Annotated in this window: 52 protein-coding genes and 2 pseudogenes (1 of these 54 running past the window's edge); 34 read left to right on the top strand and 20 right to left on the bottom strand. The window is 65.7% G+C overall.

Going from position 1 to position 57,671, the window contains the following annotated elements; genetic code table 11:
* Positions 1 to 735, top strand: partial view of an acyl-CoA dehydrogenase IpdE1 gene (gene ipdE1 / locus ACRCUN_RS31625; RefSeq protein ID WP_462145558.1) — the 3' portion only. 414 nt of this gene lie to the left of the window's left edge; only the last 735 of its 1,149 coding nucleotides appear in the window; its start codon lies off the left edge, out of view; it ends in the stop codon at positions 733 to 735.
* Positions 732 to 1,520, top strand: coding sequence for a (5R,7aS)-5-hydroxy-7a-methyl-1-oxo-2,3,5,6,7,7a-hexahydro-1H-indene-carboxyl-CoA reductase (gene ipdF / locus ACRCUN_RS31620; protein WP_462145557.1), 789 nt, complete (start codon positions 732 to 734; stop codon positions 1,518 to 1,520). The genes ipdE1 and ipdF overlap by 4 nt, the downstream gene beginning before the upstream one ends.
* Here the strand turns inward: ipdF and ACRCUN_RS31615 are convergent.
* From ACRCUN_RS31615 to ACRCUN_RS31595, 5 genes and pseudogenes are all read right to left on the bottom strand, one after another.
* Positions 1,492 to 2,631 carry a VWA domain-containing protein gene (locus tag ACRCUN_RS31615; protein WP_462145556.1) on the bottom strand — a complete coding sequence of 380 codons (1,140 nt, stop codon included), beginning with the start codon at positions 2,629 to 2,631 and terminating at the stop codon, positions 1,492 to 1,494. The two genes, ipdF and ACRCUN_RS31615, sit on opposite strands and share 29 nt — an antisense overlap.
* Entirely contained in the window at positions 2,621 to 4,807 is a 2,187-nt protein-coding gene (locus ACRCUN_RS31610) for a DUF5682 family protein (RefSeq protein WP_462145555.1), read from the bottom strand. The genes ACRCUN_RS31615 and ACRCUN_RS31610 overlap by 11 nt, the downstream gene beginning before the upstream one ends.
* A complete protein-coding gene (locus tag ACRCUN_RS31605) occupies positions 4,804 to 5,898 on the bottom strand; it encodes an ATP-binding protein (RefSeq protein WP_462145566.1) in 1,095 nt (364 codons plus the stop codon). Before ACRCUN_RS31605 ends, ACRCUN_RS31610 begins: the two co-directional genes overlap by 4 nt.
* Positions 5,899 to 6,279: 381 nt before the next feature.
* Positions 6,280 to 7,332: pseudogene (locus ACRCUN_RS31600) on the bottom strand (DUF5691 domain-containing protein); the annotation flags it as partial.
* Between the two features lie 14 nt (positions 7,333 to 7,346).
* Positions 7,347 to 8,621 carry an SWIM zinc finger family protein gene (locus ACRCUN_RS31595; RefSeq protein WP_462145554.1) on the bottom strand — a complete coding sequence of 425 codons (1,275 nt, stop codon included), beginning with the start codon at positions 8,619 to 8,621 and terminating at the stop codon, positions 7,347 to 7,349.
* 153 nt (positions 8,622 to 8,774) lie between these two features.
* On the opposite strand from ACRCUN_RS31595, the gene ACRCUN_RS31590 reads away from it, so the two are divergent.
* From ACRCUN_RS31590 to ACRCUN_RS31530, 13 genes are all read left to right on the top strand, one after another.
* On the top strand, positions 8,775 to 9,440 hold the full coding sequence (locus ACRCUN_RS31590) for a response regulator transcription factor (RefSeq protein ID WP_462145553.1): 666 nt from the start codon (positions 8,775 to 8,777) through the stop codon (positions 9,438 to 9,440).
* A gap of 32 nt (positions 9,441 to 9,472) precedes the next feature.
* The gene (locus ACRCUN_RS31585; protein WP_462145565.1) at positions 9,473 to 10,489 is read left to right on the top strand and encodes a HAMP domain-containing sensor histidine kinase; all 1,017 of its coding nucleotides are present in this window, start codon (positions 9,473 to 9,475) and stop codon (positions 10,487 to 10,489) included.
* Positions 10,486 to 12,042: a DUF4153 domain-containing protein gene (locus ACRCUN_RS31580; protein WP_462145552.1), complete on the top strand. Its 1,557-nt coding sequence runs from the start codon at positions 10,486 to 10,488 to the stop codon at positions 12,040 to 12,042. The genes ACRCUN_RS31585 and ACRCUN_RS31580 overlap by 4 nt, the downstream gene beginning before the upstream one ends.
* Before the next feature lie 46 nt (positions 12,043 to 12,088).
* The gene (kstR2, locus tag ACRCUN_RS31575; protein WP_462145551.1) at positions 12,089 to 12,703 is read left to right on the top strand and encodes a TetR family transcriptional regulator KstR2; all 615 of its coding nucleotides are present in this window, start codon (positions 12,089 to 12,091) and stop codon (positions 12,701 to 12,703) included.
* Between the two features lie 2 nt (positions 12,704 to 12,705).
* The gene (gene fadA6, locus ACRCUN_RS31570) at positions 12,706 to 13,854 is read left to right on the top strand and encodes a steroid 3-ketoacyl-CoA thiolase FadA6 (RefSeq protein ID WP_462145550.1); all 1,149 of its coding nucleotides are present in this window, start codon (positions 12,706 to 12,708) and stop codon (positions 13,852 to 13,854) included.
* Between the two features lie 80 nt (positions 13,855 to 13,934).
* Positions 13,935 to 15,632 (top strand): dihydroxyacetone kinase family protein, encoded by a 1,698-nt coding sequence (locus tag ACRCUN_RS31565; protein ID WP_462145549.1) that lies wholly within the window; start codon positions 13,935 to 13,937, stop codon positions 15,630 to 15,632.
* On the top strand, positions 15,629 to 16,603 hold the full coding sequence (locus ACRCUN_RS31560; protein ID WP_462145548.1) for a sugar-binding transcriptional regulator: 975 nt from the start codon (positions 15,629 to 15,631) through the stop codon (positions 16,601 to 16,603). Before ACRCUN_RS31565 ends, ACRCUN_RS31560 begins: the two co-directional genes overlap by 4 nt.
* A 261-nt stretch (positions 16,604 to 16,864) precedes the next feature.
* Positions 16,865 to 18,250, top strand: a complete 1,386-nt coding sequence (locus tag ACRCUN_RS31555; protein WP_462145547.1) for an MFS transporter — start codon at positions 16,865 to 16,867, stop codon at positions 18,248 to 18,250.
* Entirely contained in the window at positions 18,247 to 19,983 is a 1,737-nt protein-coding gene (locus ACRCUN_RS31550; RefSeq protein WP_462145546.1) for a dihydroxyacetone kinase family protein, read from the top strand. Before ACRCUN_RS31555 ends, ACRCUN_RS31550 begins: the two co-directional genes overlap by 4 nt.
* A gap of 35 nt (positions 19,984 to 20,018) precedes the next feature.
* A complete protein-coding gene (locus ACRCUN_RS31545; RefSeq protein ID WP_462145545.1) occupies positions 20,019 to 20,489 on the top strand; it encodes a ribose-5-phosphate isomerase in 471 nt (156 codons plus the stop codon).
* A 1-nt stretch (position 20,490) separates the two neighbouring features.
* Positions 20,491 to 21,261, top strand: a complete 771-nt coding sequence (locus ACRCUN_RS31540; RefSeq protein ID WP_462145544.1) for a triose-phosphate isomerase family protein — start codon at positions 20,491 to 20,493, stop codon at positions 21,259 to 21,261.
* Positions 21,258 to 22,055 carry a sugar phosphate isomerase/epimerase family protein gene (locus ACRCUN_RS31535; protein WP_462145543.1) on the top strand — a complete coding sequence of 266 codons (798 nt, stop codon included), beginning with the start codon at positions 21,258 to 21,260 and terminating at the stop codon, positions 22,053 to 22,055. Before ACRCUN_RS31540 ends, ACRCUN_RS31535 begins: the two co-directional genes overlap by 4 nt.
* Entirely contained in the window at positions 22,052 to 22,921 is an 870-nt protein-coding gene (locus tag ACRCUN_RS31530; RefSeq protein ID WP_462145542.1) for a phosphogluconate dehydrogenase C-terminal domain-containing protein, read from the top strand. Before ACRCUN_RS31535 ends, ACRCUN_RS31530 begins: the two co-directional genes overlap by 4 nt.
* Before the next feature lie 21 nt (positions 22,922 to 22,942).
* Here ACRCUN_RS31530 and ACRCUN_RS31525 read toward each other — a convergent pair whose 3' ends face one another.
* From ACRCUN_RS31525 to ACRCUN_RS31515, 3 genes are read right to left on the bottom strand one after another with little or no spacing between them, the layout of a single operon-like run.
* Complete coding sequence (locus tag ACRCUN_RS31525) at positions 22,943 to 23,971, bottom strand: LacI family DNA-binding transcriptional regulator (protein ID WP_462145541.1); 1,029 nt, start codon at positions 23,969 to 23,971, stop codon at positions 22,943 to 22,945.
* Between the two features lie 19 nt (positions 23,972 to 23,990).
* Positions 23,991 to 25,229 carry an alpha-hydroxy acid oxidase gene (locus tag ACRCUN_RS31520; protein ID WP_462145540.1) on the bottom strand — a complete coding sequence of 413 codons (1,239 nt, stop codon included), beginning with the start codon at positions 25,227 to 25,229 and terminating at the stop codon, positions 23,991 to 23,993.
* Between the two features lie 20 nt (positions 25,230 to 25,249).
* Complete coding sequence (locus ACRCUN_RS31515) at positions 25,250 to 26,572, bottom strand: MFS transporter (RefSeq protein WP_462145539.1); 1,323 nt, start codon at positions 26,570 to 26,572, stop codon at positions 25,250 to 25,252.
* Between the two features lie 155 nt (positions 26,573 to 26,727).
* Here ACRCUN_RS31515 and ACRCUN_RS31510 point away from each other — a divergent pair, with 155 nt between their 5' ends.
* Positions 26,728 to 27,693, top strand: a complete 966-nt coding sequence (locus tag ACRCUN_RS31510; RefSeq protein WP_462145538.1) for a cation diffusion facilitator family transporter — start codon at positions 26,728 to 26,730, stop codon at positions 27,691 to 27,693.
* On the opposite strand, the gene ACRCUN_RS31505 is transcribed toward ACRCUN_RS31510, so the two are convergent.
* Genes ACRCUN_RS31505 through echA20 form a run of 5 tightly spaced genes read right to left on the bottom strand, consistent with a single transcriptional unit; the run spans position 27,677 to position 32,285 of the window.
* Positions 27,677 to 28,789, bottom strand: a complete 1,113-nt coding sequence (locus tag ACRCUN_RS31505) for an NDMA-dependent alcohol dehydrogenase (protein ID WP_462145537.1) — start codon at positions 28,787 to 28,789, stop codon at positions 27,677 to 27,679. The two genes, ACRCUN_RS31510 and ACRCUN_RS31505, sit on opposite strands and share 17 nt — an antisense overlap.
* A 46-nt stretch (positions 28,790 to 28,835) precedes the next feature.
* Positions 28,836 to 29,906 carry a (3aS,4S,5R,7aS)-5-hydroxy-7a-methyl-1-oxo-octahydro-1H-indene-4-carboxyl-CoA dehydrogenase gene (gene ipdC, locus ACRCUN_RS31500; protein ID WP_462145536.1) on the bottom strand — a complete coding sequence of 357 codons (1,071 nt, stop codon included), beginning with the start codon at positions 29,904 to 29,906 and terminating at the stop codon, positions 28,836 to 28,838.
* Entirely contained in the window at positions 29,903 to 30,652 is a 750-nt protein-coding gene (ipdB, locus tag ACRCUN_RS31495) for a cholesterol ring-cleaving hydrolase subunit IpdB (RefSeq protein ID WP_462145535.1), read from the bottom strand. The genes ipdC and ipdB overlap by 4 nt, the downstream gene beginning before the upstream one ends.
* The gene (gene ipdA / locus ACRCUN_RS31490) at positions 30,649 to 31,533 is read right to left on the bottom strand and encodes a cholesterol ring-cleaving hydrolase subunit IpdA (protein WP_462145534.1); all 885 of its coding nucleotides are present in this window, start codon (positions 31,531 to 31,533) and stop codon (positions 30,649 to 30,651) included. The genes ipdB and ipdA overlap by 4 nt, the downstream gene beginning before the upstream one ends.
* Positions 31,530 to 32,285 carry a (7aS)-7a-methyl-1,5-dioxo-2,3,5,6,7,7a-hexahydro-1H-indene-carboxyl-CoA hydrolase gene (gene echA20, locus ACRCUN_RS31485; RefSeq protein ID WP_462145533.1) on the bottom strand — a complete coding sequence of 252 codons (756 nt, stop codon included), beginning with the start codon at positions 32,283 to 32,285 and terminating at the stop codon, positions 31,530 to 31,532. Before echA20 ends, ipdA begins: the two co-directional genes overlap by 4 nt.
* Positions 32,286 to 32,343: 58 nt before the next feature.
* On the opposite strand from echA20, the gene ACRCUN_RS31480 reads away from it, so the two are divergent.
* Positions 32,344 to 33,123, top strand: a complete 780-nt coding sequence (locus tag ACRCUN_RS31480; RefSeq protein ID WP_462145532.1) for an SDR family oxidoreductase — start codon at positions 32,344 to 32,346, stop codon at positions 33,121 to 33,123.
* A gap of 14 nt (positions 33,124 to 33,137) precedes the next feature.
* A complete protein-coding gene (locus ACRCUN_RS31475; protein ID WP_462145531.1) occupies positions 33,138 to 34,043 on the top strand; it encodes an SDR family oxidoreductase in 906 nt (301 codons plus the stop codon).
* Between the two features lie 11 nt (positions 34,044 to 34,054).
* On the opposite strand, the gene ACRCUN_RS31470 is transcribed toward ACRCUN_RS31475, so the two are convergent.
* The 4 genes from ACRCUN_RS31470 to ACRCUN_RS31455 all read right to left on the bottom strand — a co-directional run bounded on the left by ACRCUN_RS31470 (position 34,055) and on the right by ACRCUN_RS31455 (position 37,673).
* The gene (locus ACRCUN_RS31470; protein ID WP_462145530.1) at positions 34,055 to 35,458 is read right to left on the bottom strand and encodes a histidine phosphatase family protein; all 1,404 of its coding nucleotides are present in this window, start codon (positions 35,456 to 35,458) and stop codon (positions 34,055 to 34,057) included.
* Between the two features lie 189 nt (positions 35,459 to 35,647).
* Positions 35,648 to 36,103 (bottom strand): nitroreductase family deazaflavin-dependent oxidoreductase, encoded by a 456-nt coding sequence (locus ACRCUN_RS31465; RefSeq protein ID WP_462145529.1) that lies wholly within the window; start codon positions 36,101 to 36,103, stop codon positions 35,648 to 35,650.
* A gap of 8 nt (positions 36,104 to 36,111) precedes the next feature.
* Positions 36,112 to 36,510 (bottom strand): nuclear transport factor 2 family protein, encoded by a 399-nt coding sequence (locus ACRCUN_RS31460; protein ID WP_462145528.1) that lies wholly within the window; start codon positions 36,508 to 36,510, stop codon positions 36,112 to 36,114.
* A complete protein-coding gene (locus ACRCUN_RS31455) occupies positions 36,507 to 37,673 on the bottom strand; it encodes a steroid 3-ketoacyl-CoA thiolase (RefSeq protein WP_462145527.1) in 1,167 nt (388 codons plus the stop codon). Before ACRCUN_RS31455 ends, ACRCUN_RS31460 begins: the two co-directional genes overlap by 4 nt.
* A gap of 164 nt (positions 37,674 to 37,837) precedes the next feature.
* On the opposite strand from ACRCUN_RS31455, the gene ACRCUN_RS31450 reads away from it, so the two are divergent.
* From ACRCUN_RS31450 to ACRCUN_RS31410, 9 genes and pseudogenes are all read left to right on the top strand, one after another.
* Positions 37,838 to 39,106: a cytochrome P450 gene (locus ACRCUN_RS31450; protein ID WP_462145526.1), complete on the top strand. Its 1,269-nt coding sequence runs from the start codon at positions 37,838 to 37,840 to the stop codon at positions 39,104 to 39,106.
* Positions 39,107 to 39,141: 35 nt separating this feature from the next.
* Positions 39,142 to 40,140, top strand: a complete 999-nt coding sequence (locus ACRCUN_RS31445; protein ID WP_462145525.1) for an acyl-CoA dehydrogenase family protein — start codon at positions 39,142 to 39,144, stop codon at positions 40,138 to 40,140.
* Positions 40,140 to 41,303, top strand: a complete 1,164-nt coding sequence (gene fadE29, locus ACRCUN_RS31440) for an acyl-CoA dehydrogenase FadE29 (protein ID WP_462145524.1) — start codon at positions 40,140 to 40,142, stop codon at positions 41,301 to 41,303. The genes ACRCUN_RS31445 and fadE29 overlap by 1 nt, the downstream gene beginning before the upstream one ends.
* 28 nt (positions 41,304 to 41,331) lie before the next feature.
* On the top strand, positions 41,332 to 42,285 hold the full coding sequence (locus ACRCUN_RS31435) for a bifunctional MaoC family dehydratase N-terminal/OB-fold nucleic acid binding domain-containing protein (RefSeq protein WP_462145523.1): 954 nt from the start codon (positions 41,332 to 41,334) through the stop codon (positions 42,283 to 42,285).
* Entirely contained in the window at positions 42,282 to 42,683 is a 402-nt protein-coding gene (locus tag ACRCUN_RS31430; RefSeq protein ID WP_462145522.1) for a MaoC family dehydratase, read from the top strand. Before ACRCUN_RS31435 ends, ACRCUN_RS31430 begins: the two co-directional genes overlap by 4 nt.
* Positions 42,683 to 43,840, top strand: a complete 1,158-nt coding sequence (locus ACRCUN_RS31425; protein ID WP_462145521.1) for a 17-hydroxy-3-oxo-4-pregnene-20-carboxyl-CoA lyase — start codon at positions 42,683 to 42,685, stop codon at positions 43,838 to 43,840. The genes ACRCUN_RS31430 and ACRCUN_RS31425 overlap by 1 nt, the downstream gene beginning before the upstream one ends.
* A gap of 75 nt (positions 43,841 to 43,915) precedes the next feature.
* Positions 43,916 to 44,998 carry a hypothetical protein gene (locus ACRCUN_RS31420; protein ID WP_462145520.1) on the top strand — a complete coding sequence of 361 codons (1,083 nt, stop codon included), beginning with the start codon at positions 43,916 to 43,918 and terminating at the stop codon, positions 44,996 to 44,998.
* A 45-nt stretch (positions 44,999 to 45,043) separates the two neighbouring features.
* Positions 45,044 to 45,832 (top strand): hypothetical protein, encoded by a 789-nt coding sequence (locus tag ACRCUN_RS31415; protein WP_462145519.1) that lies wholly within the window; start codon positions 45,044 to 45,046, stop codon positions 45,830 to 45,832.
* Between the two features lie 124 nt (positions 45,833 to 45,956).
* Positions 45,957 to 46,791 (top strand): annotated as a pseudogene (locus ACRCUN_RS31410) (hypothetical protein).
* A gap of 100 nt (positions 46,792 to 46,891) precedes the next feature.
* Here the strand turns inward: ACRCUN_RS31410 and ACRCUN_RS31405 are convergent.
* Both ACRCUN_RS31405 and kstD read right to left on the bottom strand, forming a co-directional pair.
* Positions 46,892 to 47,752 carry an enoyl-CoA hydratase ChsH3 gene (locus tag ACRCUN_RS31405; protein WP_462145518.1) on the bottom strand — a complete coding sequence of 287 codons (861 nt, stop codon included), beginning with the start codon at positions 47,750 to 47,752 and terminating at the stop codon, positions 46,892 to 46,894.
* A 1-nt stretch (position 47,753) separates the two neighbouring features.
* Positions 47,754 to 49,460 carry a 3-oxosteroid 1-dehydrogenase gene (kstD, locus tag ACRCUN_RS31400; RefSeq protein WP_462145517.1) on the bottom strand — a complete coding sequence of 569 codons (1,707 nt, stop codon included), beginning with the start codon at positions 49,458 to 49,460 and terminating at the stop codon, positions 47,754 to 47,756.
* Positions 49,461 to 49,533: 73 nt separating this feature from the next.
* On the opposite strand from kstD, the gene ACRCUN_RS31395 reads away from it, so the two are divergent.
* The 5 genes from ACRCUN_RS31395 to ACRCUN_RS31375 all read left to right on the top strand — a co-directional run bounded on the left by ACRCUN_RS31395 (position 49,534) and on the right by ACRCUN_RS31375 (position 54,957).
* Positions 49,534 to 50,319: a 2-keto-4-pentenoate hydratase gene (locus ACRCUN_RS31395; protein ID WP_462145516.1), complete on the top strand. Its 786-nt coding sequence runs from the start codon at positions 49,534 to 49,536 to the stop codon at positions 50,317 to 50,319.
* A 9-nt stretch (positions 50,320 to 50,328) separates the two neighbouring features.
* Complete coding sequence (locus tag ACRCUN_RS31390) at positions 50,329 to 51,258, top strand: acetaldehyde dehydrogenase (acetylating) (RefSeq protein WP_462145515.1); 930 nt, start codon at positions 50,329 to 50,331, stop codon at positions 51,256 to 51,258.
* Entirely contained in the window at positions 51,255 to 52,310 is a 1,056-nt protein-coding gene (gene dmpG, locus ACRCUN_RS31385) for a 4-hydroxy-2-oxovalerate aldolase (protein ID WP_462145514.1), read from the top strand. Before ACRCUN_RS31390 ends, dmpG begins: the two co-directional genes overlap by 4 nt.
* A gap of 78 nt (positions 52,311 to 52,388) precedes the next feature.
* Entirely contained in the window at positions 52,389 to 52,772 is a 384-nt protein-coding gene (locus ACRCUN_RS31380; RefSeq protein ID WP_462145513.1) for a heme-binding protein, read from the top strand.
* A 109-nt stretch (positions 52,773 to 52,881) separates the two neighbouring features.
* Positions 52,882 to 54,957 (top strand): RecQ family ATP-dependent DNA helicase, encoded by a 2,076-nt coding sequence (locus ACRCUN_RS31375; protein WP_462145512.1) that lies wholly within the window; start codon positions 52,882 to 52,884, stop codon positions 54,955 to 54,957.
* Between the two features lie 460 nt (positions 54,958 to 55,417).
* Here ACRCUN_RS31375 and ACRCUN_RS31370 read toward each other — a convergent pair whose 3' ends face one another.
* Positions 55,418 to 55,924 (bottom strand): DUF2505 domain-containing protein, encoded by a 507-nt coding sequence (locus ACRCUN_RS31370; protein ID WP_462145511.1) that lies wholly within the window; start codon positions 55,922 to 55,924, stop codon positions 55,418 to 55,420.
* Between the two features lie 200 nt (positions 55,925 to 56,124).
* Here ACRCUN_RS31370 and ACRCUN_RS31365 point away from each other — a divergent pair, with 200 nt between their 5' ends.
* Together ACRCUN_RS31365 and ACRCUN_RS31360 are read left to right on the top strand one after the other, a co-directional pair.
* Positions 56,125 to 56,355, top strand: coding sequence for an MbtH family protein (locus ACRCUN_RS31365; protein ID WP_462145510.1), 231 nt, complete (start codon positions 56,125 to 56,127; stop codon positions 56,353 to 56,355).
* 83 nt (positions 56,356 to 56,438) lie between these two features.
* On the top strand, positions 56,439 to 57,671 hold a 1,233-nt coding region (locus ACRCUN_RS31360), incomplete at its 3' end, for a condensation domain-containing protein (RefSeq protein WP_462145509.1).

Here is a 57,671-nt window from a genome sequence, read left to right as displayed (position 1 = left end):
AACGTGTCGACGACGGCGGAACTCGTCGGCGACGAATGGGTGATCAACGGTCAGAAGGTGTGGACGTCACTGGCGCACTGGGCGCAGTGGTGCTTTGTGGTGGCCCGCACCGAGAAGGGCTCCAAGCGGCACGCCGGCCTGTCCTACCTACTTGTCCCGCTCGACCAGCCTGGCGTCGAGATCCGGCCGATCATCCAGCTCACCGGTGACTCAGAATTCAACGAGGTGTTCTTCGACGACGCGCGTACCGACGCGTCTCTGGTGGTCGGTCAGCCCGGAGACGGCTGGCGCGTGGCGATGGGAACATTGACGTTCGAGCGCGGCGTATCGACGCTTGGCCAACAGATCCGTTATGCGCGTGAGCATTCCAACCTGGTCGAGCTGGCCAAGCGTACCGGCGCGGCCGACGATCCGCTTATCCGTCAGCGGCTCACCCAGTCCTGGACCGGCCTGAAGGCCATGCGGTCCTATGCATTGGCGACCATGGATGCCGAACAACCCGGCCAGGACAACGTCTCGAAACTATTGTGGGCCAACTGGCATCGCGAACTCGGCGAGATCGCCATGGACGTGCAGGGCATGGCCGGATTGACACTCCCCGAGGGTGAGTTCGACGAATGGCAGCGGCTCTATCTGTTCTCGCGTTCGGACACCATCTACGGCGGGTCCAACGAAATCCAGCGCAACATCATCGCTGAGCGTGTGCTCGGCCTACCTCGGGAAGCTAAGGGATGAACCTCGCAGACGTTCCGAAAGAGATTGACGGACACGGACTTCTGACCGGCAAGGTGGTCCTCGTGACCGCTGCGGCGGGCACCGGCATCGGCTCGACGACCGCGCGACGCGCCCTTCTCGAAGGCGCCGACGTCGTGGTGTCCGACTACCACGAGCGCCGCCTGGGGGAGACCCGCGAAGAGTTGGCCGGCCTCGGGTTGGGCCGGGTCGAATCGGTGGTGTGCGACGTCACCTCCACCGCAGCCGTCGACGCGTTGATCACCGAGACCGTGGCGAAGGCCGGCCGCCTGGACGTGCTGGTGAACAACGCCGGCCTCGGTGGCCAGACGCCGGTGATCGACATGACCGACGACGAGTGGGACCGCGTCCTAAACGTCACGCTCACCTCGGTCATGCGCGCGACCCGTGCCGCGCTGCGGTACTTCCGCGGCGTCGAGCACGGTGGCGTCATCGTCAACAACGCGAGTGTATTGGGCTGGCGTGCACAACATTCGCAGTCGCACTACGCCGCCGCCAAGGCCGGCGTGATGGCGCTGACGCGGTGCAGTGCGATCGAAGCCGTCGAGTACGGCGTGCGGATCAACGCGGTGTCGCCGAGCATCGCGCGGCACAAGTTCCTGGAGAAGACCTCCTCTTCTGAGCTGCTGGATCAGCTCGCCTCCTACGAGGCATTCGGCCGTGCCGCCGAGCCGTGGGAGGTGGCGGCCACCATCGCATTCCTGGCCAGTGACTACTCCAGTTACCTGACCGGCGAGGTCATCTCGGTGTCGAGTCAGCGGGCCTGAGACCCACCCGGTCCGCCCACCCGCGAATGTCTCCTTTGTTGATGGCCAGCGCCAGCAGCTCGGGAAAGGCATCGGGCGTGCAGGCGAACGCCGGGATCTCCATCGCCGCCAGATCGGCCGCGATCTCGCGGTCGAACGACGGTGCACCCGAGTCGGACAGTGCGAGCAACACGATGACCTGAACCCCGGCGTCGGTGAGTTGTTTGACGCGCGCGAGCATTTCGTCGCGGATGCCGCCCTCATAGAGGTCGGAGATCAGTACGAAGATGCTGTCGGCCGGACGGGTGATCAGGCTCTGGCAGTAGGCGACGGCACGGTTGATGTCGGTGCCGCCGCCCAACTGGGTTGAGAACAGCACGTCCACCGGGTCATCGAGCAGGCCGGTGAGGTCGACGACTTCGGTGTCGAACACCACCAGCGACGTACGCAGGGACCGCATCGACGCGATGACGGCGCCGAACACCGCCGAGTACACGATCGATTCGGCCATCGACCCGGATTGGTCGATGGCCAGCACGACGTCCTTGGTCATCGACCGGCCCGCGCGACGGTACCCGACGAGTCGCTCCGGGATGATCGTGTTCAGTTCGGGCTGAAACGTTTTCAGGTTCCGCGCGATGGTGCGGTTCCAGTCGATATCGGCGGTGAGCGGACGGTTGGTCCGGGCGCTGCGGGACAGTGCACCACGCAGCGCGGCGCGGGTGCCGTCGGCCACACGTCGTTCGATGTCCTCGACGACCCGGCGCACCAACGCCCGGGCCGAGGATTTCGACTCGTCGGGGATGGCCTCGCCCAAGCTGATGAGTGTGGTGGCCAGCGACAGGTCAGGGACGATGCTCTCCATCATCTCCGGCTCCAGCAACAGTGTCCGCAGGTTCAGCCGCTCGATCGCGTCCTGCTGCATGACCTGAACCACGGTGCTGGGAAAGTACTTCCGGATATCGCCCAACCAGCGCGCCACCTTGGGTGCCGACCCGCCGAGCCCACCCCTGCGGTCATAGAGAGCCGCCAGCGCCTTGTCCATCTCGACGTCACCGGCACTCAGTTTGGGCAGCGCATCGGCATCAGAGCCCAGCACCAGGCGCCAGCGACGGCTCCGCTCATCGGTCACGATCGACCCCTCCCACGAAGATGGCTGCCGCAGCCAGCACCGCTGGGCGGGCGCGGTCGGCGTCGACGCCGAACTCGTTGCGTGGCGCCGACCCCGCGGTGCTGACCGCATGTCCGATGTTGCGCTTGATGCCGGCGTCGAACGTGCTGAAGGTGCGACGTACCAGAGGCAGCACATCGGTGAACTCGGCGGCGGGCAAACCGGTCAGCCATTCGTCGATCACGCCGAGAAGTTCGACGTCGTGGACGAGCAGCAGCCCGCTGCCCGACAGGAAGCCCTCGATCCACGCCGACTTCTCCTCAGCCGTCGCGCCGATGCTCAGCGCCCGGCGCATGCGCACCGCCGCCTCAGCGGTGCTGAAAACGCCGCCGTCGACACAAATCCGGACGAACCGACCGATCAGGCTCCCGTGCAGGTCGCCCCGGTCGGCCAGGCGCGCGATGGTGCTCAGCCACTCGGCACGGATCTGCGACTCAAGTAGATCGACGGTCTCGGTGACCGCGTTGACGTGGGCCAACATCTCGGCCGACGCGTCCGGGCCCAACCCGGTGAGCGTGGCGGGAAGACCGACATTCACGCGGCGCAGCAAGGATGTGGTGACCACGCCCAGGGCGCCCGCGTCGGTGCGGCGCACATCGCCGTAGCGCAGGGACCGGGCCAGCGCGGGCAGCGCGGCCATGAGTTCGGTGAGGTCGCGATCCACCGCGGCCTTGTTCTCCAGGGTCGTGAGAAGTTGTGAGACAGCGTCGTCGACACCGCCGAGCAGCGCGGCTTCGATCGTCGCGGTGACCTGTCCCAGATGCGCGGCGTTCTCGGCTGTGTCGGCCAGTTTGGCCCTACACGCTCGATAGACGGTGTTGCCCCACACCGAGGACACGATGATCTGCACGGCGAACTCGGGTTGCCACTGCAAAACCCAGGCTTCCTTGAAGGTGCCCTGCCCGCCGACGTCGTCGGGCTCGCCCCACGGAATGCCGAGCGTTGAAAGGCGATGTAGTAGTTGAGATTTGGCGAGATCGTTCGGTTTCCGCAGATCGAGGGTTACCTGCTTGGCGGTCGCATCGGGTTTGAGCCGCAGCGATTTCTGTTGCTTGGTGATGTCGGCCAACAGCGGCACCATCGGCAGATGTTCGGGGATGCTGCCGAGCTTTTCGCCCACCACGAGTTCACGCAGGATGAGGCCGAACCTGGCATCCGAACCCTCGCACAGTACGGCCTCGGTGGCTTCGTTGACCTCACTGAGGCCGGGGTGGGCACGTCCACGCATCGCCGCCAGCGCGTTGGCGAGCCGGACCCCTTCGATGACGTGGGCCGAGGATACGAAGATGTCACGGCCACGCAGCGCACGGGCCGCCAGGGTGAGCCAGGTTTCCACCGGCCGGTCCCGCTCGGCGAAGACATGCCGGTACCAGCCCGGCGAGCGTACGCCCGCGCCATAGCCCGATGCGGCGGCCAGTCGGGAATGCGTCCACGGCACCCATACGACGGCGGATTTGACCTTGGGTAAGCCGCGCAACATCGCTGAATCCGCGCTCACGGCAGGGAATTTCCCGGTGAGCGCCGGTGCATGCCAGGCACCGCAGACCACGACGATCGATGCGTACTCCTTGACCGCCTTGCGAATCACCTGGCGCATGTGGGCTTCGCGCTGACGTTCCACCTCGTCGTCGTGATCGGGCTCGAGCTCACGCACCGTCCACATGGCTTCCGTGATCGCATCGAATCCGGTTCCATCGGTACGTGATTCGACGACGTCATCCCACCAGCGTTCGGGGTCGTCGTAGCCACCGGCCTCGGCGAGTGCGGCGATCGGATCGACGCGCACCCGAGAAGGTTCTTCGTGGCGTTCGGCGCGTTGGGCGAGCACGGTGGCGGCCGGCAGGTCGCAGAACCGCACGGAAACGTGATGACGCGCCGCCCATTGCAAGGCCTGCCACTCCGGTGAGAACTCGCCGAACGGCCAGAATGCCGATACCGCCGGGTCATCGACCGCGTAGGCCATGATCGCGACCGGCGGCACCATGTCGATGTCGTCGACATCGGTGGTGAGCCGGTCGGCGTCGGACGGCCCTTCGATCACCACGCAGTCGGGCCGGATCCGGTCGAGTTCGGACAGGACCGCACGGGCCGACCCGGGACCGTGGTGGCGAATGCCGAGAACGTGGGTTTCGGTCACGAGTTCAGCACGTCGCGCGATGCTCGATAGAAGTCGGCCCAGCCGTCGCGCTCCCGGACCACGGCCTCGAGGTATTCCAGCCACACGACCGCGTCGTTGACGGGATCTTTGACGACCGCGCCGACGATGCCCGCGGCCGTATCGGCAGGCCGCAGAATCCCGTCACCGAAGTGCGCCGACATCGCGATGCCCTGCGTGACGACGGATATCGCCTCCGCGGTCGACAGGGTTCCCGACGGCTGCTTGAGCTTGTTGCGACCATCGGCGGTCAAACCGGAGCGCAGTTCACGGAAGACCGTCACGACGCGGCGAATCTCGTCGGCCGACGTCGGCACCTCAGGCAGCCGCAGCGAGCCGCTGATGTCGGCCACCCGGCGCGTCACGATCTCCACCTCGTCGTCCAGCGTGGCAGGCAGCGGCAGCACCACGGTGTTGAACCGTCGCCGCAGCGCCGAGGACAGCTCGTTGATACCGCGGTCGCGATCGTTGGCGGTGGCGATGACATTGAAGCCGTGGCTCGCCTGCACTTCGGTGCCGAGTTCGGGTATGGGCAAGGTCTTTTCGGACAGGACCGTGATGAGCGCGTCCTGCACTTCCGACGGTATGCGGGTGAGTTCTTCCAGCCGCGCGATCTTCCCGTCGCGCATCGCCGTCATGATCGGCGACGGGATGAGCGCCTGCTCCGACGGGCCCTCGGCCAGCAGCCGGGCGTAGTTCCAGCCGTACCGCACCGCCTCTTCGACGGTGCCCGCGGTGCCCTGGACAAGCAGGGTCGAATCGCCCGACACCGCGGCCGCAAGATGCTCCGACACCCACGTTTTGGCGGTGCCGGGCACTCCGAGCAACAGCAGCGCGCGGTCGGTGGCCAATGTTGCGACGGCCACTTCGACGAGGCGGCGCTGGCCGATGTACTTCGGCGTGATAGGCACTCCGCCAACGGTTTCTCCACCGAGTAGGTAGCGGACGACTGCGTGCGGCGACATCGACCAGTTCGGCGGCGCCGGTTTGTCGTCGGCGGCGCGCAGCGCGTCGAGCTCAGCGGCGAACAGTTGCTCGGCGTGTGGCCGCAGCAGGGCGGGCGCTTGGGTCATGGCAGTTCCTTTGCAAGGTCGATTCGCAGGGTGAGCAGTTCGAACACCGTGGCGCAGAACCGGTGTAGTGCCTCGTCGGTGGTGCGGTCGACCAGCTCGGCGAAGCGTCCGTGCCAGTCGAGTGGGTAACCGGCGGCCAGATGGGCCGCCGCGTCGCGGCGCTGCCGCTGCGTGCCCCACCCCGCACCGGCGAGGGAGCCGAACAGCGCCTCGGCCACAGGGCGATCGAACGGTCGCGGCAGCCCGGCGACGATCTGAGCGAGCGGAGCCCCCTCGGCAACGTTGGTCACCGCGCGGATCAGCTCTGCCGTGATCGCGGGATGCGCTGTCGCCGGTGCGTAGTGGTTCGCATAGTCGGCAGGCAGGCAGGCAGCGTGCCAAGAGCGGGACCGCCCAGCGTGGATCGTTGCCCCGCAGCGCGCTCACCGTGAGCGCTCTGAGAATGGCCTCGTCGTTCACCGCGCGGACCACCTTCTCCGGCCCCGCCGCGCCGAAGAACTCATCCCAGAACGCGATCGGCGTACGTTCGATGACGGCATCGGGTTGGCCGGTGGTCAGCCCGTCGCGCAGGGTTGCGGCGTCGGGTTCAGGTAACCCGTACACGGTGATCTTGACACCCAGCACGGACTTCTTCACCGAAAAGACCCGCGCGGCACGCTCTTTCATGCGTTCGATATAGCGGCTCCGGTGACGGCTGCCGAGCACGGCGATCGCGGCGGATCGCACGCCGGCGGCGCGGTCGTCGAGTGCCGACTCCAGGAACGGTTCGTCGCTTTCGAATTCGGGCGTCGCGAACACCTGTAGCAACAATGCGCGGGATTCGGCATCTTCGGCGTCCCAGTGCGTCATGACGAGTTCGCGGGCTCGGTCCGGGTCGATCTGTCGCGCCGTGGCGACCCAGTGCAGACGTTTGGCGGTGTCGCCGTGGGTGAACTCCGCCTCATCGGGCCATGCGTCACCGGCCGGGGATGCGATGCGCCGCAGTGTGCGGTGTTTGTGGCCGTAGTGCTCGACGGCGTACCACTGACCCGCCGATCCGATCACCGCCCAGAGCTCCGGTGTCACGCCGGCGCTTTGGTGTAGCCGGAGTAGTTCGGGGATAAGCCGAGGTGTCAGGCGCAAACCGGCGGCGGCGATGTCGGCGATGGCACCGTCGAGAACAGGCCGGACACTCATGGCCCGTTCAATGAGGAAGGCGTGGGTCTCGGTGATGAGCGGGCGCGTCTCCGGTGCGGCGGGGGCGGTGTTCGGCGTGACGTGTTCGGGAAGCTGCCCGGCCCGTCTGGCAACGGCGTACAAGCCGGCGACACGGAGCACCGATCCGATCGGGTCGCCCGGATCGCGCACCGTCTCCGCGCTGCCGTCGACCGGTGCGTCGAATACCGCCTCCGGCAATGGTTTTGTCCCGAGACCCACGGTCGCCGCGGAGATCATCCGCTGATAGTCACTCACAGTGCACTCACCACGAGACCAGCTGTGTGCAACGCCGACAGGGGATCGACTCCGGATATGCCGATCTCGACCAGCAGTGTGTGCAGCTGCCCGCCGGTCGCGGCCTGTAGGCGAGCCCACCGATCGTCGTCGCAGACGGCCGGTAGGGCATGGTCGTCGGCGTCCACCAGGTATCGGCGCTTCGGCTTACCCTGTTGAACCGGCCGGGCGGTCACGATGGCGGGGAACCGCACCAGCCACGGGTCGACCGTCATCGCGCGGGCCCGGCCGGCCAGTGCCTCGACCAGGAGAGTCCCGGCGATGTCGATCTCCTGGATGGGCACGGTGGGCACATCCCCGTCCGCTATCGCGACGCGAAAACTCGACGCGCCGCCCGGGTAGAAGTAGACGCCACCGGTGAACTCGCGCCCCGGTGTCAGCCGGGTGTCGAAACTCGCCCCGCTGGGCGCGGTCGACTGCACATTGACCAGCAGGCCGGTCTGCTTACCGCTCAACCACATTCGCCGGGTGGTGTAGCGCTCCTCGAGCGTCTCGGCGTATCCGAGCACCTGCCAGGTATCACTGACCGGATCGGTGGCCAGGACCTCGGCCCTCGACACGGTGAAACCGATATGGCGGCGCACCGCGGCCGCGGTCTCCGGCGGCAGCGTTGCGATGCCGCGGTAGGCGTCGATGAGCAAGCGCATCAGCCCGAGTTCTTCGATGATCATCCGCGGCCACTCGTCGTGCGTGAGCAGCGCCGGTAGGCTGCGCAACCATCGCGCCAAACCGGGCGCCTTCGCGTCGATCATGCGCTTGGCGATCGGTTCGCTCCACCCGTACGGATCGATACTGATGCCGGCGATACCGTTACGGACCTGATCCTCGATCCACAGATTCAGCTGGTCGAGGCCCTCGGCGACGCTGCGCTCGCGGGCTGCGAGGGTCTTCGCGCTGACCTCGCGCGGGGCCTTTCGCGCGGGAGCTTCAGACGCCGGAGCGTCCGGTGATGCGTCGACGTTGCCACTGGACCAGCGCAGCACGAGACCGACGACGTGCTTGCAGGGGAACTGTCGCGACGGGCACGTGCATTTGTACGTTTCGCCCACCAGGTTGACCTGCACGCGGTACGGCGTGCGCCCGCTGCCCTGGAAATCTCCCCACAGCAATGTCTGGGTGGCGCCGGTGTTGGACCAACCGGCAGCTCCGGCCAGCTTCTGACCGGCGGCATACGCCTTGCCGGCGAACTGGCGTACCTCGTCGGTGGACCACCCAGCAGTTTGCTGATCCACCCCTGATCCTTCCGGTGCGTGCTGACCCAGGCCAGCGTAACGAGATCCGCCGACGTGTGTGCACAGCAAAGACGCCGGCCTGCGATCGATCTCCACGGGATCTTCACAATCGCTGCCCGAAAGGACCACAACCTGGCCTTACAGTTTTGAAGTGTGAAGCGAATCCTGGTGGTTGACGACGAGCCGACCATCTTGGCCGCGGTGGCCACCAGGCTGCGGGCCGAGGAGTTCGCAGTCGAGACCGCCGTCGACGGCCCCTCGGCGGTAGCAACCGCGGCCGCCACGGCTCCCGACCTCGTTGTGCTCGACGTCATGCTGCCCGGTTTCGACGGGCTTGAGGTGTGCCGGCGGATCCAGGCACAGCGTCCGGTCCCGGTGCTCATGCTGACCGCCCGCACGGATGAGACCGACATGCTGATCGGGCTTGGCGTCGGCGCCGACGATTACCTGACCAAACCGTTCAGCATGCGTGAACTCGTGGCGCGGGTTCGCGTACTGCTGCGCCGCGTGGAGCGGGCAGGCGGCCAGCAGCCACTCACGGTCGGCGACTACCGCATCGACCTCTCCGAGCGCAGGGTTCATCAGGGCGAGCACGAGATTCACCTGACCCGAACCGAATTCGACCTGCTCGCGTTCCTGGCGGGACGGCCGCGGGCGGCCGTGGCCCGCGAGACGTTGCTCGAGCATGTGTGGGGTTGGGCGACCGAAGTCGAGACCCGAACCGTCGACAGCCATGTCAAAGCATTGCGCCGAAAACTCGGATCGGAGTTGATCAGGACGGTGCATGGGGTGGGGTACGCCCTGGAGGTTCCCCGATGAGCTTGCGCGAAGAGGAGACGGCGCAGATGAGCGTGGCCGCACTGTGGGACCGGTTGCCGCGGCCGCTGGATCCGTTCGCATCGTTCAAGGTCAAGACCGGGCTTCTGGTGGGCGGTGCGATTCTGCTGGCCTCGTTCACGTTCTGGATCGGCGCGAGCTGGCAGTTCCGGTATGCGCTCCTGGCGGCGCTGGCGACCTCGCTGGCGTTGACGCAGTTCCTCGCCCATGGGATGACCTCACCGCTGCGGGAGATGACGGCTGCCGCGCGCGCCATGGCCCGCGGTGACTACAGCATCCGGGTGCGGTCCACGTCCCGTGACGAAATCGGGCAACTCGCAACGGCATTCAATCAGATGGCGGCCGATCTCGGTGCCGCTGACGAGTATCGACGCGGGCTCATCGGCAACGTCTCCCACGAACTGCGCACGCCGATCACGGCACTCCATGCGGTCCTGGAAAACGTGGTCGACGGCGTGGCCGAACCCGATGCCGAGACCATGCGGATGGCGCTCGCGCAGACCGAGCGCCTGGGTGAGTTGGTGACGAATCTGCTTGATCTCTCGCGTATCGAAGGCGGGGCGATTCCCCTGCAATCCAGTCGGTTCGCGGTCGATGATTTCCTTCGCGACGCCGTCGAACACGCGTCACTGTCGTCCGGCGACGTCAAGGTGGTGGTTCGGGTGTCGCCGCCTAACCTGCAGGCCGTTGCCGATCCCGCGCGACTGCGTCAGGTAGTGGTCAACCTCGTGGACAACGCGATTCGGCACAGTCCAGCCGGTGGCGAGGTGTCGGTGCTGGCGTCGCGGACCGGTTCGGGCGCGCTGCGGCTGGAGGTCGCCGACGACGGGCCGGGTATCCCGACCGCCGAGCGGGAGCGGGTGTTCGAGCGCTTCACCCGAGGTGCCACGTCTGACGGCGGGACCGGCCTGGGGTTGGCGATCGCACGCTGGGCGGTCGAATTGCACGGCGGCGCAATCGAAGTGATGGATGCGGGGGCGGGCTGCCGGATCAGGGTGACCATTCCCGCAACGACCGAGGAGTTGGCATGACGACGACGGTTCCAGGGGTTTCCGGCCCGCACCTGCTCGTTCCGCCGCCCCCGCCGCTCATCGGCCCGGCCCTGCCGCGATACGGGGAGCCGGGCTGGACGGTGTGGTCGCGCCGGGTATGGCCGATCGATCCGCTTGCCGCCGCACCTCGTTCGGTGGTGCTTCTTGCGGTGCTCGCGGGTCTCGTCGGGACCGCACTGTGGCGGCCCTCGGTCCTGAGCGTCGGCTACTACGTCGTGGGTGTGCTGGTCTTCGGCGTCGTCTACGGGACCGCCGAACGTCGCCCGACCCGTTGGGAGTGGTTCGGGATCGCACTGACGCTGGCGCTGCTCGCGGTGCCGGGTGTGCTGGCTGCCGAGTGGGTCGGTGCGCTGTGTCTGATGGCGGCGTGGGTGATCGGCTGGTGCACGTTGGTCGGCGGACGCACGTGGACCGCGGTGTTCGCCGGACCGTTCGTGCCGTGGGTGCTTGCCGGCCGGGTCCGTGGCTGGGCGGGCAGGTCGGTGAAGGAGACGCTGCCGAGCCGGTCGGGTATGCCGAGCTTGGGCCGGATTGCGATTGTCGGTGCCGTCACGGTGCTGCTCGTGTTGGTGTTCGGCGCGCTGTTCGCCGCGGCCGACCCGGCGTTCGCCCACCTGGCCGGGAACCTGGTGCCGTCCCTGGCCGGTGACGAGTTGATTGCCCGGGCCGTGGTGTTCGGCATCGTCGTGGCGTTCGTGTTGGGCGGTGCCTACCTGGTGCGATTCGCGCCGCGGCTCGACGCGCTCGCACCGGCGCCGATGAAACCGATTCCGCGGTGGGAGTGGGCCGTGCCGCTCGGTGTGCTCGACGCGTTGTTCATCGCGTTCGTCGCGGTGCAGGCGACCGTGCTGTTCGGCGGCCACACGCATGTGCTCGAGACCGAAGGGTTGACCTACGCCGAGTATGCGCGGCAAGGCTTCTGGCAGCTGTTGTGGGTATCGGCCTTGACGCTGCTCGTGCTGAGCGGCGTGATCCGGGTGGCCTCGCGCGTCACCGCCGCGGATCGTCGGCTGCTGCGCTTCCTCGTCGGAACCCTTTGCGCGACATCGGTTGTCGTGGTGATCTCGGCGATCCACCGGATGTGGCTCTACCAGCAGGTCTACGGTTTCAGCACCGAGCGGCTGATGGTCATCACCGCCGAGGTCTGGCTCGGGGCGGTGTTCGTGCTCGTCGCGGCGGCGGGTATCCGGATGTCGGGACGCTGGCTGCCGCGCGCGGTGCTCGTCGCAGGCGTGCTGGCTCTGCTCGGGCTGGCGGCACTCAATCCGGAACGGCTCATCGCCGACCGCAACATCGATCGCTTCGAGCAGACCGGACAGCTCGACGCCGAGTACCTGTCCGGACTCTCCTCGGACATCGATCCGGCGCTGCGCCGGCTACCGGCATCGGTCCGGGCGTGCGTGACCTCAGACGGCGCCGGGTCCGACGCGTGGTACCTGTTCAATCTGTCGCGTGTCCGGGCCGACCGTCCGGTGGTCCGCGATATTCCGGAGCATTGCTCGGCGTACTGGTCGTATCCGCGGTACCGGTGACGCGCCGCACGTGACCTAGCAAGCGCTTGGTTGCTATGCTGTGGGAATGGCGCCGGATACGCCCAGCCAACCGGCTAGCAGACGTGACGAGCTTCTCGACCTCGCCGCGACGATGTTCGCCGAACGCGGCCTGAAGGCGACGACAGTCCGCGATATCGCCGACTCCGCAGGCATCCTCTCCGGCAGTCTCTACCACCACTTCAAGTCCAAGGAACAGATGGTCGAGGAAGTCCTCAAGGACTTCCTCGACTGGCTGTTCGCCCGCTACCAGCAGATCGTCGACACCGAACCGACCCCGCTCGGCAAGCTCAAGGGTCTGTTCATGGCGTCGTTCGAGGCCATCGAACACCGGCATGCGCAGGTCGTGATCTACCAGGACGAGGCCAAACGGTTGTCGTCGCAGCCGCAGTTCGGCTTCGTCGAGGCGCGCAACAAAGAGCAGCGCAAGATGTGGGTCGACATCCTGCAGGAGGGTATGGCCGACGGCTCGTTCCGGCCGGACATCGACGTCGACCTCGTGTACCGCTTCATCCGCGACACCACCTGGGTTTCGGTCCGCTGGTACCAACCCGGCGGACCCCTGACGGCCGAACAAGTCGGCCAGCAATACCTCGCCATCGTTCTCGGCGGCATAACCGCTCATAAGGTCAAAGGAGACTGAACATGCCTGAGGCATACATCATCGATGCCGTCCGCAGCCCCGTCGGCAAGAAGAACGGGTCGCTCGCGCAGGTGCACCCGATCGACCTCGGCGTGCATGTGTTCCGCAGCATCTTCGATCGCAACGACGTCGACCCCGGCGCGGTCGACGACGTCATCGTCGGATGCGTCGACGCGATCGGCGGGCAGGCCGGCAACATCGGCCGCAACGCCTGGCTGGCCGCGGGTTACCCCGAAGAGGTACCCGGCGTCACCGTCGACCGGCAGTGCGGCTCCAGCCAGCAGGCCATATCCTTTGGCGCTCAGGCGATTCTGTCGGGTACCGCCGACATCATCCTGGCGGGCGGCATGCAGAACATGAGCTGGGTGCCCATCTCGTCGGCAATGATCGTCGGCAAGGAACTCGGATTCAGCACGCCCACAGCGGAATCGGAGAACTGGCGGCACCGCTACGGCGACCAGGAGATCTCGCAGTTCCGCGGATCCGAGCTGATCGCCGAACGCTGGGACATCTCGCGCGAGGAGATGGAGCAGTTCGCGCTCGCCAGCCATCAGCGGGCGTTCGCCGCGATCCGCGCCGGCCACTTCGACAACGAGATCGTCCCGGTGGGCGACTTCGGCGTGGACGAAGGCCCGCGCGAGACCACGCTGGAGAAGATGGCCTCGCTGCAGCCGCTCGTCGAGGGTGGCCGGCTGACCGCCGCGCTGGCCTCCCAGATCTCGGACGGTTCGAGTGCCGTCCTGCTGGCCTCCGAGCAGGCCGTCAAGGACCACAACCTCAAGCCGCGTGCCCGCATCCACCACATCAGCGCCCGCGGTGCCGATCCGGTCATGATGCTCACCGGGCCGATCCCGGCCACGCAGTATGCGCTGCAGAAGACCGGCCTGACGATCGAGGACATCGACACCGTCGAGATCAACGAGGCGTTCGCCCCGGTGGTGCTGGCCTGGATGAAGGACCTCAAGGCCGACCCGGAGAAGGTCAACCCCAGCGGCGGGGCGATCGCACTCGGCCACCCGCTCGGGGCGACCGGCGCCAAACTGTTCGCGACCATGCTCAACACGCTCGAGCGCACGGGCGGTCGTTACGGTCTGCAGACCATGTGCGAGGGCGGCGGCACCGCCAACGTGACGATCATCGAGCGCCTGTAGTTCGTCACCGCGCGCACCGCGCATCTGGGACCGCGCCCTAGAATCGGGCCAGCGGACAGGAAATCCAGGAATGCGGTGCGATGACGAAGATCTTCAACGACCCGGCAGATTTCGCTGCCGAGACGTTGTCGGGATTCGTCCGCGCGTTCCCGGGATATGTGCAGCGGGTGCCGGGCGGTGTGGTGCGGGCCGACCCGCCGACGCCAGGCAAAGTCGCGGTCGTCATCGGCGGCGGCAGCGGTCACTATCCGGCGTTCGCGGGATGGGTCGGCCCCGGCATGGCCGACGGTGCGGTGGTCGGAGATGTGTTCGCCTCACCGTCTGCACACCGAGTGGTTTCGGTGGCCAGCGCCGCGGACAGTGGTGCAGGGGTCGTTCTGGCGTACGGCAACTACGCCGGAGATGTATTGAACTTCAAGGCCGCCCATGACGAACTGATCGCCGCGGGCGTATCGACCTGCTCGGTGGTGGTGACAGACGATCTGGCGTCTGCCCCGCTCGCCGAGCGCAAACTGCGGCGTGGAACCGCCGGCGATCTCGTCGTGATAAAGATCGCTTCGGCTGCCGCGGAAGCTGGCTACGATCTCGACGCGGTCGCCTTGGTCGCGGCCCGAGCCAATCAACGCACTTCGTCGTTGAGCGTGGCATTCACCGGGTGCACACTGCCCGGTGCCGATGCGCCGCTGTTTGCGCTTCCGGCCGGACAGATGGGTGTCGGTCTCGGCCTGCACGGTGAGCGCGGCATATCCGAAGAGCCGCTGTTGCGCGCCGGCGAGCTGGCCGACCTTCTGGTGACCCGAGTGCTGGCCGAGCGTCCGCAGCATGCCCAGCGTGCCACCGTGCTGATCAACGGAATGGGTGCCACCCGCTACGAAGAGCTGTTCGTCCTGTGGAACGAAATCGCACCGCGTCTCGAACAGCAAGCTGTCGACATCGTCGAACCAGAAGTGGGTGAACTGGTGACGAGCCTGGACATGGCAGGGGTATCGCTCACCGTCAGCTGGCTCGACGACGAGTTGGAGACGTTGTGGGCCGCGCCCGCCGATTCGCCCGGGTATCACAAGTCGCCGGCGCGTGCGGCAGCCCGAATCGCCAGGGCGGTGCAGATTCCGTCGGCCCGCTCGATACCGGACGCCAGCGAGGCCTCACGAGAACTGGCGAAACGGATGCAGTCCGCGCTGGAATCGGTGGCCGCCGCGCTGGCCGAACATGAAGCCGAACTCGACGAACTCGACAGTTTCGCGGGAAATGGTGACCACGGCAGAGCGATGTCGCGCGGCGCGGCGGCCGCGGTGGCCGCCGCGACACGCGCCGTCACCGAAGGCGCGGGTGCCGCCACCACCTTGCTGCACGCCGCCGACGCCTGGAGTGATCGCGCAGGCGGTACCTCAGGTGCCTTGTGGGGCACCGCGATTCGTGCCGGTGCCCGAGTTTTGTCCGACGACGAGTTGTCACCGGACGCCGCGCGCGCAGCACCGCGCGCGGCACTCGACGCCGTCACTGCATATGGCAATGCCAGACTTGGCGACAAGACAGTCGTCGACGCGTTTCTGCCCTTCGTCGAGAGCCTCGACGCCGACCTCGGCGTTGAGCTGCCACTGGGGGCGGCGTGGGTCAACGCCTCGTCGACCGCGGCGCGTGCCGCCGAGTCCACGGCGTCCCTCACGCCCCGGCTTGGCCGAGCGAGACCGTTGGCCGCTCGGAGTCTCGGGCATCCCGACCCAGGGGCGGTCTCCTTCGCCATTGTGATGACTGCGGTGTCGGAGCATTTCGCGTGACCGGCGTTCCGCGGCAGGCCATCGCTCTGCGGGCCGCGGAGCTCTACTATCTCGAAAACCAGACGATGGACGCGATAAGCCAGACCCTGGGCTGCTCCCGGGCCACGGTTTCACGCCTGGTCAGCGAGGCGAAGTCGGCCGGGCTCGTCGAGATCGTCGTACATCGTAAGGGCCGGGCGGCCGCGGTACTGGAACGGCTCATCGGCGAGCACTACGGCGTATCGGTCACCGTCGTCGCGCCGCCGTCCGATGTCACAGACAGTGATCGCTTACGCCATGTGGCGGCTCAAGGTGCCGCGCTGTTGCGAACCCAGTTGGCGCCCGACCTGACGCTGGGCGTGATGTGGGGCGTCACCGTGTCGGCACTCGCGCGCAGCGTCTCTCCTGGCGTGGTGCCCGGACTGCAAGTTGTCCAGATCGGCGGTGCGGGCAACACGTTCTCAGCGGGCGCCGAGCACGCTTCGAGCATCCTCGCCCGCTTCGGGGCCGCGCTCGGTGCCCGAGTCCACCACTTTCCGGTGCCGGCTTTCTTCGATTCGCCCGCAACGCGTGAGGCGATGTGGGCCGAACGGTCCGTGCAACGTGTCCTGCGGCTTCAGCAACGCGCGAATGCCGTCGTGTTCTCGGTGAGCGCCCTCGGTGGGCAGGTGCCCGGGCATCTCTATCGGGCCGGTTATCTGCATCGCGACGAGTTGCGAGCCCTGTCCGAACAGGGCGTGGTCGGCGAACTCGGCACAGTGTTCCTGCGGGCGGATGGCACCAGCGCATCGGTCGAGTTGAACGACAGGGCGAGTGGCCTGCCGATCGACGTCTTGCGAACGATCCCACGGCGCATCTGCGTCGCGGTCGGCGAAGGCAAGGCAGCGGTGCTGAGGGGCGCATTGCTGGCCGGGGCGATAACCGATCTCGTCATCGACGACGCGGCGGCCGAGGCCCTGGCTCGAGATCCCGCTGACGCGCCACGTAACTGAACGGATTTTCACTCACCGCCGCTCACGTTCAATCTTTATAGTGATGTAGGTCACAAAGTATCTCGAATGGTAAGGCGCGTTCGTGGGCTTTAGCTGATAGCGGGTTATTTGAAGCGCACCTCGGCCGATGAAAAACCGTTCAGTCGTTCTGGTTGTCGACGCAGAACTGTGTCTAGCATCACGGTATTCGCTGTCCCGGCGGTCTTCCGATCGGCGTCACGGCGTCCAATCTGCCTCGTCGTTCCGCTAGGAGCTTCCACCATGACCACATCCACTGATTCGGCCTCGTCGGTCGAACGGTCGGCGATACGGAAGGTCGCGATTCGCCTCGTTCCGTTCGTCGCCCTGATGTTCTTCATCAACTACCTCGACCGCACCGCCATCTCATTCGCCGGCCCCAACGGCATGAACGCCGACCTCGGCCTCACCGCGGCGCAGTTCGGGTTCGCTTCCGGCGTTTTCTTCGTCGGATACATTCTGTTGGAGATCCCCAGCAACGTCGCCCTGCACAAGTTCGGCGCACGGAGGTGGCTGGCCAGGATCATGGTGTCGTGGGGCATCGTCTCGCTCCTGTTCACCTTCGTCGACAGCATCGGCGGGCTCTACGCGCTGCGGATACTGCTTGGCATCGCCGAGGCGGGTTTCTTCCCTGGTGCGATCCTGTTCCTCAGCCTGTGGGTGCCCGCCCGCTACCGCAGCCGCATCCTGGCGTTGTTCTACCTCGCGCAACCGCTGACGACCGTCATCGGTGCGCCCTTGGCTGCCTGGCTCATCGGACACGACGGTGCGCTGGGTCTGGCCGGGTGGCGGTTCATGTTCCTCGGCGTGTCCGTTCCCGCGATCCTGGTCGGCGTAATCGCCTGGTTCTATCTCGCCGACCATCCGCGAAAGGCGAAGTGGCTCACCCCCGATGAGCAAGAGTGGCTGACGCGCGAGATCGAGGGTGAGGCCAAGACCAAGACCGGTCACAACAGCCGTGGGAGCGTCAAGGCTGCGATGAGCAGCGGCAGGGTCTGGCTGCTCGCCGTCATCTACTTCGGTTTCATCTACGGCCTCTATGCACTGGCCTTCTTCCTGCCCACGATCATCAGCGGATTCCAGGAGCAGTTCGGTACCACATTCGATGTCCTTGAGAAGGGCTTCATCACTGCCATTCCGTACCTACCTGCGGCGATCGTCCTCTATTTGTGGTCGCGTGATGCCACCAAACGCGGTGTGAAGACCTGGCATATCGCGATTCCCGCGTTCGTCGGCGGGGTGAGCGTGCCGCTGGCGTTGTTCATGTCCAGCCCGACCGCGACGATAGCGGTGATCACTGTCACCGCGTGCGCGATCTTCGCTGCACTGCCCAACTTCTGGACAGTGCCTGCGCAATTCCTCACCGGCGCTGCGGCCGCGGTCGGCATCGCGCTGATCAACACGTTGGGCAACATCGGCGGCTTCGCCGCCGGCTATGTGACCGGTTTCCTCAAGGATCTCACCGGGTCCTACGTGTTACCGATGTGCGTGGTAGGCGGCTTGATGGCGTTGTCAGGCGTGCTGATGGTGATTCTCGACCGGCGTGGTCGAGTCGCGGATTCGGCTGACGACACCGGCCAGGCCGACAGCGGCGGGTCAGCCCTCACCGGCAGCGGGGCGGCCCGATGACACGCCTGTTCAACGATCCGGCCTCGTTCGCCGACGAGATGCTCGACGGCTTCGTCGCTGCCAACTCCGATCTTGTGCGGCGGGTTCCCGGGGGCGTGGTGCGGTCCAATCCCGCTGCCGCGGGCAAGGTGGCGGTAGTGGTCGGCGGCGGTAGTGGCCATTACCCGGCGTTCGGCGGCCTGGTCGGACCCGGAATGGCCGATGGTGCCGCGTTGGGCAACATTTTCGCCTCCCCGTCCGCGCGCCAGGTGTGCTCGGTGGCCAAGGCGGCCGACCGCGGCGCAGGCGTCCTGCTGACCTTCGGAAACTACGCAGGCGATGTGCTGCACTTCGGCCAGGCGGCAGAGATGTTGAACGACAATGGTATTCGTACGATCACCCTTCCCGTGACCGACGACATCTCCAGTGCCGCGCCCCATGAGGTCGGCAAACGGCGCGGCGTGGCTGGGGATCTGGCGGTGTTCAAGGTCGCTGCCGCCGCTGCAGACGCCGGGCTTTCACTCGACGAGGTGCACGACGTCGCATCGCGCGCCAACGACCGCACCCGCACGTTGGGCGTGGCCTTTTCCGGATGCACGCTGCCCGGTGCCGGCGAACCGTTGTTCACGGTGCCGGACGGCCGGATGGCCGTCGGTATGGGCGTGCACGGGGAGCCGGGCACGAGCGAGGCCGATATCCCCAGCGCGGACGGCCTGGCCGAGTTGCTCGTTTCGGCACTGCTGCGCGAGCTGCCTGCCGGCGTCGCGGACCTCCGTGGCGCGCGTGTCGGACTCATTCTCAACGGGCTCGGCACCGTGAAATACGAAGAGCTGTATGTGGTTTACCGCCGCATCGCCGATCTCCTCGATGAGGCGGGCATCGTCGTCATCGAGCCCGAGGTCGGAGAGTTCGTCACCAGCTATGACATGGCCGGCGTCTCGCTCACCTTGTTCTGGCTCGACGACCAACTCGAAACCTACTGGCGCGCGCCCGCTTATTCAGCGGCGTACCGCAAAGGCAGCCTGACGGTCGCAATCGGTGCCGACGCGGAGGAGATGACGTCGAACCCGCAATGGGACGAGCAGAACGAAGCAGCGGCATCCGAGTCATCCCGGGCCGCCGGCCGGACCGTCCTGAAGGTGCTGACCGCAATACGCGACAGCATCGATGACAACGTCGGGGTCCTCGGTGATATCGACGCGGTCGCAGGCGACGGCGATCACGGAATCGGCATGCAGCGCGGTGCCCGTGCCGCTGTCGACGCGGCTGCCGAGGCGGTCGCCCGCGGCGCCGGAGCGGGTGCGGTGCTGACCGGCGGCGCGGACGCCTGGGCAGACCGCGCGGGCGGAACATCGGGGGCACTGTGGGGACTTGGGTTACGGGCGCTGGGCGCGACGATCGGCAACGAGGACAAGCCCGATGCGAAGGCGGTGGCCGACGGCATCGCCGCGGCGCTCCGCAGAATCCGGGAAGTCGGCAAGGCCGATATCGGAGACAAAACCCTGGTCGACGTATTGGCACCGGCCGCTGAGGCGCTGTCCTCGGCGGTGGCTGCCGGTCGCGGTCTTGGCGAATCACTCGCGCTGGCAGCCGATGTCGCGGACGGCGCGGCGCAATCGACAGCAGACCTGCTGCCCCGGATCGGCCGGGCCCGGCCGTTGGCTGAGAAGAGCATCGGGACACCCGACGCCGGCGCGGTGTCGATGGCACTGGCGTTTCGCGCTTCCGCCGACGCGCTGGCCGGCGAGTGCTGAACCGACAGATACCTAGACGACAGAGGAGTACACAGATGGGCGACAAGTTGCGGATCGTTGTCGGGGCCGACGACGCCGGCTTCGAGTACAAGGAAGCGCTCAAGCGGGATCTTGCCGACAACCCGCTGGTCGAAGCCGTGATCGACGTGGGCGTCGGCTCCGACGAACACACCGCTTACCCGCACGTGGCGGTAAAAGCAGCCCAACTGGTCGCAGCGGGTGAGGCTGACCGCGCCCTGCTGGTATGCGGAACCGGTCTGGGAGTGGCCATCTCGGCCAATAAGGTGCCGGGTATCCGGGCCGTCACGGCTCATGACAGCTTTTCGGTCGAGCGCTCCGTTTTGAGCAACAACGCTCAGGTGTTGACGTTCGGCCAGCGGGTCATCGGCCTCGAGCTGGCGCGGCGGCTGGCCCGTGAGTGGCTGACCTACCGGTTCGACGAGACCTCGGCATCGGCTGACAAGGTTCGCGCCCTGTCGTCCTACGAACAAGCTGGAGCGTGTTGACGTGCCTGACCTGCTCGTCGGCGTCAGCCTGAAGATGTACTTCGGGCGAGAGCGCACAACGCAGTGGTGTCGAGCCGTCGCCGAGATCGCCGACTCGCATCCCGCAGTCACCAGCGGCAGCGTGAAAATTGTTGTCTTGCCGTCGTATCCCTACCTGACCGAGACGCTGGCCACCTTCGCCCACACGTCCGTTGCTGTCGGCGCGCAGGATCTGTGCTCGGTCGACGAGGGTGCTTTCACCGGCGAGGTGAGCGGCCGACAGCTCGCCGAACTCGGTTGCCGCTACGTCGAGGTGGGCCACGCAGAACGGCGCCGCCTGTTCGGTGAGGACGACACCGTCGTCGCCGCGAAGACCGCAGCCGCGTTTCGCAACCATCTCACCCCGATCCTCTGCATCGGCGAATTGCACCACGGGACCACCGCGGCAGCGGTCGAAGAATGCCAGGCACAACTTCATTCGGCACTGGCCACCTCCGCCGACGACAGCACGACCGGTCCGCTGGTGGTGGCCTACGAACCACAGTGGGCGATCGGCGCAGCAGAGCCGGCCTCGCCCGAATACATCACCGCAGTGTGCACAGCACTCGGCGATCACGTCGAATCGATGCCGCAATTCGCAGGCAGCCACGTCATCTACGGCGGCAGCGCGGGGCCGGGCCTGTTCACCCAGATCCAAGCTGGTGTGGACGGACTGTTTCTCGGTCGCTTCGCCCACGATCCCGCCGCCCTCGGGCTGATACTCGACGAGACGCTGGAGGGAGCCCCGCTGTGACAATCGGATTGAGCACCTACGCGTACTTCTGGCGTAGTTCGGATCGTGTCGCGCAGCCGATGAGCCTGCACCACATCCTCGAGGACACCCGGTCCAGCGGGTGCAGCTTGCTGCAGATCTGTGACTTCGCGCCCCTGGACGATCTGTCCCCAGCCGAACTCGACGAACTGGGCCGTGCGGCGTCCGACCTCGGGGTCCGGCTCGAACTCGGCACCCGCGGTATTGCCGATGACCACCTTCGCCGTTACCTCGACATCGCCACCCGGCTCGGCGCCACGTTGGTGAGGTCGATGCTCAACACAACCGCCCACCAACCGACAGAGGCCGAGGCAGTCGAATCGTTGCGACGGGCCGTGCCCCGCTACGCGGAACGCGGTGTCACGTTGGCGCTGGAAACCTACGAGCAGGTACCGGTCGCGCAATTGATGCGAGTCATCGATGCCGTCGGTTCCGAGGCTCTCGGTATCTGCCTGGATCCGGGCAACTGTGTGGCCGCACTTGAGATGCCCCATCACGTGGTCGCCGCCACGGCGTCGCACGTCAAGAACTGGCACGTCAAGGATTTCGCCTTCACCCGTCATCCCGGTTGGGTGGGTTTCAACCTCAGTGGCTGCCTGCTCGGGGAGGGACTGCTCGATTACGACGGCATTCGCACGGCGATCGATCCGGACGCCAACGGCATCAACCAGATAGTCGAGCACTGGCTGCCGTGGCAGCACGATGCCGAAGCAACGTGCGCGACGGAAGCCCAATGGACTCAACACAGTATCAACTATCTAAGGAGCAAATCGTGACCAACAGCCAAGTCACCGTCACCGTCGTCGGCGCGGGCGGCAAGATGGGGCAACGAATTTCGAACAATCTCGCCAAAAGCGATTACCGCGTTCTCTACGCCGAGAACTCGCCGAAGGGCCAGGACCACATCCGCGGACTCGGGCGTGAGGTCACCGATACGCACGAGGCCACCGCGCAGAGCGACGTCGTCATCCTCGCTGTTCCGGACGTTCTGTTGGGCAAGATCTCGGCCGACATCGTTCCGACGATGAAGCCGGGTGCAGTGCTGCTCACCCTCGACCCGGCGGCGGCTTACGCCAACCTCCTCTACCGGCGGGACGAGATCGCCTACGCCGTGGCGCACCCGTGCCACCCCTCGGTGTTCCTCGAGCGCACCACCAAAGAGGAGCATGCCGACACCTTCGGTGGAATCGCCGCCCCGCAGGACGTGGTTGCCGCGTTCGAGAACGGCGACCCCGACACTCAAGCACTTACCGAAGCCGTGGTGCGGGTCGCCTACGGCCCCGTCATCGATGTGCACTGGGTGACGGTCAAGCAACTCGCGGTATTGGAGCCGACCCTGGTCGAGACGGTCGCCTGCATGATCGGCGCGCTCCTCAAGGAGGCCCTGGAAGAGACGGTGCACACCGTCGGCGTCCCCGAGCCCGCTGCGCGCGCAATGCTGCTCGGACACACCCAGGTTGCGCTGGCCAACACCCTGCGCGGCTCAAACCCGTTCTCCGACGCCTGCCTGATCGCCATGGACTACGGCCGCGAGACGATCGTCAAAGACGACTGGAAGAAAATCTTCGACGACGCCGAACTCGACAAGGTACTGGCTCGGATGCTGCACCTCGACGCGCCGATCGTGCGTACGTCGGCGTAATCGTCTGTCGCCGAGCCGAGCTCACGCGTGTGCAGTCGAACCGCGCACGATGAGCTCGGTCGGCAGCAGCACTCGGCGCGGTTCATGCTGCGCGCCCCCGATTCGCGACACCAGCAGGTCCATGCCCTCGCGGGCCATGTCCTCGATGGGCTGCCGATGCGTGGTGAGGTCGAAGGGCTCCCACGCTGACATCGGCAGCCCGTCATTGCCCATCAACCACATGTCGTCGGGAATGCGCACGCCCCCCGCGCGGAAGGCACTCATTGCTCCGAACGCGATGAGATCCGCTGAGCAGAACACCGCATCGGGCAGCGGGCGGGACTCGAGGATTCGGCGCGCACACGCCCAACCATGCTCGTAGCTGGTGTCGCCGACAAACCAACGGTCGGGTGACACCGTGACGCCTGATTCTTCGAGTCTGCGCCGGAAGCCGACTTCCCGAGCCGGGCTGGCGAAAGTGTCGCGCGCGCCGAACATGGCGGCGATGCGGGTGCGGCCTCTCGTCAGGTAGTAGTCCGCGGCGGCATACCCCGACGCTTCATGGTCGCTGGTAACCTGGTCGACGCGGCTGTCCGGCCACCCCCGGTTGACGAGCATGACCGGAAAACCTCTGTCGGCGAGTATGTTCACGCCGACCGTTGACTGCCGGGCCGCGGCGAACACCACCGCATCGACCGATCCCGCGGCGACGCCCGCCTGGGCCATCGGCGCCTCTGGATCGTCGTCGTTCCATAGCAGCACGTTGAGTCCGCGCCCCCGGGCTTCACGGCTGAGCGCATCCAGCAGTCGCGGGAAATAGGGGTTGGTCAGATCGGCAGCCACGATGCCGATGGCGCCGGACTTCGCGGTCCGCATCGACTTCGCCGACGCGTTGGGGACGTAACCGAGGTCTGCGAGTGCGCGCTGCACCCGCTCGCGTATCTCCGGGGTGACGCGCTCGTTGCCGTTCAGTACACGCGAGACGGTCGCCTGGGACACGCCGGCTGCGCGTGCGACGTCGTGACTCGTGACCACCGCACCCTCTCCGTCCGGCCGGGTCTGCGCAGTCATGGTAAGCCGTCGCGCTACGTCACAAGGTTGGCAGCACCGTGCGGGCCCACTCGTCGGGGAACGACGCGAACGATCCGTCGATATCGCGCGCGTGGTTGGCACCGAGCAACGCCAGCGTCTGTCGCAACTCCTGTTCAAGGATCGTGATGACCCGGTCGACGCCGCGCTCGCCACCAGCGGCCGCACCGAAGACCCACGGCCGCGCCACCATCACGGCGCTGGCGCCCAGCGCAAGCGCTTTGGCGACGTCGACGCCGGTGCGGATGCCACCGTCGATCAGAACCTCGGTCCGACCGGCGGCCAGCTCCGCAATCCGGGGGAGCACACTTGCGGTGCTGGGTAATCCGTCGAGCTGGCGGCCGCCGTGGTTGGAGACCACGATGCCGTCGACGCCCGCTGCTATCGCCCGGGCGGCGTCGTCGGGAGTGGTGATGCCCTTGATGTAAAGGGGGCCATCCCACGCACGTCGTAGCCACTCCAGGTCATTCCAGTTCGCGGCAAGATTGGACAGCTCGGAGTTGATGAACTCGCTGTGCGACAGCGCGCTGTTGCCCTCGGCGATGCCCTGAAAGTTACGGAAACCGATCGGCGGTCCAGTCACCATGTCCAGCAGCCAGCGCGGGCGCCCGGCGCTTTCAACCGCATTGCGCACGGTCACCCGCGGTGGGATGGACATGCCGTTGCGGAGGTCGCGAATTCGGTTGGCGTTGAGTGGAACATCGACAGTGAGCACCAGCGCCGTGCATCCGGCTCGACGGGCGCGGTCGACGAGGCTCTCGATGAGCTCGCGGCTGCGCCATAGATAGAGCTGGAACCACAGTGGTCCGGTCGCGACCTCTGCGATCTCTTCTATCGACCACGATGAGGAGGTGCTGATCGTGTAGGGGATACCGCGGCGTCCGGCCGCGCGCACGGCGCCGAGCTCACCGTCGTTGCCGACCACGCGAACCAATCCGGCGGGGCCGAACACCACCGGCATCGGCAGTGTCGCGCCGGCGATTTGGACGGCGGTGTCCTGTTCCCTGACGTCGACCAAGGTGCGTGCGTTGAGCGTGACACGGGCAAGGTCAGACTCGTTGGCGCGCAAGGTTTGTTCGTTCCCGGCGCCGCCGTCGACGAAGTCGAAGATCATCTTCGGCACCTTGCGTTTCGCGCGAAGGCGCATGTCGGCGATGCTCGGCACCGCGTCGAGTCCGCTGGGACCCGACGGGGCGGCGATGAGCTTGGCGAACTCACGGAGTCCGGTAAAACGATTCATTCTGTGTTCTTCTCCTGGGCTCAGACGAGCGGAAGCTTCTTCGAGTAGTCGATGGCGAGGCTGCATATCAGGTACACGCCACCGCAGAGGGAGAAGACCATGAGCCCAACGAAATACGACCCGGTGGCACTGACGATGAAGCCGATGATCAGCGGGATGATGATGCCGCCGACGTTGGAGAACAGGTTCATCATTCCGCCGAGCACACCGGCGCGCGAGCGGACGGTGAGCGTGCCTGGCAGCGACCAGTACAGCCCGAGGAAACGACCGAAGAACAGCGTCGCCGCGAGTAGGACGATCGCGACGGTCGCGTTTTCGACGAACGCGACCGCGAAGATCGCCGCCGTCGCGCACAGGGCGCTGATGCCGAGCAGCGTGCGCATCACGAGATTCGCGGATGCGCCGCGGGCGCGCCACTTCTGCGCGATCCAGCCGGCGACGTTCTCGCCGACGAAGCCCGAGAAGTAAATGGCGAAGGTGGCGCCGGCGAGACCCTTGATGTCCAGGCCGCGTTCCTCGAACAGGTAGAGCGGTCCGAACGTGAGCAGGCCGTAGAAAAGCATGTTGGCCGCCATGAATCCGATACCCATGAACCAGAACACGCGGAAGCGCAGAAAGCCGACGGCGGAGCGCTTGCTGGTGACGAGAGCGCCGTCCTGCTCGTCCTCGATGGCGTGTTCTCGTTCGATGTAATCGATTTCGGCGGCGTTCGCGCGTGGGTGGTCGCGTGGGTGATCCCGGATGAACCACCAGACGATGAGCCCGGCTCCCGCGGTCGCGAGTGCGACGACGATGAATGCTTCGCGCCAGCCGCCGAGGAGTGTGATCAATCCTGCGACCACAAGTGATCCGATCGCGGCACCGAGCGTCGATGACGAATCCATGAGAACAGCACCGCGGGCCCGGTCCTTCTCCGGCAACCACAGTGCGGCGAGCTTCGCGCCCGTCGGGTACTGCGGCGCTTCGGTCGCGCCGAGACCAAGCCGGGCCAGCAGCATCATCACGAAGTTCGTGGCCAGGCCCGTCAGCAGCTGGAACGCCGACCAGAGCGTGAGCGCGATCGTGAGCAGCCGGCGTGGACCGATCTTGTCGGCCAGCCAACCACCTGGCACTTGGAACGCCGCATACGTCCAGAAAAAGCAGCTCAGCAGAACCCCTTGTACGGCGGGATCGAGCTCGAATTCCTCGGCGATCAGCGGCATGCCCACTGACAACGAGATGCGGTCGATGTAGCTGAGCGAGCCGACGCCGAGCAGCACCAGGAACGTGGTCCAGCGGACGTTCGTGCGTCGGGTGGCGCTTTGTGCGGTGGGGTCAATCTGCTGACCGACCGGGTTCGACAATTCCGTCTCCGATGTTTGGGCGGCCCCATCGCCGCTTGGATCGTGCGCTCGGTTGGCCGGGCCGAAGCGGTGACGAACGTAACAAGAATACGTATTCACGCACAAGGGGCCGCTCGATTCGGGCATGTTCGCGCCCGATGCGCGAGGGTGGTGACATGAGCTCGGCCGACACCACACCCAAGGACGAGAGCTTTCTCACCGTCGCCATCGCGCTCGGCGCCAACGCGCTCATCGCGATAGCCAAGACCGTGGTCGCGGGCATCACCGGTTCGGCATCCATGCTGGCCGAGGCCGCGCACTCGTGGGCGGACACCGGCAATGAGGTGTTCCTGCTGATCGGCACGCGAAAGTCGATGAAGCCGGCCGACGCCGAGCATCGGCTCGGCTATGGCCGCGCAGGCTACATATGGTCGATGTTCGCCGCGTTCGGGTTGTTCACCGTCGGCGCGGTCGTGTCGATCTGGCATGGGATCTCGTCGTTGAGCGGCGAGGCGGAGGCGACGTCATACGGGTGGGCTTACGCGGTGCTCGCGGTGTCCTTTGTGCTCGAAGGCACGTCATTCGCCCAGGCGTTGCAGCAGACCCGCTCCGGGGCGGTGCGACGGCGACTCCATCCGTTGCGCTACATCCGGGTCACGTCGAATCCCATGCTGCGCGCGGTGTTCGCCGAAGATCTGTCGGCACTCATCGGCATCGTCATCGCCGCAACGGGCATCCTGTTGCACGAGCTGACCGGAAACGCGATCTGGGATGCGATCGGCTCGATCCTCGTCGGGCTGCTTCTCGGCGGCGTCGCGCTGTTCCTGATCGGGCGCAACATGGATTTCCTCACCGGCGAGGCGGTGACGCCTCGCGGACGCGACAACGTGTTGCGGCAACTGCTCGAGCACCGCGACATCGAACGGGTCAGCTATCTGCACATGGAGTGGGTCGGCGCGGACCGCATCTACCTCGTCGCGGCCGTCGATTTGACCGGCGACGCAGCCGAATCCGACGTCGCCACGCGGCTCAACGCCATCGCTGACGCCCTTCAGTCACGTCCGGAAATCGTGCGGGCGGTCCTGACCCTCACGCGGCCCGGCGATACGGCCGATCTTCGGCCGATCAGTGCTCGTGAATGATTACGCCCCGGATGATGCGGCCCGCGAGCATGTCCTCGTATGCGGCATTGATGTCGCCGATCTGGTACTCGGTCGATACGGCCTCGTCGAGCAGCAACTTGCCCGCGCGGTAAAGACTCAGCAGCCGCGGGATGTCGTTGCGCGGGCTGGCCTCGCCGTACAGGCTGCCCAGCAGACGCTTCTGGTAGAGGGTCAGCGCCGCCATCGACATCGTCGGCGCGACATTGGTTTCCGGCGCGAGCGCGGTCAGAACCACGGCCCCGCCCTTACCGACGATGCCGAGCGCTTCGCCGATCATGTGGCTTTCGACGAGCCCGACGGTCAGTATCGCCGAATCGGCCATCACGCCCTTGGTCGTGTCGCCGACGAGTGATGTCGCCTCGGCCATCGATGTCGCGAAGTGCGTGGCGCCGAGCTCAAATGCTTTGTATCGCTTACCTTCCGCGATATCCACCGCGACGATCTTCTCCGCTCCGGCCAGGCGCGCACCTTGGATCGCGCCGCTGCCCACGCCGCCGCAGCCGATCACCACGACGGTGTCGCCGGGTTGCACGTTCGCGGTGTTGACCGCCGAACCCCAGCCAGTGGTGATGCCGCACCCGATCAGGCATGCTCGGGACAACGGCAGGTCGTCGTCGATCTTGACCAGAGACGCCTCGGACACCACGCCGTACGGCGCGAACGTGCCAAGCAGCAGCATGACGTTGATGTCCCGGTTACCGATGTGACGTCGGTATGTGCCGTCGAGCTGCGTTCCGGTGTTGATGAATGCGCCCAGATCGCACAGGTTCTGGCGCCCCCGCGCACACCACCGGCAGCGGCCGCACGCCGGCAGGAACGACGCCACCACGTGGTCGCCGGGCCGGAGATCGCGGACCCCTGGCCCGACCTCTTCGACGACGCCCGCGCCCTCGTGGCCGCCGATGATCGGCAGCGGGCTGACGAGGTCGCCGGTGCGCGCGTGATGATCCGAATGGCACAGGCCGGTCGCTTCGAAGGACACGAGGACCTCGCCCTCCTGGGGCGGGTCCAGCTCGATTTCCTCGATGCTCCAGTCGCCGTCGACATCCCACAGCACGGGCGCGTTCATCTTCACCAGGCGAGTCTAGGAACGCCAGGGCGACGCGGTGCGTATTTCGCTGTTACTGCACGAGCGCGGCGGCGGCCTGAAGATGCTTCACGGCGTCGGCGACGATGTTCTCGATCAGTTCAGCGCACGAGGGCAGGTCGTCGATGATGCCTGCGACCTGGCCCGATGCCAGCACGCCCGCGTCGGTATTGCCTTCGACCAGACCGGCTTTCAGCAGCATCGGGGTGTTGGCCGCCATGACCACCTGCGACCAGGTGAGTTCTTTGCCGTGTCGCATGGCCATGCCGTCTTTGATCATCGACCGCCACGTCATGCCCGACATCTTCTTGAACTTCTGCGCGTTGAGCACCGCCGCGCTGAACCCCCGTGCCCGCGAGCCGCTCTCCAGCTTCTCGACCAGGCCCGTGCGCAGCACCCGGTGCGGCATCCCGTCGACTCGGGTCGACACCACGGTGCCGTCCAGGGCGGCCTGCAGATAGCGCTGCTTGACGGCGTCGGGCACGGTGGAATCCGAGGTCAGCAGGAACCGGGTACCCATCGCGACCCCGGCGGCACCGTAGGACAGTGCCGCCGCCAGTCCGCGGCCGTCGAAGAAGCCACCGGCAGCCACGACCGGCATGCCGGTGTCGGCGACCGCGTCGAGCACCGACGGCAGCAGCAGCGTCGTGGCGACCGGGCCGGTGTGGCCACCGCCTTCCCCGCCCTGCACGATCACGGCGTCAGCGCCCCAGCCCGCGACCTTCTTGGCGTGCTTGGCCGCTCCTACCGACGGGATCACCACCACACCAGCGTCTTTGAGTTTGGCGATGAGGTCGGGTTTGGGAGCCAAAGCGAAGGAGGCGACTTTGACTCCTTCGCGGATCAGGAGGTCGACGCGTTCGTTGGCGTCGCCGGCATCGGCACGGATGTTGATGCCGAACGGTTTGTCGGTGGCCGTCTTGACCTTGGTGACCGCGGTCTGGAGTTCCTCCAGCGTCATCGTCGCCGACGCCAGGATTCCCAGGCCGCCCGCGTTCGAGGTGGCGGCCACCAGTCGGGCACCGGCCACCCAGCCCATCCCGGTCTGGACGACGGGATGCTCAATACCGACCAGTTCGGTCAGCGGGGTTTTGAGAGAGGTCATATCTTGACTTCCTTGTCCCGCAATGACTTCGGATCGATCACCTCGCGCAGCAGCTTGAGCTCGTCTTCGGTGGCCAGACGCGTGGTCTCGGCGTCGTCGAGGCCGTGCACCTCGAACGACGTGTTCTCGGCGACCTGCTCGGCTTCGACGCCGGGATGCAGCGACACCGCGCGCATCTGGTGGTCGGGCCCGTTGAAGTCGAACACGCCGAGGTTGGTCACGACGCGGTACACGTTGACGAACCGGTACGCCGGATTGTCGGGATCGACCTTGTCCCAGCCGATTCCCGACACGATGTCGACGGAATCGCAGAACACGCGCTTGGAGTGATTGCCCACCCAGTAGCTCGTCGCATGGTTGATCGTGTTGCCCGGTGCACCGCGAACCCCGAACATCTGGCGAGTCGGGTGCTGAAGCGGTCCGAACGCTGAAAGGTTCTGGTTGCCGTACCGGTCGATCTGGTTGGCTCCCATGACCACATGGCGGCGGCCCCAGGCCAGGGTCTCGAAGACCCGGCCGAACGGCATCCAGCCCTCGATCGCGGCGGCAGCGCCGATCGCCGGGGTGTCGGCGATGAGCCGAGCCTCACCGTCGGTGAGCAGGATGTCGGGGGAGAACGTCAATCGAGCCAGCCGGGCGCCGACCGAAACGATCGTCGTCATCGGGCTGACCATGATCTCGCCGGCGTCGCGGAACAATTCGGCGCACGCGACGGCGCACACCTCAGCGCGGGACACAGACATCATTTCGCCTCCTGGGCCGACTTGAACGCCCGTACCGCGGCCTGATAGTCGGCCTCGCTGCCGGACAGATATGTCTTGACGAACTCGGCCCAGGTCTCGTCGGAGCCCGCGGCCTCGGCATAGTGCCGCTGGAACTTCTCGTCACGCTTGTAGTCGGGTTCGGCGGTGGTGAAATGCGCACCGTTCGGGGCTTCGACCACGGTGTCGACCATCATGCGGTTGATCAGCAGAGCCTGCGGCGGAACGGCTTTGACCAGTTCATCGGTCGCCGCGACGCGTTCCACGGACAAGAAGCGCTTCTCGGCGGCCATCAGGAACAGGTCGTCGAAGTAGGGGTCGATGCCGGTGTAGGCGGCGTTGCCCTGTGCGTCACCGAGATTCATGTGCACGAACGCGGCGTCGAGCGTCAGGGCCGGCATCGCGACCAGTTCCTCGTAGCCGTCGCCGGTGGGGTAGGGCGACGTCACGGTCTTGAGTTCGTCACCCCAGAAGGCCCGTACGTCGCTGCCGAGCCCGGCTCGAATCGGCAAGAACGGCAACCGTTGTGCGGCGGCCTGCAGGCCGCAGCGCAGCATGCCCTCGTCCATCTCGCGGGCCTCGATCGAACCGCTCGTGCGGGCCTTGGCGAACCACGGGTCATAGAACGGCGGTGAATCGAGCGAGACGAAGCCGTAGTAGACGCGCTTGACCTTGCCCGCCGAACACAGCAGGCCGAGGTCGGGACCGCCATAGGTGACGACGGTCAGATCGGTGACGTCGGTGCGCAGCAGCGCCCGCACGAAGGCCATGGGCTTGCGCCGTGAGCCCCAGCCGCCGAGTCCGATCGTCATACCGCTCCGGATCGACGAGACGGCCTCGTCCAGAGTTGTTCTCTTGTCTGTCATTTCGCCCCCTTGTCGGTCCCGGCAAAGGCGTCGCGGTGTTCGTCGGAGACGCCGGAGAGATTCAGCTCGAACGTGAATCCCTGCTCCATGCGGTAGCTGGAATTCACCTTCTGCACGTCGATGAGGTTCAGCGCTTCCTTGGCGGCGCGGATCACCCGCGTGTCCTTGGCGGCGATGTCGCGGGCTACGCGCAGCGCGGCCTCGTCGAGTTCGGCCCGCGGTACCACCTCGTGCACGGAACCGAAGTGGTGCAGGGTTTCGGCGTCGACCGTGGCGGCGGTGAAGAACAGCCTGCGCATCATGTGCTGTGGCACGAGCCGCGACAGGTGGGTGGCCGCACCGAGCGCGCCGCGTTCCACCTCGGGCAGGCCGAACTTGGCGTCGTCGGACGCGACGATGACATCGGCGTTGCCGACCAGGCCGATGCCGCCGCCGACGCAGAAGCCGTTGACGGCCGCGACGACCGGAACCTCACATTCGTAGACGGCTTTGAATGCCGCGAAGCAGCCTCGGTTGGCGTCGATCAGGGCGGTGAAGCCCTCGGTGCTCTGCATCTCCTTGATGTCAACGCCCGCGTTGAAGCCGCGTCCCTCGGCCCGCAGGATCACCACGTGGGTCTGCAGGTCCCGGCCCGCCGCGGTGATCGCATCGGCCAGCTCGAACCAGCCGCACGACGGAATGGCGTTGACGGGTGGGTAGTTCACGGTGACCGAGACGATGCCCGGTTCGACTGTGGAGGATGTGATCGTCATCGAGGTCCCTTGATCGCGGTCGCTACCTAAGCAAGCACTTGCTTGGTACGCTAGCACAGTGACCGATACGCCAGAACCCGGTGCGATCAATTTGGGGTTGACCGGCAAGGTGGTCCTGGTGACCGGCGGGGTGCGCGGGGTCGGCGCCGGCATCAGCGCCGTTTTCGCCGATCAGGGAGCCACCGTGGTGACCTGCGCCCGCAGGCCCGTCGAAGGACTGCCCTACGAATTCCACAGCTGCGACGTGCGCGACGACTTCGCGGTCGCAGCGCTCATCGAATCCGTCGTGGACAAGCACGGCCGCCTCGATGTCGTGGTCAACAACGCAGGCGGCTCGCCGTATGTGCCTGCCGCTGAAGCATCGGCGAAATTCAGCACCAAGATCATCGAACTCAACCTGCTTGGCCCGCTGTCGGTCTCGCATCACGCCAACGCGGTGATGCAGAACCAGGGCAGCGGCGGAACGATCGTCAACATCTCGAGCGTCAGCGGCCACCGGCCCACCCCGGGCACCGCGGCATACGGCGCGGCGAAAGCGGGGGTGGACAACCTCACCAGCACGCTGGCCGTCGAATGGGCGCCCAAAGTCCGGGTCAATTCGGTGGTCGTCGGCATGGTCGAGACCGAGCAGTCCGAACTGTTCTACGGTGACGCCGAGTCGATTGCGGCCATCTCGAAGAACGTTCCGCTCGGACGGCTCGCCAAGCCCGCCGACATCGGTTGGGCCGCAGCCTTTCTGGCATCGGACGTGGCGTCCTACATCAGCGGGGCATCACTTGAGGTGCACGGTGGCGGCGAGCCGCCGCACTATCTGGCGACCACAACTGCGATCAAATAGAGGAGATACACAGCATGGGATTGCTCGACGGCCGCGTGGTCATCGTGACGGGTGCCGGCGGCGGAATCGGGCGCGCGCATGCGCTCGCGTTCGCCGCTGAGGGTGCCCGCGTCGTGGTCAACGACATCGGGGTCGGTCTCGACGGCTCGCCGGCTGGCGGCGGCAGCGCCGCGCAGGGCGTCGTCGACGAGATCGTCGCTGCCGGAGGCGAAGCCGTCACCAGCGGCGCAAACGTCGCCGACTGGGCTCAGGCCGAGGGGCTGATCCAGACGGCGATCGACGCGTTCGGCGGGTTGGACGTCCTCGTCAACAATGCCGGCATCGTTCGCGACCGGATGTTCGCCAACACCTCCGAAGAGGAGTTCGACGCTGTCACCGCGGTGCACCTCAAGGGACACTTCGCGACCATGAAGCACGCGGCGACCTATTGGCGCGCGCAATCCAAAGCCGGCAACACCATCGATGCGCGCATCATCAACACGAGCTCGGGTGCAGGCCTGCAGGGCAGTGTCGGGCAGGCCAATTACAGTGCCGCCAAGGCGGGTATCGCCGCGCTGACGCTTGTCGCCGCCGCCGAGATGGGGCGTTACGGCGTGACCGTGAACGCCATCGCACCGTCGGCGCGTACGCGGATGACCGAGACCGTGTTCGCCGACATGATGGCAACACAGGACCAGGACTTCGACGCCATGGCACCCGAGAACGTGTCGCCCCTCGTGGTGTGGCTCGGCAGCGTGCAATCGAAAGACGTCACCGGCAAGGTGTTCGAGGTCGAGGGCGGGAAGATCCGCGTGGCCGAGGGGTGGGCACACGGGCCCGAGATCGACAAGGGCGCGCGCTGGGATCCAGCCGAGCTGGGACCGGTGGTGTCCGATCTCCTGGGCAAGGCCCGCCCGGCGGTTCCGGTGTACGGGGCGTAGTTCTCGGAAGGTCAGGCCGCGTCTTCTGAGGCTGCCTTCGCGTCGCTGTCCGCTGCCTTGTCCTTGTCCTTGTCGGCGCCCGCGAGCTTCTTGACGGTGTCGCGAACCTGCTGCACGGAGGACTCGACCCCGTCGCGCACGTCTTCTGCCGCCCGGTTCACCCGGTCACGCGCTGCGGAAAAGGCCTTGCCCGGCTCCACCTTGTTGCCGGTGGTCAGCTTCGTCGCGCCGTTGGCCGTCCGGTCCGTCGAGACCTTCTGCTCGACGGACGCGGTGTTGTTCTCGACGGCCGATTCGGTGTTCTCGGTGAGATCGCTTGTTGTAGGAGTGGTTCCGCTGTCGGCGGTGACGCTCCGGGTACTGAGGTCCGGCACCTGTGGCATGGACTCGTTCAACGAGCCCGGGATACCGGTGATCGCATCGACGGTGTCGGTGATCGAATCCTTGACGAACTTGACTCCGGCCGCGGCGACGTCCTGAACGCCTTGGGCACCGGTGGTCACGATGTCCTGAGCGTCAAGCGACAGGACGGGCAGACGCATGTCGTAGACGGCCTTTTGCGGCGCCACGATCAGATCGCGGACATTGACGAACATCTTGGTCGGGTAGTTGGCCGGGCCGACTTCTTCCCCGGCCCATTCCTTGAGGGTCCAGCTGCCGTCGGCATTCTTCTCGACCACGACCGTGTCGGTGTTGTTCAACGGATGCTCAACGATCAACAGCAGATTCGGGTTGTCGACGTTCATCATCGTCCACATCATGATCGTGGCCCCGTGCGAGAACACCGCGGCGTCGATCTCACCGTCGCCATTGGTGTCTGTGGTGCCCGACTCGGCGTCGGCAAGGGCATTCGTCACGCGCTCGTTGAACGCCAGGCCGCTCTCACCGCCGGGGATCGAGACGAATTGCAGGCCCAGCGTCCAAGCCAACGGCGCAAGGATGTAGCCGATACGGCCGATACCTTCACTTTCGGGCAGACCCTCGAAGATGCCGGCACTGATTTCCTGCACGCCGGAGTTCCGCTGGGGATTCTCCGGGTCATACGCACCCAGGATCGTGACCGGCAACCCCAGTTTCTCGGCCAACGGCGCTGCGGTCTCCTGCGTGCGAATCATGGTCGAGGCGTAGACCGCGTCGAATGCATCGCACGGCGCACTCGGACATTGAGCATCGGCGAACGCCTGTGCCTGCTCCTCGCCGGTCGGGCCGCCGTTCTGATTGACCTGATCATTCGTCAGGTGCGGCCCCGGTGTGCTCGTGTCGATGTACCCGGAGGCGTTGCCCTGCGACTCGGCGTGCCGGATGAACGTCACGGTCATCGCGCCGGCGGGCAAGGTCGCGGCGGCGAACAGGCCGCAAGCCGTCAAAGTGGTCGCGGCAGCGCCGGCGGCCCGGCGTCGCTTGAGGTGTTGCATAGGGTCTCCATCGGTTCACCAAAATGTGGGCTGCCGCTCACTTGCCGTTCACTGTGTGCGGGCTCACAGAACATAATCAGTAATTTGTTCACTCGTCAATTCAGCTACCGAGAGTTGCGTAATTAGCCTGCGTCGAAACGAGCAGCGCCCCTGACCTCTCAGGTCAGGGGCGCCGCTGGTAGTTCGTAGTCAGGCCGGATCGCAGATGACGATTGGGATCTTCCGATCGGTGTAGGACCGGTAATCGGCGAAATCCGGGTACATCGCGTCGAGCTTGGGCCAGTATTCATCGCGCTCGGGGTCCGTGGCATCGCGCGCCATCAGGGCCAGGTGCTCGGTCTTGGTCTGGAACGTCACCTTGGGATTGGCCTTGAGGTTCAGGTACCACATGGGGTTGTTGGCACGGCCGCCTTGTGATGCGACCAGGACGATGCGCTTGTCCTCCTGCAGGAACAGCAATGGACTTTCGCGCGGTTCGCCGGTCTTACGCCCGATCGTGGTCAGGATGCCCACCGGTGCGCCGCGCAGAAACTTGTCACCGAACTTGCCGTTGGACTTCTTGAAGATCCAGGTGTTCGCGCGAGACATCTGCTTGATGAGGAAGCCGACGGGCTTCGAATTGAGCGCCTTGGGCGGGTTTGCCATGGAGGAACCTATCGACTGATGAACGGCTTGAGCGTCGCGTGAATGTGGTGGATCTTGCCATCAGACGCCGGGATCAGGAAGGTTTCGTCGACGTGCGAACACACCCGCCGGCCGAAGAGTCGCGGCTTGGTCAGAACGTCGAACCGGGCCCGGATGTGGTCGCCGTCGACCGTGAACTCCGCAGGCGTGACCCGCTCGATCAACTTGAACTGCGGACCGTTGTTAAGGCTGCGCCGCAGATGATCCCCGGAGCGCCCGGTTTTGAGCCCCATCTCGATGCGGATGCAGCCCGGGGCGAACGGCACCGCGTCGGCTTGGTGCGTCGCCAGGGCATCGATGTAGGCCTGCGCGGCCGCGATGCGGTCGGCTTCTGAGACCGGCTCAGGAATCGGCCCCGATCCGGTCACTGGATCCGCTCGATGATCGTGCCGGTGGACAACGCGCCACCCGCGCACATGGTGATCAACGCCGTGGACTTGTCGGTGCGCTCCAATTCGTGCAGCGCCGTGATGATGAGCCGGGCACCGGTCGAGCCGACCGGGTGCCCGAGTGCGATGGCACCGCCGTTGACGTTGACCTTGTCCATATCGGCTTCGTGCACCTGAGCCCAGGACAGAACCACCGATGCGAACGCCTCGTTGATCTCGACGAGATCGATGTCGCCGAGCTTCATCCCGGCCTTCTCCAACACCCGCGCGGTGGACTGCACGGGCCCGTCGAGATGATAGTAAGTTTCCGCACCGACGTTGGCCTGCGCGACGATTCGAGCGCGGGGCTTCAAGCCCAGTGCCCTGGCCTTGTCTTCATCCATCCACAACACCGCGGCGGCACCATCGGAAATCTGCGATGACGTGCCCGCGGTGTGAACTCCGCCTTCCATCACCGGATTCAGCGACGCCAACCCCTCGGCAGTGGTATCGCGCAAACCTTGGTCACGGGTAACCGGGGCCCACTCGGAGGTGGGCTGCTTGTTCTCGTCGAGCACCGGCGCCGAGATCGGCGAAACCTCGCGGTCGAACCGGCCCTCGGCCCAGGCCTGTTTGGCCTTGCGCTGCGACGCCAGCCCGAGTGCGTCCACGTCGGCACGGGTGATGCCGCGGCGCTTGGCGATCCGCTCGGCCGCCTCGAACTGGTTGGGCATGTCGATGTCCCACGACGACGCGCGGATCAGGCTGCGATCCGGACCGGCGTTGGCGCCGAGGCCGACGCGGCTCATCGCCTCGATGCCGCACGCGATGCCGATGTCGATCGCACCGGTGGCGATCAGACCGGCCACGAGGTGGTTGGCCTGCTGCGCGCTGCCGCACTGGCAGTCGATCGTGGTGGCGCCCACGTGTTCGGGCAGCCCGGCCGTCAGCCAGCCCACGCGGGTGATGTTGTTGGACTGCTCGCCGTACTGCGTGACGCAGCCGCCGATGAGCTGTTCAACGTCGCCGGCCTCGATGCCCGCTTTCTCCACCAGTGCCTTCTGAACGGCACCCAGCAGTTCGGTCGCATGCAGGCCGGACAACCAGCCGTTGCGCTTGCCGATCGGGCTGCGAGTGGCTTCGACGATGACAGGATTACCCATGTCGCCAGGCTAGAACACGTTTCATTACTCTGACAAGCGACGATGCGGCACTGCCTTTGATCTGCGGTCAAGGCATGTTTCAATGGTCTTAATCGGTACTAGACCACGTTGTGTCAGGTGCTATTAGCCAGATCACGCCTGCTACAGACACTAGGAGTAGTCACATGGCCTGCCCGAACCTCCCCAAGGACTTCGACTTCCTTGATGCGTCCCTGAACCTTGAGCGCCTCCCCGTCGAAGAACTCGCCGAGCTGCGTAAGTCCGAGCCCATCCACTGGGTCGACGTTCCCGGCGGCACCGGCGGCTTCGGGGACAAGGGGTACTGGCTCGTCACCAAGCACGCGGACGTCAAAGAGGTGTCGAAGCGCAACGACATTTTCGGCAGCTCGCCCGACGGCGCCATCCCGGTGTGGCCGCAGGGCATGGAGCGCAGCGCGATCGACCTGCAGAAGGCCGTCCTGCTGAACATGGATGCCCCGCAGCACACGCGGCTGCGCAAGATCATCTCGCGCGGCTTCACGCCGCGCGCGATCGGTCGGCTCAAGGAAGAGCTCGACGCGCGGGCCCAGAACATCGCCAAGGAAGCTGCCGCTGCGGGCAGTGGCGACTTCGTCGAGCAGGTCTCGTGCGAGCTGCCGCTGCAGGCGATCGCCGGCCTCCTCGGTGTCCCGCAGGAAGATCGGGACAAGCTGTTCCGCTGGTCCAACGAGATGACGGCCGGTGAAGACCCCGAGTACGCCGACATCGATCCGGCGATGTCGTCGTTCGAGCTCATCACCTACGCGATGAAGATGGCCGAGGAGCGGGCGAAGAATCCCACCGACGACATCGTCACCCAGCTCATCGAGGCAGACATCGAGGGCGAGAAGCTCTCCGACGACGAGTTCGGCTTCTTCGTCGTGATGCTTGCGGTGGCCGGAAACGAGACCACCCGCAACTCGATCACGCACGGCATGATCGGCTTCTCGCAGCACCCCGATCAGTGGGAGCTGTACAAGAAGGAGCGCCCGGACACCGCAGCCGACGAGATCGTGCGGTGGGCGACGCCCGTCTCGGCGTTCCAGCGCACCGCGCTCGAAGACACCGAGCTGGGCGGCGTGCAGATCAAGAAGGGCCAGCGGGTCGTGATGTCGTACCGCTCGGCCAACTTCGACGAAGAGGTCTTCGAGAACCCCCACGCCTTCAACATCCTGCGCAACCCGAACCCGCACGTCGGCTTCGGCGGCACCGGCGCCCACTACTGCATCGGCGCCAACCTGGCCCGCATGACCATCAACCTGATCTTCAACGCGGTCGCCGACCACATGCCCGATCTCAAGCCGATCGGTGAGCCCGAACGGCTGAAGTCCGGATGGCTCAATGGTATTAAGCATTGGCAGGTCGACTACACCGGCAAGTGCCCGGTCGCCGGCGAGCCGGCGAATCGAGCCTGAGCGCACTGACCGCATAAGGCTCAAGGAGGAGTCGCGTGGATTTCAGTCCGAACGCCGAGCAGCAGGCCGTCGCCGATGTGGTGACATCCGTGCTCGATCGGGACAATAGTTGGGACGCACTGGTTTCCGGCGGCGTGGCTGCGCTCGCCGTTCCGGATCGGTTGGGTGGTGACGGCCTCGGCCTGCTCGAGGTGGCCACGGCGCTCACCGAGATCGGTAGGCACGGCACGGTCGGTCCCGCGCTCACGACTCTCGGCCTTGGCCTGGTGCCGTTGCTCGATCTGGCCTCCGAGGCCCAGCAGGACCGTTACCTTGCCGGGGTGGCCAAGGGCTCGGTGTTGTCGGCGGCGCTGAACGAACCCGGTGCCTCCCTGCCCGACCGGCCCGCGACAACGTTCACTGGAGGCAAGCTCAACGGCACGAAAGTCGGTGTGCCATACGCCGAAAGCGCCGAGTGGCTGGTGGTCACCGCCGACAGTGCGGTCGTGGTGGTTTCACCGACCGCGCCCGGCGTCACGGTGACGAAAACGCCGACCGCGAACGGTTCGGACGAATACGTGGTGACGTTCTCCGACGTCGAGGTCGACGGTGTGCTCGACGGTGCGGCGACAACGCGGGTGAATCAGCTCGCGCTGGCCACGACGGGTGCGTTCGCCGCGGGTCTGGTGGCCGGTGCGCTGCGACTGACGGCGGACTATGTCGCCACGCGCGAGCAGTTCGGCCGACCGCTTTCGACGTTCCAGACCGTGGCCGCACAGTTGTCGGAGGTCTACATAGCCTCTCGCACAATAGATCTGGTGTCGACCTCGGTCGTGTGGCGCTTGTCGGAGGGGCTGGACGCCGACGAAGATCTCGCGATCCTCGGCTACTGGTTGACCTCGCAGGCACCGCCCGCGATGCGGACCTGTCATCATCTGCACGGCGGCATGGGGATGGACATCACTTACCCCATGGACCGCTATTACTCGTCGATCAAGGATCTGACGCGGCTGCTCGGCGGTCCGTCGCATCGCCTGGACCTGGTGGGGGCCTAATGTTCATCGAGCTCACGCCCGAGCAGCGGGCCCTGCAAGCCGAACTGCGGCAATACTTCTCGACTCTCATCACCCCCGAAGAGGCCGAGGCGATGGCCTCCGATCGCCACAACGAGGCCTACCGCGCGGTGATCAAGCGCATGGGTTCGGACGGCAAACTGGGCGTCGGCTGGCCCAAGGAGTACGGCGGTCTGGGCTTCGGCCCGATCGAGCAGCAGATCTTCGTCAACGAGGCCAACCGTGCCGATGTGCCGCTGCCGCTCGTGACGCTGCAGACTGTGGGCCCCACGCTGCAGGTGTACGGCACCGAGGAGCAGAAGAAGAAGTTCCTGCCCGGAATCCTGTCCGGCGACATCCATTTCGCGATCGGCTACTCAGAGCCCGATGCCGGTACCGACCTTGCCTCGCTGCGAACCACGGCCGTTCGGCATGGTGACGAATTCATCGTCAACGGCCAGAAGATGTGGACCACCGGCGCGCATGACGCCGACTACATCTGGCTGGCCTGCCGGACCGACCCGACCGCCGCCAAGCACAAGGGAATCTCGATCCTCATCGTCGACACCAAAGATCCGGGCTACTCGTGGACCCCGATCATCCTGTCGGACGGTGCTCACCACACGAACGCGTCCTACTACAACGACGTTCACGTACCCGCCGACATGCTCGTCGGCGAGGAGAACGGCGGCTGGAAACTCATCACCACCCAGCTCAACCACGAGCGGGTGAGCCTAGGCCCGGCCGGCCGCGTCGCAGGCATCTACGACCAAGTCCGGACGTGGGCATCCAAGCCGGGATCGAACGGCGTCATCCCCCTCGAGCACGATGACGCGCGGCGCCTGCTCGGCCAGATCAAGTCGATCTGGCGCATCAACGAGCTGCTCAACTGGCAGGTCGCGGCGTCGGGTGAGACCATCGCCGTCGCCGACGCCGCCGCGACGAAAGTCTTTTCCACCGAACGTATTCAAGAGGTCGGCCGGCTGGCCGAAGAGCTCGTCGGCAGGTTCGGCAACCCGGCCGATCCCGAGACCGCCGAGCTGCTCGACTGGCTCGACAAGATGACCAAACGCAATTTGGTGATCACCTTCGGCGGCGGTGTCAACGAGGTGATGCGGGAGATGATCGCGGCGTCCGGTCTGAAGGTGCCAAGGGTTCCCCGATGAGCGCTTGCGCGAAGAGAATCGAGCACCGATGAGCGATAGCGATCTACAAGCAGCAGTCGACGAGATCAAGGCTGCCGGTCGCAGCAAGCCCCGTGCGGGCCGGGATCCGGTGAACCAGCCGATGATCCACCACTGGGTCGACGCGATCGGCGACCGCAACCCGATCTATGTCGACGAGGAGGCCGCCAAGGCCGCCGGGCATCCCGGCATCGTCGCGCCGCCGGCGATGATCCAGGTGTGGACCATGGCCGGGCTGGGCCAGGGCCGGCCGGACGACGATCCGCTGAGCCAGATGATGAAGTTGTTCGACGATGCCGGTTATGTCGGTGTGGTCGCGACCAACTGCGAGCAGATCTATCACCGCTACCTGGAGCCGGGTGAAGAGGTCACCATCGCCGCCGAGCTGACCGACGTCATCGGCCCGAAGCAGACCGCGCTCGGTGAGGGCTACTTCATCAACCAGAAGATCACGTGGCAGGTCGGTGACGAGGATGTCGCCGAAATGGCTTGGCGGATCATGAAGTTCAAGCCTCGCGAGGAGCAGAAGCCGGACGTTCCCGAGGATCTGGACCCGGACAAGCTTATGCGGCCCGCGGCATCGCGGGACACGCAGTTCTTCTGGGACGGCGTCAATGCCCACGAACTGCGCATCCAGAAACGCCCCGACGGCACCCTGCAGCATCCGCCGGTGCCCGCGGTGTGGCAGGACAAAGAAGCGCCGACCGACTACGTCGTCGCGTCCGGCAAGGGCACGGTGTTCAGCTTCGTCGTGCACCACGCACCGAAGGTGCCCGGACGCAGCCTGCCGTTCGTGATCGCACTCGTCGAACTGGACGAAGGCGTGCGCATGCTCGGCGAGCTACGCAACGTCGACCCCGAGAAGGTGCAGATCGGAATGCCGGTGCGCGCAACGTATATCGACTTCCCCGACAGTGACGTCAGCCCGGCGTGGACGCTGTACGCGTGGGAGCCGGCCCAGTGAGCGCGCCGGTGGCGGCAGTCGGCACCAAACTGCCCGAGCTCAAGATCTACGGCGACCCGACGTTCATCGTCTCGACGGCCATCGCGACCCGCGACTACCAAGACGTGCACCACGATCGGGACAAGGCGCAGGCCAAGGGCTCCAAGGACATCTTCGTCAACATCCTCACCGACACCGGTCTGGTGCAGCGCTACCTGACCGACTGGGCGGGACCGTCGGCGCGCATCAAGTCGATCGGACTGCGCCTCGGGGTGCCGTGGTACGCCTATGACACCGTCACGTTCGCCGGCGAGGTCACGGCGATCGAGGACGGCGTGGCGACAGTGAAGGTCGTGGGCAGCAACAGCCTCGGCGACCACGTCATCGCCACCGCAACACTCACAGTGGGGGACAACTGATGCTCTCCGGCAAGGCCGCGATCGCCGGTATCGGCGCCACCGACTTCTCCAAGAACTCCGGTCGCAGTGAGCTGAGGCTCGCCGCGGAAGCGGTGCTCGACGCGCTCGATGACGCCGGGCTGTCGCCGTCGGATGTCGACGGCCTGGTGACCTTCACCATGGACTCCAACCTGGAGACTGCCGTCGCCCGTTCCACCGGGATCGGCGACCTGAAGTTCTTCAGCCAGATCGGCTACGGCGGCGGTGCCGCGGCGGCGACCGTGCAGCAGGCCGCGCTGGCCGTCGCCACGGGGGTGGCCGAGGTCGTCGTGGCGTACCGGGCGTTCAACGAGCGCTCGGAGTTCCGCTTCGGTCAAGTGATGACCGGCCTGACCACCAATGCCGACTCGCGCGGCGTCGAGTACAGCTGGTCCTATCCGCACGGGTTGAGCACACCGGCCGCGTCGGTCGCGATGATCGCGCAACGGTATATGCACGAATACGGCGCCACCAGTGCGGATTTCGGCGCGGTGTCGGTGGCCGACCGCAAGCACGCCGCCAACAACCCGAAGGCGCATTTCTACGGCAAGCCGATCACGATCGAAGACCATCAGAACTCGCGGTGGATCGCCGAGCCGTTGCGACTGCTGGACTGCTGCCAGGAGACCGACGGCGGCGTGGCCATCGTCGTCACCACGCCCGAGCGGGCCAAGGACCTCAAGCACCGGCCCGCGATCATCGAGGCGGCCGCGCAGGGCGCAGGCGCCGACCAGTTCACCATGTACTCCTACTACCGCGATGAGCTCGGGCTGCCGGAGATGGGTCTGGTGGGCCGCCAGCTGTGGGATCAGTCGGGGCTGTCCCCGGCCGATATCCAGACCGCGATCCTCTACGACCACTTCACCCCGTACACACTGATCCAGCTCGAGGAGCTCGGGTTCTGCGGTAAGGGCGAGGCGAAGGACTTCATCGCCGACGGGGCGATCGAGATCGGCGGCCGGCTGCCGATCAACACGCACGGCGGTCAGCTCGGCGAGGCGTATATCCACGGTATGAACGGGATTGCTGAGGGTGTGCGCCAGTTGCGGGGCACCTCGGTGAATCAGGTCGACAACGTCGAACATGTACTGGTCACCGCAGGCACCGGCGTACCGACGTCAGGACTGATCCTCGGTTAAAGGCGCGTCCGTACCCCCGCGGCACACGGTAATCTTTGCTGCAGATGGCAGCACGCGTGAAAGGGGGGTCGTGGCGTGGGGATCCAGCCCGACAGCAGCCCGTTTGGGTCGCAGACGGTGACGGGGCCGGCCTGGCCGAATGTCGATGAAGAGCAGCTGACCGCGGCGGCGGCCTCGTACGAGAAGCTCGCCATGAACATCAGCGGCAACATCGTGCCTGAGCAGACCAGCCAGCTGATGAAGCTGACCGAGGTCTGGCAGGGCGCCGGGTCCGTCGCGGCATCAGGTGAGGCCACCACGATGATCGCCGGCCACGAGGCGAACGCCGCTCAAGCTCAGGCGATCGCCACCCAACTGACCCAGATGGCTGCCGCCGTCGTTCAGGCGAAGATGGCTGTCAACGCCGCTGCCCAGGAAGTCCAGCACGAGGTTGAGGCGCTGCAGGCACTGCCGTTCGGCAACAAACAGGAGCTGATCGAGAGCCGCATCAAGATGGGGCTTTCGCAGAACATCGCCACCGTCACGGCCAGCACCACCTCGCTTGCGAGCAGCCTCGGGACCGTCGCCAACGTGCCGCAGATGACCACACCGCCGACCGCCCAGGCGCAGCAGGGTATGCAACAAGGCATGCAGCAGGCGATGCAGATGGCCGGTCAGCTGCCGCAGATGCTCGGTCAGATTCCCCAGATGCTCGGGCAGATTCCCCAGCAGCTCTCCCAGCCGTTGCAGCAGCTTTCCCAACCGCTGCAGCAGCTGACCTCGATGCTCGGCTCGGCGGGCAAGGGCGGCACCGGTGGAGGCCCGTCGCCGTTCTCGGCTTTCTCGAATCACCCGCTTGCCGGTGGGTCAGGGCCGAGCAGTGGCGCGGGAATGATGAAGGCCGCGTCGTTGCCGGGCACCGGCGGCGTCGGATCCCAGACTCCGCTGATGTCGAAGCTCGTCGGCGGCAATACCGCGCCGGTTTCGGTCGATTCCACGGCGGCCGGAAGTACCGCGATCGGGTTGGCGCCGGTGGCCGCTGGCGGAATGGGCGGCATGGGCGCGCCGATGGGGATGATGGGCCAGCGCGGCGCGAGCGGTGGCACGTCGGCCACGCTGGCCGTACCCGCGCCGCTCGAGCACGAAGTCGATGTGGACGACGACGATGACGACTGGTGAGCCCGCGACATATCGGTTCGCGACGAATGCTGAAGGAGACGTCCGGTGAGTAATACGCCGTTCACCACCCCCGGCGGGCTGAACTGGAATGCCGCCCCGATCCAATTGCCGGACATGCCGCCGATCCAGGCCGGCGAGGACGCCATGAGCATGACCATCGCCGGAATACTGCCCACGTTGGCCGCCTCGCTCACGACGAATGTCACCGCGCTCTCGGCGAAAGAGAACATGTTCAACGGCAAGCTCGGCGATGCCCAGGGCGCATACGAGAACGCCGACCAGGCCGGTCAGCAAGGCGTCGGCCAACTGGGCCAGATGATGGGTCAACTCGGGCAGATGGGCCAGATGGCCTCCGCGCCGTCACAGGCAGCCGGTCAGATGGGCGGACAGTTCGGCTCACTGATGGAGCCGCTCATGAAGGCCATGGAAAGCGCCAAGGGCGGCGGCGGCCCAGAGGGCAGCGGCGCTCCCGGTGGCGGCACGCCAGGCGGGGCACCGATGGGTGCCAACCCGCAACAGCAACAGGCCGAGCGTGAGGCGCGCCTCAACGAACGCGATGCCAAGCAGAACGAACGCGAAGATCGGCAGAACGAGCGCGACATCGCCCAGGACAGGCGCGAAGCCAGCCAGGACGCCCGCGAGGCCCAGCTGAACGACCGCTCGGGTGCGGGTACTTCCGCGTCGGCACCGCAGGCGCCTGCTCCGGCAGCGCCTCCGGCCGCGGGTGCTGCCGGCCCCAGCGAGAGCCGGCCGGCGCCGGGGCCTGTCCCCGTCACGCCGCACGAGCCTCCGCGCTACAGCGGCGGCGACGACGATCTCGCACGGCGTATGTAATTTTGACCAGGCGTCGGGTGTGCTTGCGCGTGGCTGTGGACAACCATCGCCACTCCAACGTGACAACGGTGCCTGTGGATAGCCGGCGTGACGGATACGGCTCTGCCAGACAAACTCATTCGCTATGGGGGAGCCGTTCGTCGGCAGTGAAGCTGTCGCCGGTGGCGAGGTACTGAAGAGCGCATTGCGCACCAGGTATACCCGGGTCTTTCGTGACGTCTACGTCAGTCCCGGAACCGAACTCACACCCCAGGCACGTGCGCGAGCTGGATGGTTGTGGTCCCGACGGCGCGGCATCATCGCAGGCAGAGCAGCGGCGGCACTGTATGGAGCGAAGTGGGTCGGGCCGGATGAGCCGCTGGAAATGCTGCACTCAAATCGCAATCCCATGGCAGGCCTGAAGGTTCGGACCGAACGCATCGAACACGACGAAATCACGCTTCACAGTGGCATCCCGGTGACGACGCTGGCTCGCACCGCGCTCGACATGGGGTATTGGACTCAAGAGATTTGGCGGTGGAATCGCTTGACGCGCTTGCAGCCGCGACGGAACTCAAGCCGGCTGACGTCGACCTTCTGTTGCAGCGTTACGCCGGGCGTCAAGGCGTTCATCGGGCACGGGTCGCACTCGAATTGATGGATGCCGGAGGGCAATCACCAAAAGAAACACAGTTGCGGTTGATGATCGTCGATGACGGCATGCCGAGACCGGAGACGCAAATACCGGTAATCGATGGACCCGGTGACCCTTTCGCATTTCTCGACATGGGCTGGAAAGACCTCATGGTCTGCGTCGAATACGACGGCGACTCAACGACTCGCAGTACCGGTGGGATCTGAGGCGGGCCGACCGGATACAGCGGGCCGGATGGCTCAATGTCCGCGTGTCAGCTGGCGAGCGTCGGGGCGACGTTCTTCGCCGTATTCGCGCTGCGCGGGCCAGCCGATTGTCACGCTAGCGTGGCCGCCGAAGCCGACTGCCACTCTAGCGTGACAAACACCGCCCGGACACGCGCCAGACACGCGCCAGACACCAGCCAACCGCACCCGCCAGGCAACTCAGGCCGGCACGAGCTCAACGCCGGACAGCACGACCGTGTTGTCCCGTGACGGCGCCGTCAGTACACCGACGAAGCGGCCGTCTTCTTTCCAGATGTTGGCCTGCAGTGTCTCGCCGGGGAAGACGACGCCGGCGAACCGCGCACCGTATGACGCCACCTGGGACACGTCGCCGTCGAGGAGGTTGTCGACGATGGCTTTGCAGCCGATGCCGTAGGTGCACAGCCCGTGCAGGATCGGCCGGTCGAAGCCGGCCGCGGCGGCGAAGGCCGGATCGGAATGCAGGGGGTTGCGGTCGCCGCACAGTCGATAAAGCAGTGCCTGTTGTGGCAGCGTCGGCAGGCTGATCTCGATATCCGGCGCGCGATCGGGTATTTCGACCGATGTCGACGGTCCACGCTCACCCCCGAAACCACCCTCACCGCGCGCGAAGATCGAGCGCTTCGTGGTCCACAGCACCGTGCCATCGGGATCGGTCACCGTGGATTCGCTGACGATGACGGCGGCCTTGCCCTTGTCCCAGATCTCGGTGAAGCGCTGCACCGACTTCGCGGTGCCGCTGGTGGGAATCGGGCCGGGGACGCTGACGGCTTCGCTCGCGTGCAGCACCTTGGACAGTTCGATGTGGATGCCGGGGAACTGGACCTTCGGCGGCTCGGTCATGTGGAAGCTGACCGCGACGTTGCCGAACGTCGGCAGCACCTGCGGGGTGTCGTCGACGAGGTAGCGCAGCTCGCGCTGATCCATCGGGTCGGCACCGGCGCCGAGGCCTAAGTGGTACAGCTGGATATCGCTACTGGTCCACGAGAATTCGATGGGTTCCAGTTCGGCGCCCAGCGCCTTGTCGAGATCGATGGGCATATCAGGCCTCCGTGTTCGATGTGGCCGACCCGGCCGAGGCGAGGTGCAGGGCTGCGAGGTATCCGAACGTCATGGCGGGTCCAATGGTGCCACCCGGACCGGGGTAGGTGTGACCCATGACGGGCGAGCTGACGTTACCTGCGGCGTAGAGCCCCTCGATCACCGAATTGTCGTCGCGCAGCGCACGGCCGTGCACATCGGTGCGGATGCCACCCTTGGTGCCGAGATCGCCAGGAACCATCTTGGCGGCGTAGAACGGCCCGTTCTTGATCTCGCCGAGGTTCGGGTTCGGCTTGTTCGTGGGGTCGCCGTAGTAGCGGTCGTAGGCGCTCTCGCCGCGGTGGAACTCCTCATCGACGCCGGCCCGCGCGAATCCGTTGAACCGCTCGACAGTGGCCTTGAACGCGTCGGCGGGCAGACCGGTCTTGGCGGCCAGCTCATCCAACGTCGCAGCCTTGACGACGACGCCCGACTCCAGCCACTTCGACGGAATGCGTTGTCCCGGTTGCAATCCCGCGAAGATGTAGCGGTCGCGGTACTGCTGGTCGAAGATCAGCCAGGCCGGGATGTTCTCGCCCGGTCCGGCGCCCTGACCGTACTCGCCGCCGTACATATGGTGGCAGGCCTCCACATACGGCATCGACTCGTTCATGAAGCGGTTGCCGGCCATGTTGACGATGATCGACCCGGGGGAGTTGCGTTCGGACAGTGCGAACCACGGCGCGCCCACGAGGGGAACCGTCGGGCCCCACCACGCGTCCTCCATGAGTTCCAATGCGGCCCCCAGCTTTTCGGCAGCCAGGATGCCGTCGCCGGTGTTGGCGACCGCGCCCACGGTCCACTCTGTGGTGATCGGCGCACGCTGGTACTTGACCCGCATCTGCTCGTTGTGCTCGAACCCGCCCGAACCGAGGATCACGCCGCGGCGAGCCCGGATCAGCACGGGCTCAGCGCTTTCCGGAGCAGTCGTATCGCGAACATAGATACCACGCACCACGCCGTCCTCGACATAGAGGTCGGTCATGGCGGTGTTGAGCTGGACGGGAACTCCGGCGTCGCGCAGGCCGATGCGCAGCGGCGCGATGAGCGCTCGGCCCATGCCGACGAGGTTCTTCCCGGTCGCCTGTGCCCACATCGTGCGCGCACCGACCTTGAGGCTGCGCAGCACACCGCGGGGATGACGCTTGAGCTGGTTGAGCCGCACGTAGTCCTGCTGCATGACCACGACGTTGAGCGGCACCTTGCCGTACGGAGGCTCCAGGCCCTTCATATCCGGCCCGAGCTTCTTGGCGTCGAACGGCTTGGGTTCTACGGACCGGCCGGTCGGCTTACCGCCCGGCGTCTCCGGGTAATAGTCGGAGTACCCGGGGACCCAGCACAGCTTGAGCGGCGAGTGCTTGAGGACGAACGACAGCATCTCCGGGCCGCGGTCCAGATACGTGTCGATCTTCTCGGCCGGGACGACGTCGCCGATGATCGCGTGCAGGTATTTCCGCGCCGCGTCGGCAGTGTCGGAGACCCCGTCTCGCTTGAGAATCTCGTTGTTCGGGATCCACACGCCACCACCTGACCGCGCAGTGGAACCTCCATAGTGCGGAGCCTTTTCTACGACTACTGTCGAGAGGCCCTGGTGGGCAGCGGTGAGGGCGGCGACCATGCCGGCGGCGCCGCTTCCAACCACGACTACGTCGTACACCTGTCCAGTCATGTAGAACACGTTATAGAATTGGCCGGCGATCCAACAACCGCCCCGGTCAAAGAAGTGAGGGGACTTCACCACAATGCTTAGTGACGACGTGCGTGCTCAGCTGGCCGCCGACCTGGCACAAGCCGAACGCAGCCGGGTGCCGATCACGCCGCTGACCGACGCGAATCCGGGGATCGATGTGGTCGACGCTTACGAGATCCAGCTGATCAACATCCGTCAGCGGGTCGCCGAAGGGGCGCGGGTGATCGGTCACAAAGTGGGCCTGTCCAGCAAGGCCATGCAGGACATGATGGGTGTCGACGAACCGGACTACGGTCACCTGCTCGACGAGATGCAGGTGTACGAGGAAAAGCCCGTCAAATCGTCCGATTACCTCTATCCGCGCGTCGAGGTAGAGGTCGGTTTCATCCTTGCCGACGACCTGCCCGGGGCCGGCTGCACCGAAGAGGACGTGCTCGCGGCGACGGCGGCGTTCGCGCCTGCGATCGAACTCATCGACACGCGGATCACCAACTGGCAGATCAAGTTGTGCGACACCATCGCCGACAACGCGTCGTCGGCCGGTTGGGTGCTCGGCGAAGCTCGGGTGTCGCCTAAGGACATCGACATCCGCAACATCGACGCGGTTCTGACCAACCACGGTGAAGTGGTCGCCGAGGGACGTAGCGATGCGGTGCTGGGCAATCCGGTGACCGCGGTGGCCTGGCTGGCCCGGAAAGTCGAAGGATTCGGCGTCCGTTTGAAGGCCGGTGACATCGTGTTGCCGGGCTCGTGCACACGTGCGATAGATGCACCTCCTGGCAGCGATTTCATTGCGGACTTCGCCGGGTTAGGTTCAGTACGACTGAGTTTCGAATAAGGAGCGAATATGCCGAACAAGGCGTCGGTCGCGATCGTCGGATCCGGCAACATCAGTACCGATCTGCTCTACAAACTGCTGCGCTCGGAATGGCTTGAGCCGCGGTGGATGGTGGGGATCGATCCGGAGTCGGAAGGTCTGGCTCGGGCTCGCAAGCTGGGCCTGGAAACCAGTGCCGAGGGTGCAGAGTGGTTGTTGGGGCTCGACGAGAAGCCTGATTTGTTGTTCGAGGCGACGAGTGCCTATGTGCATCGTGATGCGGCGCCGCGTTACGCCGAAGCGGGTATTCGCGCGATCGATCTGACGCCGGCCGCGGTCGGGCCCGGCGTCATACCGCCGGCCAACCTGCGCGCGCATCTCGACGCTCCGAACGTCAACATGGTCACGTGCGGCGGGCAGGCAACGATTCCGATCGTGCACGCCGTTTCCCGTGTGGTGGATGTGCCGTATGCGGAGATCGTGGCGTCGGTGTCGTCGGCGTCGGCCGGTCCGGGCACCCGGGCGAACATCGACGAGTTCACCAAGACCACGAGTGCAGGCGTGCAGAACATCGGCGGTGCCCAGCGTGGCAAGGCGATCATCATCCTCAATCCTGCTGAACCGCCGATGATCATGCGCGACACGATTTTCTGCGCGATCCCCGAGGACGCCGACCAGGACGCGATCGCGCAGTCGATCAAGGACGTCGTCGCCGAGGTGCAGACCTATGTGCCGGGCTACCGGTTGCTCAACGAGCCGCAGTTCGACGAGCCGTCGGTGGTCAACGGTGGCAATCACCTGGTCACCACGTTCATCGAAGTGGAGGGTGCGGGGGATTACCTGCCGCCCTACGCTGGAAATCTGGACATCATGACCGCCGCGGCGACCAAGGTGGGCGAGGAAATCGCCAAGGAAAGAGTCGGGGCGAGCCTTTCAGCAGAATCGGGGGCGCAAGCATGACCACCAAAGACATCTTCTTCAATCCCATCTGGGACGTCCGGATGACCGACACGTCGCTGCGCGACGGGTCGCATCACAAGCGTCACCAGTTCACCAAAGAAGAAGTCGGCGCGATCGTCGCGGCACTGGACACTGCGGGTGTCCCGGTCATCGAGGTCACGCACGGCGACGGCCTCGGCGGGTCGAGTTTCAACTACGGTTTCTCGAAAACGCCTGAGCAGGAACTGATCAAGCTCGCCGCCGAGACGGCCAAGGAATCCAAGATCGCCTTCCTGATGCTGCCGGGCGTCGGCACGAAGGAAGACATCAAGGAGGCACAGAACAACGGCGGCTCGATCTGCCGGATCGCGACGCATTGCACCGAGGCCGACGTGTCGATCCAGCACTTCGGGTTGGCCCGTGAGCTCGGTCTGGAGACGGTCGGCTTCCTGATGATGAGCCACACCATCTCACCCGAGAAACTCGCCGCCCAGGCCCGCATCATGGCCGACGCCGGTTGTCAGTGCGTCTACGTCGTCGACTCCGCCGGCGCGCTCGTGCTCGAAGGCGTCCGCGACCGGGTGGCCGCCCTGGTGGCCGAACTGGGGTCGGACGCGCAGGTGGGCTTCCACGGCCACGAGAACCTCGGCCTCGGCGTGGCCAACTCGATCGAAGCCGTGCGGGCCGGCGCCAAGCAGATCGACGGATCGTGCCGCCGGTTCGGCGCGGGTGCGGGCAATGCGCCCGTCGAGGCGCTGATCGGCGTGTTCGACAAGATCGGCGTCAAGACCGGCATCGACTTCTTCGACATCGCCGACGCCGCCGAGGAGGTCGTCGCGCCTGCGATGCCCGCCGAGTGCCTGCTCGACCGCAACGCACTGATCATGGGCTACTCCGGGGTCTATTCGAGCTTCCTCAAGCACGCCATCCGCCAGTCCGAGCGCTACGGCGTACCCGCGCATCAGCTGCTGCATCGCGCGGGTCAGCGCAAGCTCATCGGCGGCCAGGAGGACCAGCTCATCGACATCGCGCTGGAAATCAAACGCGAGCAGGATGCCGCTGCGGCTCGCTAGGCGTGTTTAGCATCGGCGCTTTGCGTTAATCCTCGGGGCGCGATCAACCACGATCGCCGACCGAAGGAGTGAAGTTCGATGAAGAAGATGTCCGCACGCGCAGTCCGTCGTTGCCTGTACGGAATGTGCGCCGGCGGCGTCGTCTCCGCCGCATTCACGTTGCCGATGGCCAATGCCGCACCGGATCAGTGCAGCGAGAGTGGTGTCGCCAGCACCGTCAGCTCGGTGACTGCCTCGACCAGTACGTACCTGACTGCCCACCCCGCGGCCGATCAGGCACTGTCGGATATCGCCAAGCAGCCCGACGATCAGGCCGACGGGCTCTACCAGGCGTTCTTCGACCAGAACCCGCAGGTTGAGCAGGAACTGAGAACCATCAATCAGCCGGTTGCCGACCTGTCCGCCCAGTGCGGTGTCGAGGTGAACCCGACGCCGGTGTCCGAGGCGTTGCAGGATCTCTGAGGCCAGCGTGACCAGGTGGCGGCTCCATCCCCCGGGCCGTCATCTGGTTACGTGCTCACCTCGAAAGTCCTGACTTAGAGGTGTCGGTGCGACCCGGCAGTATGGAGCCATGGCGACCCGCGAGCAGGCCCAGTCGGTTCTCGAACAGTTGGCCGGGCCTGCGGCGACGTTACGCGACGACCAATGGACGGCCATCGAGGCGCTCGTAGTCGGCCGACGGCAGGCGCTGGTGGTCCAGCGCACGGGCTGGGGCAAATCGGCGGTGTACTTCATTGCCGCCAAGCTGTTGCGCAGCACCGGCCATGGGCCCACAGTGATCGTCTCACCGCTGCTGGCGCTCATGCGCAACCAGGTGGCCGCCGCCGAGCGGGCCGGGGTCCGGGCCGCGACGATCAATTCCGGCAACGTCACCGAGTGGGACGCGATCCACCAACGGGTCGCCGAGGGCGATCTCGACGTGCTTTTGGTCAGTCCGGAGCGCCTGAACAATCCCGATTTCCGCGACAACGTCCTACCTGCGCTGGCCGCCGATGCGGGCCTGGTCGTGGTCGACGAGGCACACTGTGTGTCGGACTGGGGTCACGACTTCCGGCCCGACTACCGCCGCATCCGCACGCTCATCACCGAATTAGGTTCCGGTATCCCGGTTCTGGCCACTACCGCGACCGCGAACGATCGTGTGGTCAACGATGTCGCGGCGCAATTGGGTGTGGGTGGTCGCGACACGTTGGTGCTGCGGGGCGGGCTGGATCGCGAATCGTTGCGGCTCGCGGTCGTCAAGGCGGGCAATCCGGCACAGCGTGCCGCCTGGATTGCCGCACAGTTGGATTCGCTTCCGGGCTCGGGAATCATCTACACCCTGACGGTTGCGCAGGCCCATGACGTCGCCGCTTTGCTCGGCGAGTGTGGCCATAAGGTCGCCGCCTACACCGGGTCGACCGACCCGGCCGAACGTGAACAGCTGGAAGCCGATCTGCTCGACAACCGCGTCAAGGCGTTGGTCGCAACATCGGCGCTCGGTATGGGCTTCGACAAACCCGATCTCGGTTTCGTGGTCCATCTCGGTGCGCCGTCTTCGCCGATCGCGTACTACCAGCAGGTCGGCCGCGCTGGTCGCGCGACCGACAGCGCAGAGGTGATCCTGCTGCCCGGCACCGAGGATCAGGACGTCTGGCGATACTTCGCGTCGGTGGCCTTCCCATCAGAATCGATGGTGCGCAATGTGATTCGCGCTTTGGAGACCGACCGGCCGCAGTCGACGCCCGCGCTGGAAACACTGGTCGACCTCAACCGCTCCCGGCTGGAAATGGTGCTCAAGGTGCTCGACGTCGACGGAGCGGTGCGGCGAGTCAAAGGCGGCTGGGTTGCCACTGGCGTGCCGTGGGAGTACGACGAGGAACGCTACCGGGCTTTGGATGACGCGCGTCGGCGTGAGCAACAGGCCATGCTCGACTACCAGGCGACCGACGGTTGTCGGATGGCGTTTCTGCGAGCCCAGCTCGACGACCCGGACCTGCAGCCGGGCGAACGCTGTGGGAGATGCGACAACTGCACCGGGCGCCACTACGAGACCACGGTCGACGATGCGACGCTGGCCGCGACCACAGAACGGCTGCAACGCCCGGGGATCGTGGTGGCACCACGCAAGCAATGGCCGTCGGGCCTGGTCACGTTGGGGCTTGCGCTGTCCGGCCGAATTGGCGACGGGGCTTCTCCGGGACGGGCCATCGGCAGGCTCACCGACCTCGGCTGGGGCGCTCGCCTGCGGCGGCTGCTGGACCAACCGGATGCCGAGGTGCCTGACGAGGTGATCGGTGCAGCCGTCGAAGTGCTGAAGGCGTGGAACTGGACGACGAGGCCGGTCGCGGTCATGGGCTTGGACTCGGCGACTCATCCGAAGCTCATCTCCTCGACCGTGCAGCGACTGGCCGAACTCGGTCGGCTCACGAACCTCGGGACGCTGCGATATGCGCCCGAGCGGCGGCCGGTCACCGCCGCCAACTCCGCCTACCGGGTGGCCGCGCTGGATCGGGCATGGGAGAGGCCCGACCTCGACGTCGACGGTCCACTGCTGCTGGTCGACGATATGACCGATACCGGCTGGACGTTGACCATGGCCGCACGGTTGTTGCGCGAAGCGGGCGTATCGGACGTGTTGCCGTTCGTGTTGGCCTCGGTCAGCTGAAAGGCCGCTCCCGATTCGGCGTGCCGAAGGCGACGTCCCAGCGGGATATTTTCCGCCGATGCAGTGACTTCCTCGGACGGGTGGACAATTTCCCCGCGAAATCAGATCTGACGCCCGTTGTCTGAAAACGAAAATTTCAAAATAACGTCGGAGATAAAATTCGCCGGAGTTAAGAAGTTCGCCGGTGCTTGCATACGCAAATTTATCGCGCGCGAGCTTTTAGTGATCTTGACTGTTTACTGGCTCGTTCTCGTGGCTAACTGCCACATCTGGCGGCATAGACGGGGGATGCCAATTAAGGACGTTCACTATCGTTCATCAAAGTTTGCTGAATCCGGATGAATCCGCGTGATTGCCACCATATGCCGCGTTCGAGGTGTTCAGAACGGTTGTGAATCACACAGATCGTGCTTCGCTGAATCGAACTACACGTAGGTGATATGCGGATCGGGGATCCGCCTCAGGCGGGGTGGTCCTTGATCCACTCGGTCGTGAAGCGCTGCAGGACCGAGATGTTCTGGACCAGCATGCGGCCCATGATGTTCTCGATCTGACCGCCGATCACCGGAACCCTGAACTCCACGGTCGCAGTGCATTTCAGCCGAGATCCGCTGCGTGTGGGGGCCAGTAGTGCCGTTCCTGCGCCCGAGCCGGGAGCGCCGTGGGGCACGACGCTGACCTCACCGCGCACCATGCCGTCGTCGATCGGGCTCCACACCTCCTTCTGTTCGACCCGCCACTGACGGGGAAAGAACTTCGCAGCAGGTCCTGGCAGCCCGTCGTGAAGCAATTCTTTGACCACGACGGCAGTCACCGAGCCATCGGGGGCCACCGTCAGCTGCTCCAACCTGCCTAAACCGCCGAAAGTCGATAGCCGAGCATGCCAGTAGTCTCGCTCGGCGAACGCCGAGCGAATTTGCTCGACGCTGGCCGGTGAGTCGACCGAGAAGTCAAATGACCGCGGCACAGCAACAGAATATGCTCCGATCGTCGATTTCTGTACCCCCGTCGAACCAAGTAGGTATGCTCACGCACTGCAAGTGAACACGTCATAGCTGGAGTGGCCAAGGAGACATCCAACGCGGAAGCAAGGTGTGGGGCAACATTGCCTTGCATCCGGATCGTTGAACTATTTCCCCTGGTTGACTCAACTGTGGGGAGGGTCCCGTGAGCATCAATCCGTTCGATGACGACAATGGCAGTTTCTTCGTCTTGATCAACGACGAGGAACAACACAGCCTTTGGCCCGTTTTCGCCGACATTCCTGCCGGCTGGAAGGTGGTCTACGGCGAAGCGAACAGGGCTTCGTGCCTGGACTACATCGAACGGAATTGGCCGGACATCCGGCCGAAGAGCCTGCGCGACCGGCTTGCGGCGAGCCAGCAGTCTGACAGGTGAGCGTGGCCTGACGGGCGACAACGGCCCGGAAGGCGTTTCGGCCACGGGGCCATGGACACCAAATCTCGCGGTGGGAGAGTCCGATGCAGCTTGATGAACGGTCGCTGCCGGTCACACGCGCACAGCTTGATGTATGGCTTGCGCAGGATATGGCCCACGCCGGAACGGAGTGGCAACTCGGCTTGTTCGTGAGGATCGCGGGCACAGTCGATCGCGACGCCCTCGAGTGGGCGATCCGCCGGGTAATTGATGAAGCCGAACCTGTCAGGGTCACGTTCTTCGAAGTCGACGGCATGCTCTACCAGAGACCGCTTGACCACCCGCCGGTAGAGCTGGACTTCCATGACTTGCGCGGTTTCGACGATCCGGTACAGGAAGCGCGCACGAGGGCCACTCTCATCCAAAACACGCCGATGCCTTTCACCGGGCCGCTTTTCAAGTTCACGATGTTCCAAACTCGAGTCGACGAGTTCTTCTTGATGGCGTGCTGCCATCACATCGTCTTGGACGGAACCGGTATTGCGCTGGTTGGCCATCGGATCGCCGCTGTCTACTCCGCGGTGGTTTCCGGCGCGTCCGTCCCGCCTGCCCTGTTCGGCTCTCTTTCTGATCTCGTTGGCTGCGAGTCGGAGTACGAAGCGTCACCCGACTACATCGAAGACCAGGTCTACTGGTCGGAGAACCTGCCGCCGGAAAGTGACTCCATCGAACTTGGGCCCCAGGCGGCCGATGAGTTCGAAGCGTGTTGGCCTTCGGAACAAGTGCGGCTGGACCCAGCGGTGGTGCGCCGAGTGGAGAAGCTGGCCCAGTCGACGAACATCCCGCGATCGTCGATCGTCACCGCGGCGTGCGCGCTCTTGGCGCTTGAATGGTGTGCGGAGGGGCGGCACGTCGTTCTCGACTTCCCCGTCAGCCGGCGCGTGCTTCCCGAGTCGAAGACGCTGCCCGCGATGATGGCCGGGGTAGTGCCGCTCGTGTTGACGCCGGCGCCCGAATCTTCGATCGCGAGCTTCTGCGAACACGTCCACTCGCGCATACGGGAAGCGCTGCAGCACCAACGATTTCCGGTCCACGCACTCGAACGCAGCGTGAAGGCGCATGAGGCGGGCAAGCTCGGCACCCGGTTGAGCATCAATTTCCTTCCCTCAACGTTCACCCTGGACTTCGGTGGCGCGTCCGCCTACGCATCGCTGATCAATGCCGGCGTTGTCGGTGGCTTCGGATTGATCTTCTCCGGCACCGACGAGGAACTCGCTCTGAGCACCATGGGTGCGGCGCAACCATTTTCGGATCTCGGCGTGACCGACATAGCCGAG

Source organism: Mycobacterium venezuelense (genome assembly GCF_054919535.1).
This window is presented reverse-complemented; position numbering and strand designations above follow the sequence as displayed.

Bases quoted from the DNA above. Each gene is read 5' to 3' on its own strand.
- ipdF (WP_462145557.1), top strand. From the start codon at position 732: ATGAACCTCGCAGACGTTCCGAAAGAGATTGACGGACACGGACTTCTG.
- ACRCUN_RS31605 (WP_462145566.1), bottom strand. From the start codon at position 5,898: ATGACCCAAGCGCCCGCCCTGCTGCGGCCACACGCCGAGCAACTGTTC.
- ACRCUN_RS31580 (WP_462145552.1), top strand. From the start codon at position 10,486: ATGACGACGACGGTTCCAGGGGTTTCCGGCCCGCACCTGCTCGTTCCG.
- kstR2 (WP_462145551.1), top strand. From the start codon at position 12,089: ATGGCGCCGGATACGCCCAGCCAACCGGCTAGCAGACGTGACGAGCTT.
- fadA6 (WP_462145550.1), top strand. From the start codon at position 12,706: ATGCCTGAGGCATACATCATCGATGCCGTCCGCAGCCCCGTCGGCAAG.
- ACRCUN_RS31565 (WP_462145549.1), top strand. From the start codon at position 13,935: ATGACGAAGATCTTCAACGACCCGGCAGATTTCGCTGCCGAGACGTTG.
- ACRCUN_RS31555 (WP_462145547.1), top strand. From the start codon at position 16,865: ATGACCACATCCACTGATTCGGCCTCGTCGGTCGAACGGTCGGCGATA.
- ACRCUN_RS31550 (WP_462145546.1), top strand. From the start codon at position 18,247: ATGACACGCCTGTTCAACGATCCGGCCTCGTTCGCCGACGAGATGCTC.
- ACRCUN_RS31545 (WP_462145545.1), top strand. From the start codon at position 20,019: ATGGGCGACAAGTTGCGGATCGTTGTCGGGGCCGACGACGCCGGCTTC.
- ACRCUN_RS31525 (WP_462145541.1), bottom strand. From the start codon at position 23,971: ATGACTGCGCAGACCCGGCCGGACGGAGAGGGTGCGGTGGTCACGAGT.
- ACRCUN_RS31520 (WP_462145540.1), bottom strand. From the start codon at position 25,229: ATGAATCGTTTTACCGGACTCCGTGAGTTCGCCAAGCTCATCGCCGCC.
- ACRCUN_RS31510 (WP_462145538.1), top strand. From the start codon at position 26,728: ATGAGCTCGGCCGACACCACACCCAAGGACGAGAGCTTTCTCACCGTC.
- ipdC (WP_462145536.1), bottom strand. From the start codon at position 29,906: ATGACCTCTCTCAAAACCCCGCTGACCGAACTGGTCGGTATTGAGCAT.
- ipdB (WP_462145535.1), bottom strand. From the start codon at position 30,652: ATGATGTCTGTGTCCCGCGCTGAGGTGTGCGCCGTCGCGTGCGCCGAA.
- ipdA (WP_462145534.1), bottom strand. From the start codon at position 31,533: ATGACAGACAAGAGAACAACTCTGGACGAGGCCGTCTCGTCGATCCGG.
- echA20 (WP_462145533.1), bottom strand. From the start codon at position 32,285: ATGACGATCACATCCTCCACAGTCGAACCGGGCATCGTCTCGGTCACC.
- ACRCUN_RS31475 (WP_462145531.1), top strand. From the start codon at position 33,138: ATGGGATTGCTCGACGGCCGCGTGGTCATCGTGACGGGTGCCGGCGGC.
- ACRCUN_RS31470 (WP_462145530.1), bottom strand. From the start codon at position 35,458: ATGCAACACCTCAAGCGACGCCGGGCCGCCGGCGCTGCCGCGACCACT.
- ACRCUN_RS31465 (WP_462145529.1), bottom strand. From the start codon at position 36,103: ATGGCAAACCCGCCCAAGGCGCTCAATTCGAAGCCCGTCGGCTTCCTC.
- ACRCUN_RS31455 (WP_462145527.1), bottom strand. From the start codon at position 37,673: ATGGGTAATCCTGTCATCGTCGAAGCCACTCGCAGCCCGATCGGCAAG.
- ACRCUN_RS31450 (WP_462145526.1), top strand. From the start codon at position 37,838: ATGGCCTGCCCGAACCTCCCCAAGGACTTCGACTTCCTTGATGCGTCC.
- fadE29 (WP_462145524.1), top strand. From the start codon at position 40,140: ATGTTCATCGAGCTCACGCCCGAGCAGCGGGCCCTGCAAGCCGAACTG.
- ACRCUN_RS31435 (WP_462145523.1), top strand. From the start codon at position 41,332: ATGAGCGATAGCGATCTACAAGCAGCAGTCGACGAGATCAAGGCTGCC.
- ACRCUN_RS31425 (WP_462145521.1), top strand. From the start codon at position 42,683: ATGCTCTCCGGCAAGGCCGCGATCGCCGGTATCGGCGCCACCGACTTC.
- ACRCUN_RS31405 (WP_462145518.1), bottom strand. From the start codon at position 47,752: ATGCCCATCGATCTCGACAAGGCGCTGGGCGCCGAACTGGAACCCATC.
- kstD (WP_462145517.1), bottom strand. From the start codon at position 49,460: ATGACTGGACAGGTGTACGACGTAGTCGTGGTTGGAAGCGGCGCCGCC.
- ACRCUN_RS31395 (WP_462145516.1), top strand. From the start codon at position 49,534: ATGCTTAGTGACGACGTGCGTGCTCAGCTGGCCGCCGACCTGGCACAA.
- ACRCUN_RS31390 (WP_462145515.1), top strand. From the start codon at position 50,329: ATGCCGAACAAGGCGTCGGTCGCGATCGTCGGATCCGGCAACATCAGT.
- dmpG (WP_462145514.1), top strand. From the start codon at position 51,255: ATGACCACCAAAGACATCTTCTTCAATCCCATCTGGGACGTCCGGATG.
- ACRCUN_RS31380 (WP_462145513.1), top strand. From the start codon at position 52,389: ATGAAGAAGATGTCCGCACGCGCAGTCCGTCGTTGCCTGTACGGAATG.
- ACRCUN_RS31375 (WP_462145512.1), top strand. From the start codon at position 52,882: ATGGCGACCCGCGAGCAGGCCCAGTCGGTTCTCGAACAGTTGGCCGGG.